The organism is Micromonospora sp. NPDC002717 (assembly GCF_040295705.1).
Classification (GTDB): Bacteria; Actinomycetota; Actinomycetes; order Mycobacteriales; family Micromonosporaceae; genus Micromonospora.
Genome location: NZ_JBEOVW010000043.1, coordinates 1 through 42,894 on the forward strand (window position 1 = coordinate 1; position 42,894 = coordinate 42,894).

Sequence of the window (42,894 nt, forward strand, 5' to 3'; positions counted from 1 at the left end):
GCCAGTCCGGGGTATCAAACAATTTGGCACTGGCTTATCAAGCACCCTGTTGAGTTCTCAAAGAACAACCACACACCGCCCGGAAACCCCACACCGTGGGACCCCCGACCCGGGGCATTTCGTTCACATCCCCGCCGCTCTCGCGCCGGGCACTTTTACTACTTTACCTCACCGTCTCCGCCGTGTCAAACCGTTTGTCCCGGTCTGTCGTGCTTCGTGCGGGTTGGCACCGACGAACGCGCGCAGCGGCGGACCGCCACACCTGATCATCGGATTTCGGCAGACCGGCCGCTCTGCGGTCTCCCGCGAGCTCGCCCGGTTTCCTGCCGGCGTCAAACCTTACCCGGTCGGCTCCGCTCCACCAAATCCGCCTCGCGGCAGATCCGGCGGGCCCCGCCCGGCCCGTGCCGTCCGGGAGCTGACTCCCGACCGACCCGACACCAGTGTGGTCTGGAACTCCAGGTCTTTCGCCCTGTTCGCCCCGTTCCGCGCTGGCAGAGAGAAAGTTACGCGTCTGCGGGTTTGAACGTCAAATCCGGGGGTGGCGTCCCCCGTCACACCATTCCCGCCCGGCTATCCGGCCTGGTCGGCGGCGGTGCGGCATGCTCGACGGCTCCTCCGGGAGGGCGGGCCCCACGCACGGCGCCCCGAGCGCCCCGGATGTTCCGCGGGGTCGGACGGCGATTCCGTCAGCGCGTCGACCGGTCGGTACGCCGTCCGGCCAGCCAGGCGCGGACGCCCAGCACCCCGACGGTGGTGCCGATGGCCAGGGAGGCCGCGATCAACAGGGCGTGGATCCAGAGGAAGCCTGTGGCGGGGAAGTCGCCGACCGTGCCGGTGGACCAGGATCGCGGGTCCTTCCAGATGGCGACCGCGAACCTCGGCCAGATCACCCAGGTCCAGATCCCGACCCCGGTGAGGAAGAGCGCCCAACCGCGCGACAGCACCATGACTGCCGAGTATGTCAGCGCCCAGCGGGCCGGCCGGTGCAGCGGCGGGTCGGCCGAGGCGCAGGTCACGGCCGTCGCGGCGGCCGGGCGGCCGCAGGCGGCAGGCTCCTGGTCGCGTCACGGCCGTCGCGGCGGCCGGGCGGCCGCAGGCGGCAGGCTCCTGGTCGCGTCACGGCCGTCGCGGCGGCCGGGCGGCCGCGGGCGGCAGGCTCCTGGTCGCGAGGCTCCTGGCGCCCGCGGCCCAGGGCCGTACCGGTCACCTGCCGCCGAGTTGCCGGAAGGTGATCGAGTGGCGGAGGGCCGGCACCGGCGGGATGCTGTGTTGCCAGCTCGCCCGCGCCGCGCCGGCGAGCACGTACGCCGACCGGGGCGCCAACTCCACCTCGTACACCCTGCGGTCGTCGCCGGTGCCCCGCTGGAAGCGCAACAGACAGGCGGCGCCCAGCGAGAGCCCGACCACGGTCGGTCCGAAAGCGGGGGCGTCGCGGTGCCAGCCGATGACCGAGCCCGGCGGATACCGGGTGACCAGGGCCTGCGCGAGCGAGGTCGCCGGGACGCCGGCGAGTGCGGCGCACCGCTCCCGGACCCCGTGCAACTCCACCGGCAACGCCTCGGCCTCTGTGAGCTGGAACGAGCCGTAGTCGTAGTCGAAGCCGAAGTGGCGGACGGTCCGCCGGGCGATCTGCCCGTGCATGCGGATCTCCCGGAAGTCGAACGCGGCGAGCGCGGTGAGCAGTGACCGCTCCTCGTCGGGGTCGACCAGGTCCGGCTGGTACGTCAGACCCGCCGGTCGCTCGTGGACGCCACGCATCCGTCCCATCAGCCCGACGGTAACGGCAGGGCGAGGCCGGCGCGGGCGCATCCGACGCACCGTTCCACCATTTTCACGATTGCGGGGCCGGGCACCGGACGGGTGGTCGCGGAAACGGGAGGCCCACCTCGGGCCGGGGGCCTCCCAACTCCGTCAGAAGCAGGTGCCGATTCCGCCGACCGCGGGGTTCGCCCGGTCGTGGTAGTGGATCGTGCCGGTCGGATCGGCCGTGAAGCCGCCCCAGATGATGCAGCCACCCTTGACGTACGCCCTGGTCGGGCCGGCCGCCCACAGCCTGTTGCCGTCGTCGACCTGGGTGGGGAGGTACTGCGCGGCGAGGTAGACCTGGGTACGGGTCAGCGAGCCGGCGTACGCGGACTTGACGGTGACCGTGCAGCCGTACCCGACGACGGGGTTGTACATCAGGTAGACGGTGCCGAGCCGCACGCCGGTCTGCGCGTGCTGGATCGGATCCTGGTCCTGGACGGTGTAGCCGAGCCCGCAGAGCGCCTGCGGTGTCACCGGGTTGACGACGGCGGCCTGTGCGGTGGCGCCGGCCCCGGCGACGAGCCCGACCGCGACGGCGAGCACGAGCCCGATCCGACGAATGGTGCGGTACATCTGCGTCCCCCTCTTCTCCCTGCGACGGATGCGGGACCAGAATGGTCGGCCGGCGGTCACGGTACGAATGTGTCGGGTGAACACTCCGCATTGCGTCCGGATGTGCGGTTGCCCAGTTCCGACCGACGCCACCTGGGGAGATGCGCCGCCATTCATCGATGCTCGACGACTATGACGTATTTCGCACGAGACATTTCTGTGAACCGAAAATTGCCGAGTTGTTTCCCGGTCGCGCGGGTTGGGCACTGATTCCCGGAAAGCGAAACGACCGTCATCGGAGGTGGCCCGTGCAGCCGTCGACGTTCAACCCCTGGGCCTGGCGCGACCCGGCCGCCCTCGCCGGCGGGTACGCCGGGGCGAGCCCCGGCACCGCGCCGCCGGGCGGGCCGGAGGGCGCCGGCGACGGACCCGACGCCCCGGGCCCCGGCACTCCGGTCGACCTGGTCGGCTACCGGGTGGAGGCCACCGACGGGCGGATCGGCTCGGTCGACGCGGCCAGCGACGACACCGACGCCCGCTGGCTGGTGGTGGACACCGGGCCGTGGATCTTCGGCCGCAAGGTGCTGCTGCCGGTCGGCACGGTGACGCGGGTCGACCACCTGGACCGCACCGTGCACGTGGACCGCACCCGGGAGCAGGTCAAGGAGTCCCCGGCCTTCGACCCGGACGCCTACGGGGAAACCGACTACCGGGACCGGGTCGGCGACTACTACCGGGAGACCTACCGGCAGCGCTGACCCGGGGCGCGCGTCACGCAACGGGCACACCGGTTACGGTGGGAGACATGGTCCGGCCGATCAGCTACGCGCCGGGGGTCGTCGACCCGGTCGACGGCCTCCCGCTCGGCGTCGTGACCACCTTCCCCACCAGCTCCGGCGACGGCCGCGAGCAGATGATCGACCTCCTTCGTGCCGGCGGACTGCGGTTCCGCGACGGCGGGCGATGGCGGTCGGCTCACTGAGCCGACCCCGACCGATCCCGGGACCCTCCCGGTCGGCGCGCGACCGCGCGCACCTCGTCCGTCACGCACGAAAGGCGTACCACCGTGTCTGTTCCACGAATGCTCACCGGGGACCGCCCCACCGGGCGGCTGCACCTCGGCCACTACGTCGGCAGCATCGCCAACCGGGTGCGGCTGCACCAGCGCTACGAGAGCTTCTTCATCATCGCCGACCTGCACATGCTCACCACGCGCAACACCCGCGAGGACATCGAGCGGGTCGCGGTGAACGCCCGGGAGATGGTCACCGACGTGCTGGCCGCCGGCGTCGACCCGGCGCGGGCGACCTTCTACCTCCAGTCGGCCATCCCCGAGGTCGGCGACCTGAACACCCTCTTCCAGAACCTGGTCACGGTGCCCCGGCTGGAGCGGGTGCCGTCGCTGAAGGACATGGCCCGCGACTCCGGCAAGGAGGAGATGCCGTACGGCCTGCTCGGCTACCCGGTCCTCCAGGCCGCCGACATCCTCTGCGTCAAGGGGCAGGTCGTCCCGGTGGGCAAGGACAACGCGGCGCACGTCGAGGTGACGCGGGAGATCGCCCGGCGCTTCAACCACCTCTACGGAGAGGTGTTCCCCGTGCCGGAGATGATCGCGTCCGAGACGCCGACCCTGGTCGGCACGGACGGCCGGGCGAAGATGAGCAAGAGCCTGGGCAACGCCATCTCGCTCTCCGACGACGCGGCGACCGTCCGCCGCACGGTGATGGGCATGTACACCGACCCGAACCGGGTCCGCGCCGACGTGCCGGGCACCGTCGAGGGGAACCCGGTCTTCGCGTACCACGACATCTTCAACCCCGACCGTGGGCAGGTCGACGACCTCAAGGAGCGGTACCGGGCCGGGCGGGTCGGCGACGTGGAGGTCAAGGAGAAGCTCGCCGTCGCGCTCAACCGGTTCCTAGACCCGATCCGCGAGCGCCGGGCGCGGTTCGAGGCCGACCCCGGGCTGGTCGACGAGCTGATCGTCGAGGGCACCGAACGGACCCGGCGCGAGGTGCGGCAGACGGTCGTCGAGGCCCGCCGGGCGATGGGACTGACGAGCGCGTACACCCAGGTGCGGCGGCGGGCCGAGCGGCGCCGCAAGGCCGCGACCACGCCGGCCTGAGCGGTCGTACGCACACCGCCCGGCCCGGAACCGGGAGCACCCTGGTTCCGGGCCGGCGGCCCGCGCCCGATCCGCGTGCATGGCCGGCCCCATCGACCGCCGGCCGGTCGCCTGGGTGTCGGAGCGGGCGTTGCGGGAGGCGGACCGGGCGGTCGAGGCGCAGGCTTCGCCGGAGTGGGAGCCGCTGCACCGGGCCGACTGAGCCGCCCGCCCGGCGGCCCGAGGATCAGCCGTTCGGCGGCACGTCCGCGAGCTGCCCGGCCGGTAGGCTGCGCGCATCTGTGCGCAGCCCCACCCAGGAGGAACTTCTTTGGGCCGCAGTCTTCCGGCAGGCGCCCTGGCGACCATCCTCGCCCTCGGCCTGCTGACCGCGCCGGCCACGCCGGCCGCCGCCGACCCCGGCACCGCTCCCCGCGAGATCGCCGTCATCCCGCCCGCGGAAGCCACGGTGCCCGCCTACGAGGCCGTCTTCTTCGCCGGCCGCACCGGCTTCCTGCACCGGCACAACAACTCCCTCGACTACCTCTGGACGCGCTACGACACGGGCGCGACGGTCGTGGTCGAGGACCTGGCCGGCGTACAGCCGTCGGCGCTCAAGCCGGCCGGCGGCGACAGCGTCTTCACCACCGCCCAGGTGCCCGCCCGGCCCGCCCCGGGCAAGGTCAGCGTGCTCGACCTCGCCGACCGGAGTTGGCAGCAGTGGGAGATCCCCACCGACCACGTCCTCTGGGGCGTCTACGGGCGGCGGATGCTGCTGCGCAAGCCGCCGCAGACCGGTGTGGAGCTGGAGCTGCGCACCCCCGCCGCCGACGGCACCTGGACGACGACGCCGGTGACCGGCATCCCGGCAGACGCCAAGCCCAGCGGGCTGCCGCCGGCCGGGGACGAGACCTCGGTGGTGGTCGGCTACCTGGCCGACGGCGGGCAGCGGATGGGGCTGCTCGACCTCGCCACCGCGACCGTGAAGCGGATCCCCAACGGCGTCCCCTCGACTTTCTGGCGCCTCTCGGGCGACACCGTGGGCTGGATGTCGAGCGGCGGCCAGTACCACCTCTACTCCCGCAGCGGCCTGACCAGCGGCACCGACACCTCGGCCCGGCTGGTGACCGTCCCGCAGGACAGCCTCCTCCGGACGGTCGTCGTGGACGGCGGGCTGGTGATCAGCCGGAGCCAGGCCAACGACACCGGCGAGTACTTCCCGGCGATCTACGTGCCGGTGCAGACCACCGCGCCCCGGCCCACGCTGCTGCCGAAGATCTCCTGGGATCTCCGGGCGCTCGTCCAGGGGCCGGACGGGACGGCCCTGGTGGTCGGCGGCTCCGGCCCGAAGGACTGGGCGGTACACCGGATCACGGGGCGGCCCGGTGAGACGCCGAGTCTCACGCCAGTGCTTCCCGTGCGCGACCTGATGGCGAACGCCGGGATCAGCTACCGGCAGGGCCTGCTGCGGCACGTGCACTCCGAGGTGGCGCCGAACACAGGTGCGGCCCGATACGTCGCCTCCAACCACCCGGTCTTCCCCGACCCCCGGTACACGTCCGGGGAGCGGGTCGTGCTCCGTTCGACCCCGGTGCCGTGCGCGACGGACGTGGCGTGCGTGCGCCTGGTCGACGGAACCAACGCCGGCGCCGCGTACCTGGTCTCGTCGGACACGACGGACACCGCCCTCACGCTGGACCGGGCCACGGGTGGCTACGACCAGACGCCGCTGCCCACCAGCAAGGGGCGGCTCCTCGACGTCTCCGGCACGCACCTCCTCGTGAGCGATGGCGCGTCGGACAACCAGTACGTCGTCAGCACGACCTCGGACCACGTGGTCAAGACCATGCCGAAGACCGGGGCCGCCCTGTGGTTCGGCACGCTGTGGAGCGCGACGACCACCGCCGGCCAACTCATGGCGATCGACCTGTCGACCGGGAAGGCCACGCGTACGATCTCGACCGGCACGGCGTGCGTCCCGACCGAGGTGCAGACCAGCGCCCGCTGGCTCTACTGGGCGTGCGGCGCCACCGGCCCCGCGGGTGTCCGCGACCTGCAGAGCAACACGCAGCTCACGGTGCCGGCCGGGCCGGCCCTGCTCGGGGACGGCTTCCTCGTCCGGCACGAGACCGGCGCGCTGCGGATGACCGCTTTCCACGACGGCGCCCTGCACACCCCGGTGACGCTCGCCGAGCTGCCCGCCGGCACCCCCGCCGACAGTCGCGGCGTCAGCTGGGCGGTCGACCGGCACGGCTCCGGCGTCGCGTACGTCGACGCCGACCGGGCGGTGCACGTGCTCGACACCGGAGTGCCGGGCACCGCGCCCCAGTTCGGCAGCCTGATCGCGGACGACTCCGTGTACCCGCGCCACGGCGGCCTTCCCTGGCAGGCGGACGTTCGGCCCAGCCGTCCGCTCTGGAGCTGGGAGCTCACGATCACCCGGAAGTGGACGGGCGAGCTGGTCCACCGCGCTGGCGGCGGCAAGGCACGGACGGCCCTCTACCTGCGGTGGGACGGCAGTTTGCCGTCGGGGGAGGCGGCCCTCAACGGCGCCTATACCTGGACGTTGAAGGGCACGCCCACCGAATCCGCCGCGCCGGTCACGGTGGGCTCCGGCGAGCTGGTCGTCCAGTGCGGCACCTTCCCCTTCCGCGGCTATTCCTGTGCTGGCGGGCCGGGCCTGCTCGGCGTGAAGTCCACGGGCGACGGCCACTGGTACGGAACGCGGCCCACGTCCCCGCGCGGCCAGCTCTACAGCAACGGGTACACCGAGAACTGGTGCCTCAGCTGCTCGGGCGCCGAGCGGACCTCGGCCCTGGTGCCGTTCGGCGACTACAACGGCGACGCGTATCCCGACCTGCTCGTGCGCGACGGCAACGGGTACATGAAGGCGCACCTGGGCACCGGCCACCTGGGCTTCGGCGGCGCGAACACGGTCAGCCTGGGTGGCGGCTGGATGATGTACCGGTCGATCCTGGCGCCGGGGGACGTCAACAGCGACGGCCACCACGACATCCTCGGCATCGACTCCGACGGCAAGTTGTGGCTCTACACCACCACCGGCCGCGGCGGCATCAACCCCCGCGTCCAGGTCGGCTCCGGCTGGGGCATGTACCCGCGCGTGATCGGCGCCGGCGACCTCAACGGCGACGGCCACGGCGACCTGCTCGGCATCGACGCCAACGGCGTGATGTACCACTACCTCAGCAACGGCAACAAGGGCTGGAGCGCGCGCGTCAAGGTCTACGCCGGCTGGAACATCTACAACAGCGTCGTGGCCATCGGCGACCTGGACGAGGACGGCCGCAACGACCTTGTCGCCCGCGACGCGGGCGGCCTCCTCTGGCGCTACTCCGGGCTCGGCAACGGCTCCTTCGCCGCCCGGATCCAGGCCGGCAGCGGCTGGAACATGTTCAAGATCATTATCTGAGCGTGCCCCACCACGGACCGCCCCCGGACGCCCACGGCGACCGGGGGCGGTCCCGTCTCCGGGCGGAACCAGGTGCAACCCACCGGTCCGCTCGCGCGTGTGCCTGTGACGGCTGACGCCAGCCGCAGCCACGGGGATGAGAGGCGACGTGATGCCATGCCGGTCAAGCCGATGGTCGTGACGCCGGACGACGCCCGTGCCACCGACTTCGACGAGTTCTACCGGGCCAGGTTCCAGTCGCTCACCCTCCAGCTGTACGCGTACGCCGGGGACCTCGCCGAGGCGCAGGATCTCGTGCAGGAAGCCTTCTGCCGGGCGTACGTCCGCTGGCAGAAGATCCGGGACTACGACGACCCGGCCCAGTGGGTGCGGCAGGTGGCGTGGAACCTGGCCACGAGCCGCTTCCGGCGCCGCCGGACGGCGGCCAACTTCCTCCGCCGGCAGCGCCTGACGGTCGTCGACGGCCCCGACCCCAACCGGGTCGCCCTGGTCAGGGCCCTCTCCACGCTGCCGCCCAAGCACCGCCGAGCCGTCGTGCTGCATCACATGGCCCAGCTCTCCGTCGCCGAGATCGCGGCCCAGGAGGGCGTCGCCGAGGGAACCGTCAAGTCCTGGCTGAGCCGCGGGCGTGCGGCGCTGGCCAGCCAACTCAGAGGAGACGCGTCATGAGCGAGCACGACGACGTCCAGTTGATCGACGATGCCTTCGAGCAACTGACCGCCGACCTCGGACCCACCGTCCGTCCCCCCGGCGGCGTACGCGACATGGTCGCCCGGCGGCGCAGGACGCGGGTCACCACGGCGACCGTCGCCGCCGGTCTGGTGGCCGTGCTGCCGGTGGCGGCGTTCATGGGCACAGGCCGTGGCCAACCCGGCCCGGACCCGGCCACGGTCGGGGCCAGCACCGACACCACCGGCATGCCGAGCATGAGCGCGAGCGCCACGCCGTCACCGAGCGCGTCGCCGTCGAAGACGCTCCCGGCACGCGGCGGCGGCCCCGTCACGCTGGCGGAGCTGACCGCCGCGCCCGTCGCCGTACCCGGCTGGCCCTGGACCGGTCCGTCCGGCGCGACCTGCGCCGACGGCCTCGTCCGGCTGGCGTCGTCGGCGAAGGTCAGCGGCGCCAGGGTGGGCGTCGTGGAACTGCGCCAGGCCGACCTCGACGGGGACGCCGAGCTGGAGACCGCCGCGCTGCTGCGGTGCGGGCACGGCGCGGAGCAGGTGGTGGCGTTCGACCGGGACGCCGCCGGCCGCGTCGCCACCCTCGGCCAGGTCGTCGCCACCACCGCCGAGATGCCGGCCATCGTCGACATCGGTCCCCGCCCGCGCGGCGGCCTCACGGCCACCGTCGCCGACTCCCGCGCCGCCGTCGACCAGCAGCGCCAGGAGCGGCAGTACGCCTGGAACGGCGACGGTTACGGGCAGGTGGGCGGGGACACCAGCTTTCCGGTGAGGCAGCGCCCCGTCGACCTGGGCCTGACCGTGGCCACACCCGTCGCCGGGGCCGTCTCCGGGCCGTGCGAGGGAGCGACGCGCCACGTCTCCGTGACGTTCACCGTCACGAACCACAGCAGGCAGGTCTCCGACCGGTTCCACCTGGAGTGGCGGGGCGGCGCATTCCTGCCGAACGGCTCGTACGACGGCCCCTACTGGCTCGACACCCCCGGCCATCCCGCGCAGGACGGCGGGCACCGGGGACTCAGGCCGGGCGAGAGCGTCGACCTGACCTTCGAGTTCGAGATCGACGCCTGCGTTACCGACTGGGGTTTCACCACGGACATCCGCAGCGACCGGCCGGATCCCGACATGGGCAACAACCACGTGCTGTGGTGGCTCCGGACCGGGTGACCGGTCTGGTGGCGACGGACGGTTGTCGCTATTTTGCAGCTTCGAGCATCCTTACTGCCTTCGATCGGGGAAATCGACGCCGTGTCGCACATCGAGAAGATCACCGGGGAGCTTCGTGCGTTGACGGCCGGCGTCGACAGGGCCCAGGGGCTGGCGGCCGCCGCCGACAACCAGGCCCAGGAGGTGGCCCTGCGAGCCGCCGGCGCCGGCTTCGCCGCCGTGGCGGCGGGCCTGGCCCGCGTGCGGGATGCCATCGCGGGAATCCGGGGTGGTCTGGGCGGCCTCGCCACCACGCTCGGCGAGGCCTCGAAGGCGACCGCGGCCGTCCCGCAGGAGGCCACCCCGGACGAGACGACCGCCGGGCTGACCCCCGTGGGCACCGCGATCGACGGCATGCGCGGCGCGGCCGCCGCCACCATCGCCCAGGTCGGCGAGGCGCAACGACTCGTCACCACCGTCCTGCAGGGCGGGCAACCGGGGCCGCTGGTGCAGGCGCTGGAGAACGTCAAGCAGGTGCTGGTGCTGACGGTGCAGCGCACTGGCAGCGCCCGGCAGTCCGTCGACACGGCGATCGCCGAGGCACGGCAGTTGGGGTCGTCGGGAAACTGACCGGGGCCGGCGGCGCCACGCCGACCGGCCCCACCCCCGCGGATCACGCCTCCACCGTCCCCGCCGCAGGCGGCGGCACCCCGAGCCTCGTGCCGTGGACCAGGCAACCCACCGGGGTTCCCGGCGGCGCACCGACCGGACCACGCACCCGCATCCCGCCCAAGGAGAGGCCAAGCGAGCGACGATCGCTGGAACTGGAGAACGACTGTGCCGACACCCTCGCCGACAGGGGCTACCGGGTCCACCAGAACCCGACGAAGCAGGAAATCGCGGCAGCTCGGTTGCGCAGTGGTGACGTCGGCGACCCGCGGAGATCGCCGGATTACCTGATCGAGGGTAACGTCTTCGATTGCTACTCTCCCTCTCCCACCGCTTCGGCCCGAGCCGTCTGGAGCGCAGTCAAGAGGAAGGTCGACGACGCGCAGACCCAACGCGTGACGATGAACCTCCGAGACTGGCGCGGCGACCACACAGCCCTACAGAAGCAGTTCCACGACTGGCCGGTACCGGGTCTGGAGGAACTGGTGGCGGTCACCCGAAGCGGCACTATCGTCCAAATCCTGAGGCGGACCTGAGGAAGGCCGAACACATGTCCATCAGCTACCGGCTGACGCTCGCCGGCGACATCCCGTTGGAGCAGATAGCCCGGATGGCCGCCCCGGGTGCGACCGAGACACCGACGCCCGCGGGCAACCGCCTGCTGAGCGCCGACCTCAGTGACGAATGCGGTTTCGTCGTCAGCATCACGTCCGGCACCCACGGCTACTACGAGGCCGAGGATGACGGCGGCCTGTGGGTGTGGGAGCCCGAGACCTATGTCGACGTCGGATTCCACATGCGCAAGGACGCCCTGACGGAGAAGGGCCGGCCCCACATGCTGCGGACCGTGGGCCGGATCCTGGCCGACCGGTCCGAGGACGCGGCGTTGGTCCTCAACGACAACTGGTTGATGCTGACCCGCGTCGACGGCACGATTCGCCGGCACAACGAGGCCGACTGGTACGACGAGGCGTACGACAGCTTCCTGCCGCGCTGACCCGGTCGCCGCGACCGGCGCTGCGCCGCGGCCGGGGCGGGCGTCGGCGTCCTACCATCCGATCGTGGCGAACTTCGATACCTCGGCAGCGGTCGAGATGGTGTGGCAGCGGCAGGCCGCCTGGTCACGGGCGGCCGTCGAGGCCAAGCGGATGATCACCCGGGCGCGCCTGGCCGTCGCCGCGCTCACCGTCGGCGCGGCCGTGTGCGGCACCCTCGCCAACCAGCTCGGGCAGACCCACCGCGGCGCCGGCCGGGCGCTCGCGATCGTCGCGGCGGCGGCGCTGCTCCTGGTGCCGGTCGCGGCCCGGTGGGCCGGCCGCGACGCGGTGCACGCGTGGGCCCGGCTCCGCTCGGTCTCGGAGGCGTTGAAGGCGGACGTTCACCGCTACCTCGCCGGGGTCGTCCCGTTCGGCGGTGCCGACCGGGATGCCGTCCTCCTCGGCCGACTCGACGCGCTCATGGACGACGCGGGCGATCTGGTGGGCCGCACCCTGGACGCGCCGCCGGCGGGCCGGCCGCTGCCTGCGGTCTCGGACGTGGCCACGTACCTGACGGAACGGCTGCGGCGGCAGGTCGACGACTACTACCTGCCGGGGGCCCGCCGGACGGCCCGCGCGGCGCGCCGGATCCGGTACGCCACCACCGCCCTCACGGTCGCCGCCGCCCTGATGTCCGCGACGGTGGGGGTGCTCGGTGACAACCTCGGGCTCACCGCCTGGATCGGCGTCGCGGCGGCCGTCACCACGGCGCTGGTCGGCTACGGGTCGGCCCAGCAGTACGAGCACCACCAGATCGAGTACGCCCGGACCGCCGACCAGTTGACGCGGCTGCGGGTGGCCCGCGAGGCCGGGCGGGGCTGGACCGACGACGACGCGTTCGTCGCGGAGACGGAACGGATCATCTCGCTGTCCAACGAGGGGTGGATGGCGAAGACGATCGAGCAAGATGGCGCTGCGCAGCAGTGACATCACGCGCTGTGCCATATAGCATCGTCGATAGTGTCGTTGACCGTCGCGGTGGACGGCGTCCGTCCACTCCCGACCCAAATGGGGGAACCGACGTGGATCGCACCGTACGCCAGCCCGATCCGACCCCGCCGCCACTGGACGACCTCCGGCGCACCCCGCTCGGCCGGATCTCCCTCGACCGGGCCCGGTCCGTCGCCCGCGTGACCACCCGCAGGGAGGACCGTCCGGCCCGTGTCGATGTCGCGGCCTTCATCTCTGCGATCTGACCCGGCCGGGGCGGGCGGCGAGCCGACGGGGCGCGTCGCCCCGCTGACGCAGTACGTGCTCAAGCTGGTCAGCCGCTGCGACCTCGCCTGCGACCACTGCTACGTCTACGAGCACCCGGACCAGTCGTGGCGACGCCAGCCGCGGATGATGGCGCCCGAGACGGTGGAGGCCGTCGCGGGGCGGATCGCGGAGCACGCCGCGGCGCACCGGCTCGACGGGGTCCGGGTGGTCCTGCACGGCGGCGAGCCGCTGCTCGCCGGCGCCGCCCGACTCGACGCCACCGCTGCCGCCCTGCGCCGCGCCGTCGACCCGGTGGCGCGGCTCGACCTGCGCATGCAGTCCAACGGCGTGCTGCTCACCCCGGCGATCTGCGACGTGCTGGTCGCCCACGACATCAAGGTCGGGATATCGCTCGACGGGGACCGGGCCGCCAACGACCGGCACCGCCGGCACGCCAACGGGGCGAGCAGCCACCGCCAGGTGCTGCGGGCCCTGGCGCTGTTGCGCAGTCCCGCCTACCGGTCCGCCTACGCGGGCATCCTCTGCACCGTCGACGTGGCCAACGACCCCATCCGGGTGTACGAGGCGCTGCTGGCCGAGGAGCCGCCACACGTCGACTTCCTGCTGCCGCACGCCAACTGGGACAACCCGCCCGCCCGCCCCGACGGCCGCGCCACGCCGTACGCCGACTGGCTGCTGGCCGTGCACCGGCGCTGGCTGGCCGACGGGCGCCCGGTGCCGATCCGCCTGCTGGAGTCCCTGATCTCCACCGCGTCCGGGCACGGCAGCCGCAGCGAGGCGGTCGGGCTCGGCCCGGCCGACCTGGTCGTCGTCGAGACCGACGGCACCTTCGAGCAGGTCGACTCGCTCAAGTCGGCCTTCGAGGGCGCAGCGGCCACCGGCCTGGACGTGTTCCGGCACCGGGTGGACGACGCCGCGGCCCACCCCGGGATCGCCGTCCGGCAGACGGGTCTGGCGGGGCTCTGCGCGACGTGCCAAGCGTGTCCGGTGGTGCGGCACTGCGGCGGCGGTCTCTACGCCCACCGGTACCGGGCGGGCAACGGCTTCGACAACCCGTCCGTCTACTGCCCGGACCTGCTGAAACTCGTCCGCGTGGTGACGGCGGCCCCGGCCGTCGACGAGCCGGCCCGCCCGGCCGACTCGCTCAGCCCGGACGTGCTCGACGACCTCGGCGCCGGGCCGGGGACGGCGGGCTCGGCGGAGCAGCTCGCCGCGATCCACCTGGCGCTGGTGCGCGCCCTGCTGGTCGCCCTCAGCGACCGGGTCGATTCCGACCCGGTCGCCGCGGAGGGATGGCGGCTGCTGGTCGACCTCGACGACCGGCGCCCGGAGGCGGTCCGCGCCGTGCTGACCCACCCGTTCGTGCGGCGCTGGGCCCGGCGGTGCCGGGACGGGGCGGCCGACCTGTCGTACCTGGCCTGCGTGGCGGCCGCCGCCGCGGTGCACGCCCGGGTCCGGGCCGACCTGCCCGTGCCGGTGCGCGACGGGCTGGTCGGCCTGCCGACGCTCGGCGCGATCGCCGGGCGCGCCGAGCGGGGCGTCGTCCGGCTCGCCACCGACGAGGGTGACGTCCGGGTCGGTGGCCGGCGGGTCATCCCCGACGCCGGCCGGGACGGCGGCCCGGCGCGGGACGGCGGCCCGGCGCGGGCAGACGACCCGGCGCGGGCGGACGGCCCTGACGGTTGGCTGCCGGTGCGTGCCGTCGACGTCGACGGGCACCGGCTGCTGCTGGAGGACACGGACCCGCACCGGGACTGCTACGACGTCCCGGTGGAGCCCCGGCTGACCGACGCCGCCGCCCTGGGGTGGACGCGGCAGTTGGCGCGGGCGGTCCGGCGGATCGACGTCGAGGCGCCCGACTACGCGGCCGGGCTCCGCACCCTGCTGCGGGCCGTCGTGCCGCTGCGCACGGACGGCACCGGCCGGTTCCGCAGCGCCGCCGCCGGCGCGGCCTTCGGCGCGGTGGCCGTCACCGCCGTACCCGACGACGCCACCCTCGCCGTGCTGCTGGTGCACGAGGTGCAGCACCTGAAGCTCAGCGCGGTGCTGGACGTCTGCGACCTGTTCGACCGCGACGACACCCGGACGCTGACCGTGCCGTGGCGCGACGATCCCCGGCCGGTCGAGGGCGCGCTGCACGGCGTCTACGCCCACCTGGCGGTGGCCGACGTGTGGCGGCGGCGGCCCGGACCGGTCGCGGAGGGGCACTTTCGCCGCTACCGTGCCTGGACCGACGGGGCGATCGACGCCCTGCTCGACCTCGGCGTCCTGACGGCCCCCGGCGACCGGTTCGTCCGACGGATGCGCGCGACGGTGGACGGGTGGCCGTGACGGGCGGCGCACTGCCGAGCGTGCGCCGGGCCGACCCCGCGCCGGGCCGGCACCCCGCCTTCGGGCGCGGGGCGCTGGCCGGGGGCCTGCGCGAGCTGGGATTGCCGCCGGGCGCCACCGTGCTGGTGCACTGCGCCCTGTCCCGGGTCGGGCCGGTCGCGGGCGGCCCCGCGGCCCTGCTGGGTGCCCTGCGGGACGTGCTGGGGGAGCGGGGCACGGTGGTCGTACCGGCCCAGACGGCCGGCAACTCCGTCACGTCGCGGGCGTTCCGGGCGGCGACCGCCGGTCTGACCGGCGCCGAGGTGGCGGCGGTGGAGGCGGCGATCGCGCCGTTCGACCCGAACCACAGCCCGTCGGAGGGGATGGGGATCTTCGCCGAGCACGTACGCCGGCAGCCGGGCGCGTTGCGCAGCCGGCACCCGCAGACGTCCTTCGCCGCCCTCGGCCCCGGGGCGGCCCGGCTGACCGCCGTCCACGACCTCGCCTGTCACCTCGGCGAACGCTCGCCCCTCGGCGCGCTCTACGCCGCCGACGCCGTCGTGCTGCTGCTCGGCGTCGACTGGTCCGCGTGCACCGCGTTCCACCTGGCCGAGTACCGGCTGCGCCGGCCGCCCGCCGAGCGGGCGTACCGGTGCTACGTGCGCGGCCCCGACGGGCGGCGGATCCGACGGGACTTCCACGCCCCGGACCTCGACGACGCCGACTTCCCGCTGATCGGCCGGGCGCTGACCGACGCCGGAGGGGTGCGGCCCGGTCGGGTCGGGGGCGCCGAGTGCCGGCTGGTGGGCCTCCGGGCGGCGGTCGACTTCGCCCGGGGGTGGATGGATGAACACCGGGGGTGACGGGCCGGGCAGCCGAGAGTTGGCGGCTGTCGATACTGTGGGCAGCCGGGACTCGCTGCGCCGGTCGGGAGCGGTAGGTGACAGAGGAAACGTACTGGGAGGACGAGAGCGCCCCCGTGTTCTTCCTCAGCTACGCCCGCACCAAGAACCGGGTGGCGGCGCCGCCGCGCGACACCAACCAGAAGGTCTTCCAGCTCTTCGTCGACCTCTCCGACCACGTCGTGGAGCTGCTCGGCCTCGGCCCCGGCCGGACGGCGGGCTTCATGGACCGGATGCTCGACGGCGGGCAGGTGTGGACGGAGGATCTCGCCTTCGCCGCCGGCCACTGCCAGGTCTTCATCCCGTTGGTCTCGCCGCAGTACCTGAACAGCGCCTGGTGCGCGCGGGAGTGGGACGCCTTCACCCGGCGGCGGATGCTGACCCGCCCGGGCGCCGATCCGTCCGCGGGGGAGACGCCGGTGATCCCGGTCAACTGGTCGGTGGTGGACCGGCGACGCCTGCCGGAGGTCGTGTCGCGGCGGCAGATGTTCACCCCCACCCGGCTACCCTCGGACATCGCCCCGCAGTACCACGACGAGGGCATCTACGGCCTGTTGAGCCTCGGCAAGAACGGCAAGGACGCCTACGACGCGGTGGTCTGGCGGCTGGCACAGCGGATCGCGCGGGCGTACCAGACGCACTGGGTGCGGGCGCAGGTCCCGGACGACGTGCGGCAGTTGCGCGACACGTTCGAGGAGGTCGGGCATGACGTGGTCTGACCTCCCGCAGCCCCGAGCCGTCGCCCGCCGGGAGACCTACTTCTTCCTCAGCTACGCCCACTCGGTGCCGCTGTCGGCCGCGCCCCGGCCGGACACCGACTACTGGGTCGGCCGGTTCTTCCAGGACCTGGCCGCGGCCGTCCGGCGCGGCGCCACGAGGACCGGTGACCTCGACGCCGGTTTCTTCGACGGTCTGGTCAGCCCCGGGGCGGATCTGCGGCAGACGCTCACCGAGGCGCTCAGCCTCACCCACGTCTTCGTTCCCCTGCACTCGCCCAACTACTTCCGCAACGCCTGGGCACTCGGCGAGCGCGAGTCGTTCCGCAGCCGACTCACCCGGCTCGGCCCGGCACGTGCCGACCGGCACCTCCTGCCGGTGCTGTGGCTCCCGCTGCCGTCCTGGGGCGACCGACCGGAGACCACGCAGGCCCTCGACCTGGTCGCCGACACCGACGACCGCGCCGACTACGCCGAGAACGGCCTGCGCGCGCTCTGCAAGCTCAGCGCCTACCGGCGGCCGTACGAGCGGGTCCTCACCGCGCTGGCGGAGCGAATCGTCACGGTGGCGGAGACCCAGCCGCTGCCGCGCTCCCGGGCGGCGACGCTGGCCAGCCACCCGGTCACCGACAGCGGCGGCGCGGCGCTGGTGGTCACCACCCTCACCGACCACGCCCGGTGGCGGCCCTACGCGGGGCAGCACGAGCTGGGGGTGGCCGACTACGTGGCCGCGACCGCCGAGCGGCTCGGCCTGCCCACCCGGGTCGTCGACCTGGCACAGGCCCGGGCCCTGGCTCCGGGGAGCCCCACCGTCGTGCTGGTGGACGCCGCCACCGGCGCCGCCGCGGCCCGGTCGGCGCTGGCGGGCCTGCCCCGGTGGGTGGTCCCGCTGGTGATCGCCGCCGAGCACGAGCGTGGCGAGCCGGGCCCGGAGTCGATCGCCGGTACGTTGCAGGACGCCGGTTTCCCCCGGGTGCTGCCGGCGCGCGCGATCGACGAGTTCGAGCGCTGCGCGCCGCTGCTGGTGACCGAGGCCCGCAAGCAGTTCCTCCGGCACGGCCCGGTCGACCCGCCGGACGGCCCGGCCACCCCTAAGCCGAGCCTGCGGCCGGTACGGCCGACCGGGGCACCGCCAGGAAGCAGCCCGACGCCGCCGGTGCGGCCGTTCGACGTCACGCGAGGGAAGGACGAACGATGACGCCATCGCGCGAAGGCCAGGTCGTCACCTTCTACTCGTACAAGGGCGGCACGGGCCGCACCATGGCACTGGCCAACACCGCGTGGATCCTCGCCGCGAACGGCCAGCGGGTGCTCGTCGCCGACTGGGACCTGGAGTCCCCCGGCCTGCACCGGTTCTACGCCCCGTTCCTCGACCCGGAACAGGTCGCCACCACCGGCGGCGTGATGGACCTGATCCTCGACTACGAGTGGGAGAACGCCCGACGGCGCAAGGAGGACGGCGCCGGGAGCACCCGCCCCGGCGACTGGCACCGCGAGTACGCCCGGGTCCACCGGTACGCGTTCTCGGTGGGGTGGGAGTTCCCCGGCGGCGGCAGCCTCGACCTGCTCCTGGCCGGCCGGCACAACCCCGACTACGCCACCAGCGTGACCGGCCTGAACTGGGACAACTTCTACAACCGGCTGGGCGGCGCGCAGTTCTTCGACGCGCTGCGCGAGGACATGAAGCGGCACTACGACTACGCGCTCATCGACAGCCGCACCGGCATCAGCGACGTCGCCGAGATCTGCACGATCCACCTGCCGGACGTCCTCGTCGACTGCTTCACCCTCAGCGACCAGGGCATCGACGGCGCCGCGGCGGTGGCCGCCCGGGTCCGCGACTACGAGGGGCGGCGGGCGCGGCGGGTGCTGCCCGTGCCGATGCGGGTCGACGACGGGGAGAAGGGCAAGCGGGACGCCGGCCGGGCGCTGGCCATGCAGCGGTTCGCCGGCCTGCCCGGTGGCATGACGGACACCGAGCGGCAGCACTACTGGCTCACCGTCGAGGTGCCCTACCGGGCGTACTACGCGTACGAGGAGACGCTGGCGACCTTCGGCGACGAGCCGGGGGGCCGCACCACCCTGCTGAGCGCGTACGAGACGCTGACCAGCCACATCACGAACGGCAGGATCACCGGCCTGCCCCGGATGGACGACCAGTTGCGCCGCCAGACGGTGCAGCGCTTCGAGCGCAAGCCGGCAGTCGTCGACGAGCTGGTCGTGCTGCGGCACGTGCCGGAGGACCACGTCTGGGCGGAGTGGGCGCAGTCGGTGTTGAACTCGGCGGACCTGCGGGTGGTGGCCGCCCCGCTCGACGACCCGACGCCGGTGCCGTCGGGCACGGCGTTCCGCGAGCTCCGCCTGGTCTCCCGGTCCTACCAGTCGGCCCGACGCGCCCTCGGCGGGCCCGAGAGCGACCGCGGCGCGCCGGCCTGGCTGGCCGTGTACGTCGACGACACCCCGCCCGTCCCGGACGTGCCGATCGGCAGTTGGACGGCCGTGCACGACCTCACGGCCGAGGAGGCCGCCGCGCACCTGCTGAAGCTGGTCGGGCGGACGGTGGGCGCGGCCGGCCTGCGCCCCGCCCGCTTCCCCGGGGTGCGCGCCGCGGTGTTCAACGCGCCGGCCCGCAACGCCCGCTTCACCGGGCGCGAGGAGCTGCTGCGCCGGCTCCGGGAGGAGCTGAAGGCGGCCGGCGGCGGCGGTACCCCGGTCGCGCTGCGGGGCGGCCCGGGCCTCGGCAAGACGCAGCTCGCCATCGAGTACGCCCACCGGTTCCGGGGCGCGTACGACATCATCTGGTGGGTCGCCGCCGACCCGCCGCAGTTCGTCGACGTGCGCATGGTGGAGCTGAGCGAGGAACTGGGCCTGCCGACCCAGACGACGATGCCGGAGACCAACCGCGCCCTGCGGCAGCGGCTGAGCCAGACCGAGCGCCGCGCGGACGGCACCGCGCCGCCGCACTGGCTGCTGATCTTCGACAACGCCGACCAGTACGAGCACGTCCGGCCGTACCTCCCGCAGGGCAACGGCCACGTGCTGGTCACCACCCGCAACCCTGACTGGGGCGACCTGGCGCGGGCGGTGGACGTGGACGCGTTCGAGCGGGCGGAGAGCGTGGCGCACCTGCGCGCCCGGCTGGGCGAGCACCTGATGAGCGTCGCCGAGGCCGAGCAGGTCGCCGACGCGGTGGAGAACGTGCCGATCTTCGTCGCCACGGTCGGGGCGTGGCTGGCCGACACCCGGACGCCGGTCGACGAGTACCTGGCCGGGCTCCGCCGCACCGGCCTGGAGACCGAGGTCTGGGACCTTCCGCTGCAACGGCTGATGGAAGGCTCGCCGGGGGCGTACCGTCTCCTGCAGCTCGCGTCGGTGCTCGCCCCCGAGATCTCCCTCGACCTGCTCTACGGCGACCAGGTCGCCCGGGTCATCGCACCCCACGACCCGGTGGTGGCCGCCCGGGTCGCCGACCGGGTGTCCGAACGCGACATCGCGGCGGCACTGGTGCAGCGGATGAACAAGCTCGCGCTGATCAAGCTCGACCCGCACGCGCACCGGGTGCAGGTGCACCGGCTGTTGCAGGCCGCGCTGCGCGCCCGGATGTCCGACGACGAGCTGGTCGCGGCCAAGCACGAGGTGCACCAGATCCTCGCCGGCTCCCGCCCGCCGGGCGAGGTGGAGGACCCGGCGAACCAGCAGCGGTTCCGCATCCTCTGGCCCCACCTCGACGGCTCCGACGCCATCTCCTGCGAGGACGACGACGTCCGGCAGCTCGTCATCGACCGGGTCCGCTACATCTACGTCAACGGCGGCTACGAGCAGGGCGAGCGGTACGCGCGGGAGACCGACGCCGTCTGGTCGGCGCTGCTGGCGGAGCTGCCGCCGGACGGGCCGGAGCACCGTAAGCTGCGCGTCCAACTGCTGCACCTGCGGTTCAACCTGGCCAACCTGCTGCGCCGGCTCGGGCGCTTCGAGGAGGCCCACGGGCTGGACGAGGACACCCTGCGCCAGCAGGAGGAGCTGATCGGCGACAGCCACCCGTACACGCTGATGACCGCGGGTGGCTTCGGCGCCGACCTGCGTACGTTGGGCCGCTACCAGGAGGCCCTGGAGCGTGACCTGCGGACGTACGCCGCGTCGGTCGAGGTCTTCGGCGAGGACCACCGGCGGACCCTGACCGCGGCGAACAACCTGGCCGCCTCCTACCGGCTGATGGGCATGTTCGACCGGGCCCTCGACGGTGACCAGGCCACCAACCGCCGGCTGCGGGTCGTCCTCGGTCCGGAGCACCCGAACACCCTGGCGTCGGCCAACAACCTCGCCCGCGACCTGCGGGAGACCGGCGACTACGAGGGTTCCGTGGCGCTGCTGCGCGAGGTGGTGACCGGCTATCGGAACCTCTTCGGCGACCACTCCCGGGACGTGCTCACCGCCCAGGCCAACCTGGCCGTGTCGCTGCGCAGCACCGGGGAGATCGACGAGGCGTCCCACCTGCTCGACGATACCTACCAGCGGCTGCTGGCCACCCTCGGGCCGGCCAGCCCGGACACCCTGTTCAGCTGGCTCAGCCGGACGGCGAACCTGATGCTGCAGGGCCACAGCGCCCAGGCGCTGGCGGAGCTGGGCGAGGTGGAGCAGATGTTCGTCCGGGTGTTCGGGCCCGAGCACCCGTACTCCCTGGTCTGCCGGGTCAACCTGGGCGTGGCTCTGTGGGACGCCGGCGACACGGGCGCCAGCCGGTCGCTCACGGATGCGGCGGCGGCGGCGCTGCTCGCCACGCTCGGCGACCGGCACCCGTTCACCATGGCCGCGTCCAACAACGTGGCAGTCTTCACCATCCTCGCCGGCGACCCGGAGGAGGGGCGCGAGCGGCTGCGGGCCGTGGTCGAGCGGCTGGCCGAGGTGCTCGGGTCCGAGCATCCCGACACGCTGCGCAGCCGGGGCAACCTGGAGACCGCCAACCAGGCGGCCTCCGGCGGGCGGGTGAGCATCGGCCGGATGCGGATCGCCGACCGGCTCGCCAACCGGATCGGGCAGCACCACCCCAGCGTCGTGCTGCTGCGGGACGGACGGTACGTGCGCCGGGTCCTCGACCCGCACCCCTACTGACCGGGCCGTGCCCCGATCAGCAGGTCGCCGCTCAGCGCCGCGGCGGGGTCGGTGAGCCAGCGCAGGATGCGCGGCAGTTCCTCGACCGCGTCGAAGTGCGCCGCGCCGGGCCGGATCTCCATCTCGGCGCCGGGTATCTGCGCGGCCAGCCAGCGGCCGTGGCTGACCGGGGCGAAGTTGTCGTCGGCGCCGTGCCACAGCCGGACGGGCGTCACGGTGGTGTCGATCGCCTTGAGGTCGAACGCCCAGTTGCGGCGGAACGCCAGCACGTCGTCGATCCACCCGTACGGGCCCGCGCGGAGGGCCTCCTCGTAGGTGTCCGTGATCAACCGGCGCAGCGCGGGGTCGTTGACCGCCCGACGGTCCGCCGCGCTCATCTCCGTCCGCAGATCCGCCAGCAGGAGCCGGGGATCGGCGGCGGCCCGCTCAGCGCGCTGGCGGATCTCCTCCACCACGGCGGCGGTGTCGGGGGTGCCCACCCCGAACCCTCGGACGTTGCCGGTGTTCATGCCCCCGACCCAGTCCAACTCCATCGCGTTCCACGGGGCGAGGCTGACCAGCACCGCCACCCGGGCCACCCGGCCGCGCAGCTCGGCGTCCGCCGCGCAGGCGAGGGCGTGCGGGCCACCCCCGGAACGGCCGACCACGGCGAACTGCTCCACGCCGAGGTGGTCGGCGATCGCCTCGACGTCGCGGGCGGCATCGGCGACGTCCCGGCCCTCGCGCCGGTCGGAGTCGCCGTAGCCGGGGCGGTCGTAGGCGATCAGCCGGACGCCCATGCGGTAGAGCACGATGCTGCGGGGCTTCGGGCCACGGCGGCTGCCGGGTGTGCCGTGGAGCAGGAAGACGGGGAATCCGTCGGGCGCGCCGGTCACCTCGTACGCCACGCGTCTGCTGTCCTCGCGTGTGGCGAAGTCGGCCCCTGGCTCGCCGTCTCGGGTCACACCATCCTGCCCTTCGGTGCCGCAACCAGCCAATACTCGCAACCCGGCATCGAGTGAAGGCGATGTCTGGCGGCCCCACTCAGCAAATGAGCCTAATGGTCGGCCCGGTCGCGCCGCTATGGCGAGGTTCAACAACCGGCCGGATCTGTCGGAAACGACACCTACCGGCCCACCTCGGCTGGAACTTCCGGCTGGCCGTCGGCCGAGGCGCGGCGGCGTGGGCTCACCCCTGCGAGGGCAGGACGGCGGACGGGCGCCAGCCGGCCCGGTGCAGCGCCACGCACAGACCGCGCAGCGAGGCGGCCGTCGGGTCCGGGTCGAAGCCGCACCCCCAGACCGCCCGACCGTCCACCCGGCACCGCACGTACGCCAGCGTGCCGGGCTCCTCGTCGAGGGTGAACGCCTGCTCGACGTGGTCGAGGACGACCGGTGCGGGGCCGGACTGGGCGAGGGCCCGCGCGATGCTCGGCAGCAACCCGTGGCCGGCGTCGCCGCCGACGACGAGCGGCCCGCCGCACACGGCGAGTTCCACCTTGACCGCGCCCGGCCCCGGCGCGCCCGCCGACACCTCGCACGACACGAGTTGCACGTCGAGGGCGGCCGGCAGGAACTCGGTGCGGAAGACCGTCCAGAGTTCCTCCGCGGACACCTCTCTGCCCTCGTCGTCGGACACCGCCTGGCTCAGCCCCGACACCTCGATCTGGAGGCTGCGCGGCAGGGTCAGCCCGTGGCAGGACCGCAGCAGGTATTCCACGCCGCCCTTGCCGGACTGGCTGTTCAACCTGATGATCGCCTCGTACGAGCGCCCGATGTCCTTGGGGTCGATGGGCAGGTACGGCACGTCCCACCGGTGTTGCGACAGCGCCACGCCCCGGTCCGCCGCGTCCTCGGACAACGCCCGCAGGCCCTTGCTGATGGCGTCCTGGTGCGACCCGGAGAACGAGGTGTGGACGAGGTCGCCGGCGTACGGGTAGCGCTCCGGCACCCGCATCCCCGTGCACTGCTCGACCTCGTGCCGGACGGCGTCGATGTCGGACAGGTCGATCTGCGGGTCGACGCCCTGGCTCATCAGGTTGAGGGCCAGCACGACCAGGCAGACGTTGCCGGTGCGCTCGCCGTTGCCGAACAGGCAGCCCTCGATCCGCTGGCCGCCGGCCAGCAGGCCCAGCTCGGCCGCGGCGACCCCGGTCCCGCGGTCGTTGTGCGGGTGCAGCGACAGGCAGACGTGCTCCCGCCGGGGCAGGTTGCGGCTCATCCACTCCACCTGGTCGGCGAAGACGTGCGGCCCCGCGCACTCGACGGTCGCCGGCAGGTTGATGATGATCTCCCGGTCGTGCGCCGGGTCCCAGACCTCCGTGACCCGCGCGCAGACGTCGAGCGCGAAGTCCAGCTCGGTCTGCGAGAAGGACTCGGGAGAATACTCGAACCCGATCCGGCCGGGGTGCGCGTCGGCGAGTTCCCGGCACAGGCGTGCGTGGTCGACCGCCAGGCGCAGCACGCCCCCGCGGTCCGCCCGGAAGACGACCCGACGCTGCGTCGGCGACGTCGAGTTGTACAGGTGCACGATGGCCTGCGGCGCGCCGGCGAGCGCGTCGAACGTACGCCGGATCAGCTCCTCGCGCGCCGGCACGATCGCCTGGATGAGGACGTCGTCCGGGATCTCGCCGTTCTCGATGATCCGGCGGGTGAACTCGAACTCGGTCCGGCTGGCGGCCGGGAACCCGATCTCGATCTCCTTGTAGCCCATGGCGACGAGGAGCCGGAACAGCCGGGTCTTGCGGTCGACGTCCATCGGGTGCGGCAGCGCCTGGTTGCCGTCCCGCAGGTCGGTCGACAACCAGCGCGGCGCCGTGGTGATCCGCTTCGCCGGCCAGGACCGGTCGGCCAGATCCACGGCGGGCACGGGCGCGTACCGCCGGTACGGCAGCCGGCTCGCCCGCTGCCTCACCTGTCCTACCGGAAAAGTCGCCTTTGCCATGGAACCTCCCCCGTCCTAGCGAAAAGGTCTTCGGATCAGCGAAAAGGGGTCAGTCGAAGATCGGCCCCTGGGTGCGGGAGCGCTTCAGCTCGGAGAAGCCGGGCGTACCGGCGATCAGGACCAGCCCGTCCCAGAGGCGGCCGGCGGCCTCGCCGCGCGGGGCGGGCGACACCACCGGGCCGAAGAACGCGACGCGCCCGTCCGGCCCGTCCACCTCGACGACCGGGGTCCCCGCGTCGGGCCCCACCCGGCTCACCGCCTCCTCGTGCGACTGGCGGATCCGCCCGTCGAACTCGGTGCTCTCCATCGCCGCCGCCAGCGCGGGGTCGAGGCCGGCGGCCCGCAGCGCGTCGCCCACCGTCTCCGGCAGCACGTCCAGGCGATGACGCAGGCCCCGGTCGTGGAACCGCACGCCCAGCGCCGCGTACAGCAGCGGCACGGCCTCGCCGTCGTAGCGCTGCTCGGCGGCGGCCAGCACCCGGAGCGGCTTGATCATCTCCCGCACCGTGTCCCGCTGCTCCGGCGTCAGGTCCTGGTTCTCGTAGAGGATCGCCTGGCTCATCAGGTCCCAGCACGGCTCGATCCCGCGGACCTGCTGCACCTGCACCAGCCACTGCGACGAGATCCACGCCCAGGGGCAGAGCGGGTCGAACCAGAAGCCCACCTTCATGCCGATCCTCCTCCTGAGGTCCCACGGATCGTGCGCAGCGCGCCGGGCAGGCAGGCGAGGACGCCGACGAGGATCGCCGCCACCGGCAGCACCATCCCCAGCCGCAGCGCCTCCGCGTACCGGTCCACCGGCGCGGCGCCGTCCGCCCACGCCGACAACCGCTGCGCCAGCAGCAGGCCCACCAGCGTGACCGCCGCGACCGGCCCGAGCTGGCGGACGGTGTTCAGCAGGCCCGACGCGGCGCCGGCCAGGGCTGGCTGCACCTCGCGCATCGCCACCGCGGCCATCGGCGCGATCAGCAGCCCGTTGCCCAGCCCGATCACCACCATCGGGCCGAGGAAGGTCAGCCAGGCCGCGTCGAGCCGCATCACCGCGGCGGCCCAGCCCATGCCGGCGACGGTGAACAGCAGGCCGCCGAGCAGGACCACCCGGCCGTCGAGCCGGTCGGTGATCTTCCCGGCGAACGGCGCGAGCAGGGTGGAGATCAGCGCCGGGGGCGCCAGCGCCAGGCCCGCGGCCAGGGCGGAAAAGCCCAGTACCGACTGGAAGAACAGGGTCATCAGCAGCATGAAGCCGATGATCCCGAAGGAGACCGCCGCGGCCACGACGACCATCGTGGAGTACGAGCGGATGCCGAGGAGCACGAACGGCACCAGGGGTTCCCGGTCCTGCCGACCGCGCTCGTGCCAGACGAACGCCAGTCCGAGGGCGACCGCCGCCGCGATCATGACCAGCGTCCACGGCGCCCAGTCGAACCGTTCCCCCTCCATGAGCGGGAAGGCCAGGCAGAACAGGGCGGCGGAGGCCAGCACGATGCCGCCGATGTCGAGCCGGTGCCGGCGGTCGAAGCGCAGGTCCGGCACGGCGACGAGGGCCAGGACCACCGCCGCGACACCGATCGGCACGTTGACCAGGAAGATCCACCGCCAGTCGAGGGTGGTGACCAGCAGGCCGCCGACGGACGGGCCCGCGACGGCCGCCACGCCGCCGACCGCACCCCAGATGCCCATGGCCAGGCCCCGCCGGGTGGGCGGGAACAGGCTCACGATCATGGCCATCGTCTGCGGCAGCAGAAGCGCCGCGCCGAGGCCCTGCACGGCCCGGGCCGCGATCAGCTGGCCCGGGCTCTGGGCCAGCCCGCAGAGCAGGCTGAACACCGTGAAGACGGCGATGCCCACGACGAACAGCCGGCGCGGACCGAAGAGGTCACCGAGCCGGCCGGCGGTGATCAGCAGTACGGCCACCACCAGCACGTACGCGTTGACCGACCACAGCACCGTCGGCAGCGAGGCGCCGAAGTCCGCGCGGATGTCGGGGATGGCGATGTTGACGATGGACACGTCGAGCATCGTCAGGAAGAACCCGAGGGCCAGCACCACGAGACTGACCCACGGATTCTCCCGCCATCCCCCACGGGCGGCGGCCTCCTGCTGCAGGGCTTCGGACGTCACTCACTGCCTCCAGATTGCGGGCGGCACCTTGTTGGTGCGCTCGACGCGACTCACCTTGTCGACCCGGCGGGCGGTGATCGCCCCCGGAACCTGCCGGTGCACCGCCGCCAGGTGGTAGAACTGGGCGGTCAGGTGAGCCAGTACGTCCTCGGCGTCGGCGCCCCCGGAATACTCCAGCGTCAGCGCGGTGGCGGCCCTCGGCGACTCGGTGTCGCGGGTCAGGACGAGCTGGGCCTCCTCCACGCCGGGCAGGGTGCGCGCGGACGACACCACCTCACCGACGCTGAACAGGGCACTGCGCAGGCTCACCGCGTCGTCCGCCCGCCCCAGGACCCGCAGGCCGTCGGGACGACCGCACCGGCACTCGGCGGACGCCAGCCGGTCACCGAGACGGTAACGCACCGCCGGCATCGTCCAGCCCGTGCCACGCCGGGTCAGCAGCGCGCCCTCCTCCTCCAGCTCGAGCATCTGGTCGGGCATGACGTGCAGGGTCTGCAGGTCGCACGCGGGGGTGTTGGTGGCGATGATGTACGTCTCCACCGAGCCGTAGTTGGCCCAGTACTCCGCCTCCGGGAACGCCTTCTGGACGACCCGGTGCTTGGCGTCGGTCCACGGCTCGGCCAGCCAGATGATGGTGCGGATCGGCAGCGTCTCGTTCGCCGCGATCACGCCCTCCGCGAAGTCGGCCAGCGCGCTCGGGGTGCCGGTGAGCGCGTCGACGCCGATCTCGCGGAACATCGGGACCCAGTTGCCCACGTCCTCGGGCGCGTAGGCCCCGGACGGCAGCACCGTGCACCGCGACCGCTCGGCGAGGGCGTGGATGTAGTAGTGCGACGCCCACAGCCGGCCCGGGTTGAAGAGGTTGAGCAGCACGTTGTCGGGCCGCAGCGGCCGCCACTCCCGCAGCACCCGTTCCACCGCCTGGTGGTACGGCACGTAGGTGAGCTTCGGCTTGCCGGTGGTGCCGCCGCTGGACATCAGCGCGCTGCCCGTCTCCCGGGCCAGCTCCCGGGTCACCGCCACGATCTCCGCCGGGCCGCTCACCGCCAGGTCGGACAGGGCGGCGGCGTCCGGCGGCACCGGCGCGCCGCCGCGCCCGTCCAGGCCGCGCGCCTGGGCCAGCACGTCCGCCCAGGGCAGGTTCCCGATCGTCGCGGTCATGCCGCGCCTCCCTCGCGGGCGATCCACGCGGCGTGCGCCGCGATGTACGCGCGGAACCGCGACTCGATCACCGGTCGCTGGATCTTGGCGATCTCCTCGGTGGTGGCGTACCCGACCGCGCCGTCCGGTTCCACCTCGGACAGCCAGAACTGGTTGCCGTCCCAGAGGAAGTCGGCCGCGAAGTACGGCATCTGGAGCTTTTCGGCGATGTAGTCGATGGAGCTCTCCAGCTCCTCCGGCAGCGGCGGGTACTCCAGCCGCCCCCCGTTGACCAGGTTCGCGGTCAGCGACTCCCCCTGCGGGATCCGGCGCAGCACGGTGTGCGCCTTGCCGTCGATGACGTACACCCGGAAGTCGTTGACGCCGGTGCCCAGGTAGGGCTGGACGACCACGGCCGTGTCGGCGCCGCCGGCCAGGCCGATCAGCCCGCGCAGCTCGTGCTCGTTGTTGGCGAGGCAGACGCCCTGGCCCATGCCCCAGTACGCGGGCTTGACCAGCATGGGGAAGTCGAGCTTCTCCAGCACCGGCTCGTAGTGCCGGCTGATCGAGTCGCGGCCGGTGCCGATGCGCACGGTGGGCACCCGCGGGACGGGGCAGTCCCGCAGGTACAGCATCGTGGCCATCTTGTCCGTCGTGATGTACGACATGCGCGGATGGATGGGCAGGTAGAAGCCCGCCTGCTCGACGATCGAGTACGCGAACAGCTGGTTGCAGACCTCCTGCACCTGGTGCGGCAGCGACCACAGCGAGGTGACCAGGATGGTGTCCTCCGGGGTGATCCGCTCGCCGTCGAGGAACACCCGGGGCTCGTCGCCGACGGCCTCGACCGCCAGCGCCTCCGCCTTGTGCAGGGACATGGCGAGGCCGCAGTCCTTGGCGATCTCCGTGTAGGTCGTCCAGATGGCGGCTGCCTCCGCCGCCCGCTGGCGTACCGTGCCGCGGTCGGGGTAGATCCAGCAGAGCCGGCGGGCCAGCTGGGTGGGGGCGGGCGTCATGATTGCTTCTCCTCACTGGTCAGGAAACCGCGGACAGCGGCGGCGAACGCCTCGGGCTCCTCGAGGAAACACAGGTGACCGGAGTGGTCGAGGAACTCCACGCGGGCGTCCGGCATGGCCTTGGCCAGCCAGTTGCCGACCTCCGGCGGGTAGACCGCGCTGCGGCGGCCGTGGACGAGCAGGGTGGGCAGCCGCAGGCCGGTCACCCGCTCCCGCCAGTCCTGCGTGAGCACGTCGGACAGCAGGCCGGCGACGGCGTCGGCGTCGGCGCCACGGGCCTGCCGGACGAGGTCCGCGACGAGCGCCGGGGCCGGGGCGGGACCGTCGACGGCGAAGGAACCGCGGACCAGGTTCTCGGCGAACGCACCGCAGTCGCCGCGCACGTCGCCGAGCAGCGACGTGGCCCCGGCCCGGTCGAGGGAGCCGAACGCCGCGTACGGCCAGCCGTCGTCGGCGAGCAGCCACGGCGTCTGCTCCACGCTGATCAACCGGCGGACCCGCCGGGTGCCGAACGTCTCCAGGTAGGTCCAGGCGACGGTCGCGCCCAGTGACCAGCCCAGCAGCGTCACGTCGTCGGAGCCGAGGCCCTCGACGACCTCGTGCAGCGCGGCGGCGCAGTCGGACAGGGTGGGCGGCTGCGCCGGGGCGGGCGCGTCGCCGTGCCCCGGCAGGTCGACGGTCACCACCCGGTGGTCGCGGCCGAGGTCCGCCACGGTGGTGTCGAAGAAGTGTCGGCTGGCGGCGAGGCCCGGGACGAGGACGAGAGTCGGCCCGGCGCCGTGGATCTCGGCGCGCATCACCGGCTCACCAGCTCGAACTGGCGGCGCAGGGCAGGCTTGTCGATCTTGCCCACCGGCGTGTGCGGGATCTCGTCCACGAGGCGCACCGTCGCCGCCAGCCGGTGCCCGGCCAGGACGGCGGTGACCTGCCGGACCGCATCCTCGGCAGCGACGCCGGGGCCCGGGCGGACCGCGACGAGCACCCGGTCGGTCAGCTCACCCGGATCGAGCGGCAGGCTCACCACCTGCGTGCCGGGACTGGCCGCGCGGCACTCGGCGTCCAGCACGGGAGCCAGCACCGGTCCGTCCGGCGTGGACAGCACCTCCGAGACCCGGCCGATGATCCGGAACGCGCCGTCGCCGACCTCCTGCGCCACGTCGCCCGTCCAGAACTCCCCGTCCCGGAACGTGCGCGCGTTCGCCGCGTCGGCGAAGAGGTAGCCCTCGCTGGTGCAGTCGGAGCGCAGCACCAGCTCGCCGATGCCCGTGTGCTCGTCCACCAGCGGCGCGAGCCGGGCGCCGACGCCGCGTACGGGCGGCATTGCCCCGCTCGTCTGCAACTCGTCGGCCATGTTGCCCAGCGCGAGGCCGAACTCGGTCGAACCGTAGATCTGCCGGATGTGGACGCCCAGCGTGTCCGCGGCGGCGCGCACCACGTCCGGGCTGAGGTAGGCGCCGCCGCAGAGCGGGCGACGCAACCTCGACAGGTCCACCTGTGCGTCGGCGCCGGCCCGCACGAGCATCTCGTAGTGCGCGGGCAGCGCGCTCATCACCGTCGCCCGCTCCCGCTGCAACCGGTCGAGGTACGCCTGCGGCGAGTCGTCCGGGTCGGCCAGCACCAGCCGGGCGCCGCTGAGCAGGGCGGCGAAGACGTGCAGGTCGGTGGCGTGCGCGACGTCCAACGGGTGCCGGCAGTAGAAGACGTCGTCGGCCACGATGCCGGTGTCGGCGAGCCAGCGCCGGCGCTCGGCGACGAACTTGTCCTGCCGCCACACCATCATCTTCGGGAAGCCGGTGGAGCCGGAGGTCCACAGCTGGCGGAACAGGCCGGCGTGCGGCTCGTCGGGCGCCGGCGGCGCGTCGGTGTCGAGGTCGTCCAGCGACACGACCGGCACCGTCCCCGGGGCGACGTGGTGCTCCCGCCCGGCGACCAGGAGCACCGGCCGCGCCTGCCCGACGGCCCGTTCCGTGTCGGCGGCGGTGAAGTTGCGCATCAGCGGCACGTACCGGGCGCCGACCCGGGCGACGGCCATGATCAGCGCGACGTAGCGGACGCTGTTGGGCAGGGCGAAGGCGACCGTGTCGCCGGCCCGGACCCCCCTGGCGTACAGCCCGGCGGCGAGCCGCTCGCCGAGCGCGACCAGCTCCCGGTAGCGGATCTGGCTGCCGTCGACGTCGACGACGGCCACATGGTCCGGGCGGCGCGCCGCGACGTCGGCCACCGCCTGGCAGAGCACCGCGGTCATGCCGCCACCCACGCCGCGTAGGTGCCGAAGCGCCAGTCCTTGGCCAGGCAGTCGACCTGCCCGAATCCGGCCTTGCGCAGCCACTCCAGCTGGTCCTCCAGCGTGGCGCAGATGTCGAGCTTCATCCGGTCGCGGCCCGCGGCCCACTCGTCGGGCGGGCACTCCGCGCGCTGCACGTGCGCCTCGTGCTGCAAGTCGTACATCGCCTCGACCTGCGGGTTCGGACCGGCCAGCTGCTCGACGTTGACGAACACGCCCTGCGGGGTGAGCACCTCGCGGATGCGCTGGAAGAGGTCCTGCTTGTCCTCGTGGGTGAGGTGATGGATCGCCAGGCCGGAGACGACCGCGTCGAAGGGGCCGGCCGGCAGCGGGTCCTTCATGTCGCACACCAGCACCGTGACGCGGGGGTTGCCGGCGAACCGCTCCCGCGCCTTGGCGAGCATCGCGTCCGAGTGGTCGACCAGGGTCAGCTCGGCCTGCGGGAGCTGCTCCAGGACGGCGCCGCCGAGCAGTCCGGTGCCGGCGCCGAGGTCGAGGACGCGGGCCGTCTCCGGGACGGTCTCGACGACCGCGTGCACCGCGCTGGCGTAGATGAGGTCGAAGGAGGGGATGAGCTTGCGCCGCATCACGTCGAACGTGCCGGAGTTCCAGATCTCGGGTTTGCTGTCGGTCCTGGTCATCGCGTGGTCCCTTCGCTTCGTGAGCTGAACAGTTGGTCAAGGTCGGCCAGGTGGTGTCCGGCCGCCCTGCGTCCGGGTGCCGCGCCTGCCTCGTCGGTGTTCCGGTGAGGCACGCCGCCGGGCTGTCGTCGGAGGGCCGTGACGGGCCGGGTCAGCACCAGAGCTTTCCGCGCAGGTAGTACGGCTCGGCGTCAGGTTCGTCGGGCAGCGGCTCCTCCGCCGCGGCGATGTGCGCCGCGACGAGGGCGGCGACCTCGGCGACCCGACCGGGGCGCATGACCGAGTAGTGGGTCCCGTCGACCAGGTGCGGGTCGGCGGCGCCCGGCAGGATCTCGTCGAGCGGCACCAGGCCGGGGAAGGCGTCGCGCCGGGTCTCCCGCGCCCGCAGCAGCAGGAGCCGCTCGTGCGGCGCGCCCGGCCGGTGTCCCTCCAGGATCTCGGAGTTGCGGCGGTAGACGCCGAACAGCCGCCCCAGGTCGTCGGCGTCGAGCGGCGCGGCGAGCAGACCCGCCCGGACCAGCGCGTCCTGCAGGGCGCACAGGGCCGCCGGCAGCTCGCCGGCGGGCACCTCCGCGGGCAGGTGGCCGCTGATGTCCTCGCCCTGCGCCAGGTCGGTGAAGAAGCCGGCGAGCCGCTGTCGGAGGCTCACGGCCGCGGCCTCCGGCCGGCCCGTGAACGAGTCGATCGCGGTGACCGAGCGGACCCGCCGCCCCTGCTCCGCCACCAGCCCGGCGACGCGCGCCGACACGGTGCCGCCCATCGACCAGCCGACGAGGTGCACGTTCGCGCCCTCCGGCAGCACGTCGCAGAGGGCGTCGCCGTACCGGCCGGCCAGCTCCGTCATGTCGGCCGGCGGCTCCTCGCCGGGTTGCAGGCCGGCCGCCCGCAGCCCGTACACGGTGGCCCCGGCCGTGATCGCGTGCCGGTCGAGCGCCTCGACCAGCGGCTCGTAGCAGAGCACGTCGCCGCCCACCGGGTGGACCAGCACCAGGGTGCGGGCGTGATCGCCGTCCTTGATGCGCACCAGCGGCGTACCGCCGTGCGGGTGCTGCTCGGCCCGCAGCAGGCCCGCCTGGTCGGCGACGGTGCGGCTGCGCATCAGCGACGCCAGGGGCAGAGTCCGGCCGAAGCTCGCCCTGATCCGGTGGAACAACCGGACCGCGAGCAGGGAATTGCCGCCGAGGGCGAAGAAGTCGTCCGTGACCCCGCGTACGTCCGGGCCGAGCAGTTCCTGCCACAGGCTGAGCAGCCGGGCCTCGTCCGCCGTGCGCGGCGCGACGACCGCCTGGTCCGTTCCGCGTACGACGGGACCGGCGGCCAGCCGCGCGACCAGTGCCTTGCGGTCGACCTTGCCGTTCGCCGTCAGCGGCACCGTGTCGACCACGGTGACGACGGCGGGCACCATGTACGACGGCAGCTCGGCGGCGAGGTGCGACCGCAGCGCGGCCGGGTCCGGAGCGGCGCAACCCGGTGCCGGGATGACGAACGCCGCCAGGTACGACTCGCCCCGCCCGGCGGCCACCACCGCGACCGCCTTGCGCACGTCGGGATGGTCGGACAGCCGGATCTCGATCTCGCCGAGCTCGATGCGGTGCCCGCCCACCTTCACCTGGTCGTCCTGGCGGCCCAGAAACTCCAGGATGCCGCCGGGCCAGTACCGCGCCCGGTCCCCGGTGCGGTACCGCCGCTCGCCGGTCACCGGGTCGGCGGAGAAGGAGGCCCGGGTCAGGTCGGGCGCGTTCCGGTAGCCGTCGGCCACCCCGACCCCGCCGATGTAGAGGTCGCCGGGCACCCACGCCGGCGCGTCGGCGAGCTGCCGGTCCAGCACGTGCATGGTCTGGTTGGCCAGCGGATGGCCGTACGGGACGCTCGACCAGCCCGCCGTCAGGTCCTCCGTCCAGAAGTAGTTGGACCAGATGGACGCCTCGGTCGCCCCGCCGGCGGCCATGACCCGCGCCGTGGGGCACGCCTCAGCGATCCGGTCGAGCAGCGGCAGCGGCACCCAGTCGCCGCTGAGCATGACGAGCCGCAGCGCGCGCAGCATCTCCGGCGCCCGGCCGGCCAGGTATTCCAGCGTGACGGAGAACAGGGCGGGCACCGAGTTCCAGAGCGTGATGCCGTGCTGTCGGCACAGCTCCCCCCACTGCTCCGGGTCGGGCACGTCGCTGTGGGCGGGCACGACCACCGTGCCACCGGCGCCCAGGACGGCGAAGATGTCGAAGACCGACAGGTCGAACGCGAGCGAGGACACCGCGAGCACCCGGTCGGCCGACGTCAGGGCCAGCCGTCGCGTCAGGTCCCGCAGGGTGTTGGTCGCCGCCCCGTGGGAGATCACCACGCCCTTCGGGGCGCCGGTGGAGCCGGAGGTGTAGATGACGTAGGCGGTGCGCCGCAGGTCGCCGCCCAGGCCGTCGGGGGCGGTGCCGCCGGGGCCGGTGCCGCCGTCCGTCGGCACCGCGACGACGGGCAGGTCGGGCAGCCCGTCGAGCGGCGCGGCGTCGACGGCGACGACCGCGGTCGCGCCGCTCTGCCGCAGCACCTCGCCGACCCGCGCCTCCGGCCAGGTCGGACCGACCGGCAGGTACGCGCCGCCCGCCCGCAGGACGCCGAGCACGGCGACCGGCTGCTGCCACGACTTGGGCACCCGCACGGCGACCAGGTCGGTGCGCCCCGGATCCGCGCCCACACCCGCGTCCCGCAGCCGGACCGCCAGCGCCGCCGACAGGCGGTCGAGCTCGCCGTAGGTCAGGCTCCGCTCGGCGTCGACGACCGCGACGGCGTCCGGCCGGCAGCGCATCTGGTCGACGGCCGCCTCGTGCAGCTCGCCCGCCAGGCCGGGCGCCTCGGTGCGGTTCGCCCGCCGGCGGTCGGCGAGCTGCCGGTCGGGCAGTGGCTGCGGGCCCGCCACGGTCCACGCGTCGGCGTTCGCGGCGAGCTGCCGCAACCGGTGCCGGTGGTATTCGGCGAGGTCGTCGACGAGGCCCGGCGGGTACGACGACCGGTCGTGGTCGAAGTTGCACACCAGCGCGCCGTCGAACTCGAAGACCTGGTGGTCGAGGAGTACCTCGGGGGTGGCGATGGCGCTGTGCGCCAGCGTGGCGGCCGGCAACGCGAGCCGGAAGCCGTCGGAGATGCCGGGCACCAGGTCGAGGCCGCTGCTGAACACCACCGGCACCGGGTTGCCGACGCTGCCGTCGCGCCGGTTGAGCTCCCGGCCGACCGCGACCCCGGAGAACTCGCCCGCGTCGAGGTCGTCGTACAACTGCTTCTGCAGCGCCTGGCACCGCTCGACGAAGGAGCCGGGCATGTCGTCGTACGTCACCAGCAGCGTGCTGGCGGCGTTGCCCCACATCCGTTCCCGGCCCGGCGCGCCGGTCACCCGGTCCGAGGACAGCACCGACACCGTGCCGGACTGACCACCGGACCAGCGCAGCAGACACTCGACGTAGAGGGCGAAGAGCGCCAGGCCGGCCGACACCCCCTGCTCGGCGGCGTGGTGTCGGAACCGCTTCCAGTCGTCCACGTCTAGCTGGTGTGCCACGCGGTGCAGCGGCACGTCCCGGTCGGGCTCGGCGGCCTGCGTGTCCAGGGCACGCGGCAGATCGGGGGCGGGCGGCAGGCTGTCCAGGCGGGACCGCCAGTACCGCTCGGCCGTCCGGCGGGCCGGCAGCGACCTGCGGCGTTCCTGCTCGACGAGGTAATCCGCGAAACTCTCCGCCTCCGGCGCAGGCCGATGGGAGGGATCGACGTAACAACGGGCCAACTCGGCGAAGAACAACTGGATCGTGGCTCCGTCGAACACCGTCAGTCGTAGCGCGACCTGCAGATTGGTCCCGCCGTCGGGCAGTCGGACGAATCGGAAAAGGAAGGGTCGACCGGCGCCGTGCGGCGGTATGTCCGACACAATTTCGCGGCGCAGTTGCTCCAGTTTTCCGGGCACTTCGTCGATGCGGCAGGCCGACAGATCGCGCACGTCCACGAGCAATTCCGGCCGGTCGTCGGCTATTGGGGCGAAATGCTGCGTGGCCTCCGGCATCACGCGCGTACGGAGCACGGGACGCACCTGCCGCAGCCGGCCGAGAGCATCGGCGAAACGCTCCGGGTCGGGCGGCGTGGCGGCGGGGAACGCGTACTCCTGGATGTAGAGAGCCGGCGATGCATGGCCCGCGACCCCCTGCTCACCGATGAGATACGCCTGCTGGAGGTCGGTGAGCGGCAGGTGGGTCGGGCCGCCGGCGAGCGCGCCGTCCGGGGCGGACCCGCCCGTGGACGCGTCCTCGCCGAGCAGCGCGACGAGTTCGGCGATGCACGCCTTGATTACCGCTCTTGATTGTTCATCGAGCGATGGTGGATTTGACTGCCCGTTCCGAATACTTGACAAAAAAGCCGCTTCCCCCCGTGGGAACACAGGCATTCGGCAATCCCCCCAATGATTTCCGTCCGACACCATGCCGGACAACAGCTCATCAGAAACCGGATTTGCGATTCCCGACTGTAGTTGACCAAGTCGACCCGAACACTCAGGATGATCAGTGATCTGGATCACAGCACTATTTTCGGCGTTCACCGAGCGTCAGGACGGGCGCGATTGATACGCAAATTCGCAGGCCGGCACCGGATCCTCGGGTAATCGCTGCGTCACTGACGCCTGACGATGGCGTGGGAATGTCACCTACCCGGCAGCGGCGCTGGCGGGTAGGGGTGGCGAAGGAATCCCGTGTAGCGCATAATGCGCGACCGAACCGCCACGGCAGCCCGACGAGTGCCGACAGGGGGAGATGGAAGGTCGTTGAGCAGGCAGGCGAGCTGGGCGTGTCGCCGCTCCGGAAGGACGAAAGCCCTCAGCTACGCCGGTGCGCGACGGCGGCTGTCGAAGGGGCCTGGATGTCCCGACGCCCGAAAGTGTCGGTGTCCGACACTACGGTGCCCCGATGACCAACGTATCCGTCGCGCCCGTGGCCCGCATCCGCCCTCCGGAGGACGGAGGCGAACGCGAGATCCTGTCCGGCCTGCTTGACTTCCTGCGTGCCTCGGTCGTGAACAAGGTCGCCGGGCTCACCGACGAGCAGGCGTCCGGTCGGCCGGTGCTCGCGTCCGGGCTCACCCCCGCCGGGCTGGTCAAGCACCTGACCGGGGTGGAACGGTACTGGTTCAGCATCGACTTCGCCGGTCACGAGTTGCCCCCGCCGTGGACCGACGACGAGCCCGGTGCGTTCGCTCTCGCCCCCGAGGACTCGCTGGCTGAGATCGTCGAGGCGTACCGGGCCGAGTGCGCGCGGTCCTCCGCAGTCGTAGCGGGCGCGGCCCTCGACGACCGCGCCCGGGCCACCGACGTTTCCTTCACGCTACGGTACGCGCTCGCGCACATGATCCAGGAGACCGCGCGTCACTGCGGCCACCTGGACCTGCTGCGCGAAAGCATCGACGGGCAGGCCGGCGAGTAGTCAGACCTCCGGCTGGCTTGGTACGCCAGCCACGCCATCCCCGCTTGCCGGTCACCTCGGTCCGATTGGATCCGTGTTCACGCAACAGGTCGGTGCCCGCCGCCCGGGCAGCCCGGCCGTGGGCACCCCTGCGGACGATTGGCGCCCCGTCAGCGGTCGGCCCAACCCTGCCGGACCCGACGGTGCCGCCGCCACACGTACAGCACCACGCCGGCGGCGATCACGGCCAGCAGGGCCCACTCGCCGATCCCCAGCTCACGCTCCAGGCGATGGTAGGAGGCCGCGCCCAGGTAGCCGAGCAGCGCCACGGTCGTCGCCCACACCAGCCCGCCGGCCAGGTTCGCCCGCAGGAACGGCGGCCACGGCATCCCGCCGGCGCCGGCGACCATCGGCACCACGGCCCGCAGGACCGCCACCCAGCGGCCCACCACCACCGCCCACGCACCGCGCCGGGCGATCAGGCGGCGGGCACGCCGGACGTCGGCGCGCCCGCGCGCCGACCCGGAGGCTCGGGCAAGCATCCCCGGGCCGTACCGTCGGCCCAGCGCGTAGCCGACCTGGTCACCCAGGCACGCCCCAACCGTCCCGGCGACGACCACCGCCCACAGCGGCAGCTCACCGGCGTGCGCCACGAGCCCCCCGACCAGGATCGCCGTCTCGCCCGGTACCACCAGCCCGAGCAGGGTCGAGGACTCCAGGGCGGGCAACACGAACACCAGTGCCAGGACGAGGACCGGCGGTAACCCGGTAAGCACCGCCACCACCCGGTCCACTCCCTGATTGTCGCCCACACCGGCTTGATTTGCGGCCAAGAAACCCTCCGGCGCCGCCGGGCGGTCGGGCCGGCATCCGTCTCCAAAGCGGTCGCGTTCCTCGAAAGCCAGGGCCTCGTCCGCCGGGAACGCGACGAACGCCGCCGCGCGCGCTACCTCGTCGACGACGACGTCTGGTACCAGTCGATGATCCCCGCCGCCCGAGCCAACGCCCAGCTCGCCCAGACCGCCCGGCAGGGCGTCAGCATTCTCGGCCCCGGCACCCCGGCCGCCGTCCGCCTGGAGAACATCGCCCGCTTCGTCGACTTCGTCGGCGAGAGCATCAGCCGCGCCGCAGAGCAGGCCCGCGAGATCCTCTACACGAAACCCGAAACGGCCTCGGGCGGCACGGCCACGCCACGTCCAGACCACGGATAGACAGCCGCTCGACGGCGACGGCCATTCGTGCCTGCGCCGGATCCGTCAACCCGAGCCGCCCCCATCGCACGCACGCGGCCGAGACCACCTGCTTCCGGCTCGCCTCGACCCGCCAGCTCTTCAAGCGCCCGGAACCCGAAGGCGGCGGCCCGGGAAGCGCTGTGGACACCTTGCGTGGACACCCTGTCCACGCGCGTCTAGGCTTGCGGCGTGTCCCTACTCACCGTCCTTCTCACCGTCCCTGTGATCGCCCTGCTGACCCAGCCGCTCTGGGCGCCCTCCTGGGGCGCGGGCATCCTCGGGGAAGTCGCGGCGTTCGGCGTTCCGGGCGGGATCGCGGCGACCGCTGTGTTCTTCGGCCTTGTCGGCCTCTACTGCCGGCACCTGCAGCGGCTCCAAGAGTGCGTCGCTCCCGAAGCTCGTCTGCGGTCCCCACGGTCCGTCTGGTTGATGTTCGCCATCCCGTTCAACTTCGTCGAGGACTTCTTCATCATCGCCGACCTCGGCGGCAGCCTCCGCCGCGACAGCCGCGTACCGGATTCCGTCATCCGCGCATGGACGGTTGCCGGCGGAACGTGGTGCCTCTTCCAGATCGCCTCGCTCCTTCCCGGAACGGTCGGCGTGGTGTCGGGCGTGCTCGCACTCGCCGTCTGGGCCTGGCACTGGAGCCACACCGCTCTCATCGGGCGCCGGTTGACCGCCGCCGTCACCGCCTAGGAAGGCCCACCCGTGCCCCTTCCCCGCTTCCACAGGCTGCCCCTCGACGAGCAGGCGCGCATCCTCGCCGTCGCCACCCGACACCTCTCGATTCGCGGCCTCGCGGGCGTGTCGGTCAATGAGATCGCCGACGAAGCCGGCCTGTCCCGCTCCGCGATATACAACTACTTCGACGGCAAGACCGACCTCATCGACGCTGTTCGCGCCGCCGCCATCAGGAAGGTCGCTGCGGCGCTCGGCAACTGGACCACGCAGCCCGATCCCACGGCGTTCTGGGCCGAGTTCCGGGCAGGCGCGGAGCAACTTTCCGCACTCCTCGCCGAGGCTCCAGAGCTCCGCCAGGCCCTCGCCACCGTCACCGGCGGCGGGCTTGACGAATGGGTGAACGCCTTCTTCGAGAACGCGGTCGCGCTCGGGCTCGTGTCCCCGCAGCATCGCCGCCTCACCCGTGTAGCCACCGGCGCGATCCTCGCAGCGGCGGACGCCGCTGAGCTCGCTGAGCCGGGCAGCATATCGACGGCGGACGTGGAGGCGGTGCTGCGAGCAGTCTGGCGCGGGTGACGACGATCCGACGGACGGGCGGCGTACGTCTTGATCGACGGAGCACGACAGCAGGGCACACGTCGCTACAGAAATGCGCTGAGCAGCGGATGGCGACGCGTGGTCGCCACGAGCGCTGACCCGGCCTGTCCTAATGCGGTCATGGCCACAGCCGGACAGCTCATCAGACCTGGCGTCGCCCGACGTACTTATTAGCCTGGCGTCGCCGGGCTGTTCCCGGCGATGCCGTATCTCTCAATGGATCGATAATCATCTTGAAGAACACAAGGAATGGGCTGATCGCCGGGGCGGGTGCATTGCTGCTCCTGCTCTGCTGCGGCTTTGGCGTTTTCGGTTACCGGGTCATGTTCAAGGACGACGCCGAGGATGTGGCGGAGAAGTACCTCACCGCCATCCAGGACAGAAAGGTCGATGACCTGCGGGCGGTGATCTGCGCCAGCGAGCAGAAGAGAATCGATGACGATAACGCGTGGGATGACGACGAAGGCCTGCTGGACTGGGAGATCACATCCAGCAGGGAGCGCGAGAACTCGGCGACCGTGACCGCGGAGTTCACCGGAACCGACGACGGCGAGGTCAGGACCGGCAACATCACCATGACCCTCCTCAAAGAGGACGGCGACTGGAAGGTCTGCGACGTCGACGAGACGCGGGACTGAGTTGGTAGGGCGCGGCCGCGACATGCGGTCGCTCCTTCCCGAGGTCAAAGCTGCGTCCGCGTCCTCGCCCGCCCAGGGCCGGAGAATGGCGTCGCTGAACTACTCGACCTGATCCCCGACCTCGACCGGGCCATCGAGGTCGCGCTCGCCGACGCGCCGTTCGAGCTGACCGCCGGCAGCCAGGAACAGGTACGCCGCAGGCCGAGCCCTGGCCGCCGAGACGCCCCGGCGTGACTCTCCTGCCGGGTCTCACCTGGCACGAGGTCCCGGCCTGGCTCGCCGGCGCAAACGCCGTGATCGTGCCCTCGCACGCCGACACGGTCCGCCTCGTCACACTGGAAGCCACGGCCGCAGGTACCCCACTTGTGGTCCTCAGGTCGTACGCCAGCGCCTGGCTTCAATTGGGTATTGGGGCGCGCCACTTCGCCGCGCTCCTTTGAGTGGCAATAGGAACTGATTCAGCGATACGCACACGCGTGGTCGTGGCGCTATGTGTTTCTGTTGCCGTAGCTGCCGCCGGCAGCATTCAGACCACGAAGAAGTGCACCGGCCTGGGCGTGACCTCAGGGGCGGGGCAGGTACACCCGCCAGTTGGCGACGGTGACCACGTCGAACGCGCCTGGTTCGGGACCGAGCCGCTGGTCGAGCCGGGCGGCCAACGGCGAGCCGACCGGCGCGACCCAGGCTGCGTCGGGTTCGGCCGCCACCGTCCGGCGGTATGCGGGCAACCGGTCGAAGCCGGGGCGCAACTCGTCGTCGACCACCGCGCAGACCACGTTCTCACCGGTGGCATAGGTAAGCCGGTTGCAGGTCCAGTAGCCACCACGCACGTGCCGTACGCCCAGCTCGACGAGGGCGTCGACGAGCGCGCGATGCCGCTCGGCCTCGGCGTGGGTGGCCGGCACGGTACGGATCGCCTCGACGGTCGCCACCGCGGCCGTGCCGAGGATGGCCGCCAGTACGGCAGGCGCCACCACGCGGAGGACCCCGGAGCGTCGACGGGCCGCACGCCACAGCGGCCAGAGCAGAGCGGGGGCCGCGACCGCCAGGCAGGAGAGGTAGCGGGAGCTCTCCACAGGGGTCCGCCCGGCCGCGCTGCTCACCACGTACGCCGCGAGCACCGCTGCGGCCCCGGCCAGCAGCGCCAGCCGCACCGCCGCCGACACCCGCTGGTCGTCTCCCACTGCGGCCCCGCCGGGGCGTGGACCGTCACCGTTCCTCGCGACTGGCAGGGCTTCGAAATCTGCTGTCGACCCCCGCGCTGCGCGGAGGATGCGCCAAGCGGACAGAATGGCGAGGAGCAGCAGGACCGGGAACGCGAGCGCCCACCAGAGCTGCCAGGTGGCGCAGTGGCTCGGCGAGCAGAAGCCCATCCCGAGCGGCGGCCCGAGCACCAGGCCGCCGTAGAGCCGCTCGCCCCAGCTTGCCGTCGCCTCCCCGCCGCTGGCGGTCAGGACCGCGGCGAGCGGGTTGCGGCCGTGCCGGAGGCTGTCCACCAGCATCGGCGCCGCGCCCAGCAGCAGCGCGCCCGCCACGACCAGCCCCGCCCGACCGGCCAGTTCCCGCCGGCGCCACACCACCAGCACCGTGCCGGTCCCGAGGATGTACGGCAGCAGCAGCGGGTCGACCCAGAGCATCAGCCCGGACACCAGCGCCCAGGCCGCCCAGCGGGGCAGCCGCCGACCCGCTCCGTTGGCGCACAGTGCGACGGTGAGCAGGGCGAGCGCCACCCCGGCCGGGTTCATCTCGGGGTAGCCGCCCCCAGCGATGAGCTGGTTCTTGACCACCCGGTCGGAGCCGAGCGCGAGGAAGCCGATGACCAGCAGGGCGAACCAGGGGTCGCCGCCGAGCCGACGGGTGAGCCGCCAGGACAGGGCGAGGAACAACGCGTACAGCGCGAGGGTGGGCAGCCGCAGCGCAAGCACCGACGGCCCGGTGAGCGCGACCAGCGGCGCGGCCAGGTACGCCTCGAGCGTGCCCATGTAGGCCTGCCCGTAGAACCAGATCGGGAATTCCTCCCCGCGGGCGATATGCAGGGCGGCCAGCCCCATGGTCGCCTCGTCGCTGTTGGTGGGCGGGGCGTCGGCGAGCAGCAGCGCCAGCCGGTACCCGACCCCGGCCAGCCCGACGAGCAGGGCGAGCAGCACCGGCAGCCGGGGACGCCAGGGCGCACGTGGCCGGGCGCGGTCGCGCGGTTCCTGGCGTGCCGTGGCGGTCATGCCTGCGATCATGGCATCCGGGCGGCTGGCGGCCGGTAGCCCGGCCTCAGCCAGCGACGGGTGCTGGTGCCGAAAACCTCGTCCGTCCGGCTCATGGCAGTCTTGATCACTGAGATGAGAGCGCGGATCATTCCGGATCAGAAGTCATTTCCTATTTCATGATCCACGACGCGGCCGACCCCTCCCGAAGGGGCCAAGGTTAGGCTAAAGGACGTCTCGTAACTCGGCGGTCGGTCCATGGTGGATCATGTCGGGGTGCAGGTGATCTCGGCGACCCGTCAGGAGTGGATCTTTCCGT

General features: G+C 72.8%; 37 protein-coding genes and 1 pseudogene. 23 read left to right on the forward strand and 15 right to left on the reverse strand.

The genetic code is table 11. The features are described from left to right. Positions 1 to 689: 689 nt before the first annotated feature. The 3 genes from ABT006_RS32570 to ABT006_RS32580 all read right to left on the reverse strand — a co-directional run bounded on the left by ABT006_RS32570 (position 690) and on the right by ABT006_RS32580 (position 2,382). Entirely contained in the window at positions 690 to 950 is a 261-nt protein-coding gene (locus ABT006_RS32570; RefSeq protein WP_350712318.1) for an SCO4848 family membrane protein, read from the reverse strand. Between the two features lie 256 nt (positions 951 to 1,206). Next, positions 1,207 to 1,770, reverse strand: coding sequence for an alpha-ketoglutarate-dependent dioxygenase AlkB (locus ABT006_RS32575; RefSeq protein WP_350712319.1), 564 nt, complete (start codon positions 1,768 to 1,770; stop codon positions 1,207 to 1,209). Between the two features lie 144 nt (positions 1,771 to 1,914). Further along, positions 1,915 to 2,382 (reverse strand): hypothetical protein, encoded by a 468-nt coding sequence (locus tag ABT006_RS32580; RefSeq protein ID WP_350712320.1) that lies wholly within the window; start codon positions 2,380 to 2,382, stop codon positions 1,915 to 1,917. A 287-nt stretch (positions 2,383 to 2,669) separates the two neighbouring features. Between ABT006_RS32580 and ABT006_RS32585 the strand changes: the two genes are divergently transcribed. From ABT006_RS32585 to fxsT, 17 genes are all read left to right on the forward strand, one after another. Beyond that, entirely contained in the window at positions 2,670 to 3,119 is a 450-nt protein-coding gene (locus ABT006_RS32585) for a PRC-barrel domain-containing protein (RefSeq protein ID WP_350712321.1), read from the forward strand. Positions 3,120 to 3,166: 47 nt separating this feature from the next. Further along, positions 3,167 to 3,343, forward strand: coding sequence for a hypothetical protein (locus ABT006_RS32590; RefSeq protein ID WP_350712322.1), 177 nt, complete (start codon positions 3,167 to 3,169; stop codon positions 3,341 to 3,343). Between the two features lie 84 nt (positions 3,344 to 3,427). Continuing rightward, entirely contained in the window at positions 3,428 to 4,486 is a 1,059-nt protein-coding gene (gene trpS, locus ABT006_RS32595) for a tryptophan--tRNA ligase (protein ID WP_350712323.1), read from the forward strand. A gap of 79 nt (positions 4,487 to 4,565) precedes the next feature. Next, a complete protein-coding gene (locus tag ABT006_RS32600; RefSeq protein WP_350712324.1) occupies positions 4,566 to 4,688 on the forward strand; it encodes a hypothetical protein in 123 nt (40 codons plus the stop codon). 108 nt (positions 4,689 to 4,796) lie between these two features. Further along, positions 4,797 to 7,895, forward strand: a complete 3,099-nt coding sequence (locus ABT006_RS32605) for an FG-GAP repeat domain-containing protein (RefSeq protein WP_350712325.1) — start codon at positions 4,797 to 4,799, stop codon at positions 7,893 to 7,895. A 156-nt stretch (positions 7,896 to 8,051) separates the two neighbouring features. Beyond that, the gene (locus ABT006_RS32610; RefSeq protein WP_350712326.1) at positions 8,052 to 8,564 is read left to right on the forward strand and encodes a SigE family RNA polymerase sigma factor; all 513 of its coding nucleotides are present in this window, start codon (positions 8,052 to 8,054) and stop codon (positions 8,562 to 8,564) included. Further along, complete coding sequence (locus ABT006_RS32615) at positions 8,561 to 9,742, forward strand: hypothetical protein (protein ID WP_350712327.1); 1,182 nt, start codon at positions 8,561 to 8,563, stop codon at positions 9,740 to 9,742. Before ABT006_RS32610 ends, ABT006_RS32615 begins: the two co-directional genes overlap by 4 nt. 81 nt (positions 9,743 to 9,823) lie before the next feature. Then, entirely contained in the window at positions 9,824 to 10,351 is a 528-nt protein-coding gene (locus ABT006_RS32620; protein ID WP_350712328.1) for a DUF6244 family protein, read from the forward strand. 152 nt (positions 10,352 to 10,503) lie between these two features. After that, the gene (locus tag ABT006_RS32625; RefSeq protein ID WP_350712352.1) at positions 10,504 to 10,926 is read left to right on the forward strand and encodes a CdiA C-terminal domain-containing protein; all 423 of its coding nucleotides are present in this window, start codon (positions 10,504 to 10,506) and stop codon (positions 10,924 to 10,926) included. A 14-nt stretch (positions 10,927 to 10,940) separates the two neighbouring features. Beyond that, complete coding sequence (locus tag ABT006_RS32630) at positions 10,941 to 11,387, forward strand: SitI3 family protein (RefSeq protein ID WP_350712329.1); 447 nt, start codon at positions 10,941 to 10,943, stop codon at positions 11,385 to 11,387. Between the two features lie 64 nt (positions 11,388 to 11,451). Beyond that, positions 11,452 to 12,354 carry a DUF4231 domain-containing protein gene (locus ABT006_RS32635; protein ID WP_350712330.1) on the forward strand — a complete coding sequence of 301 codons (903 nt, stop codon included), beginning with the start codon at positions 11,452 to 11,454 and terminating at the stop codon, positions 12,352 to 12,354. A 95-nt stretch (positions 12,355 to 12,449) separates the two neighbouring features. Continuing rightward, positions 12,450 to 12,623, forward strand: coding sequence for a hypothetical protein (locus tag ABT006_RS32640; protein ID WP_350712331.1), 174 nt, complete (start codon positions 12,450 to 12,452; stop codon positions 12,621 to 12,623). Beyond that, complete coding sequence (locus ABT006_RS32645) at positions 12,595 to 14,976, forward strand: FxsB family cyclophane-forming radical SAM/SPASM peptide maturase (RefSeq protein ID WP_350712353.1); 2,382 nt, start codon at positions 12,595 to 12,597, stop codon at positions 14,974 to 14,976. Before ABT006_RS32640 ends, ABT006_RS32645 begins: the two co-directional genes overlap by 29 nt. A 20-nt stretch (positions 14,977 to 14,996) precedes the next feature. Further along, a complete protein-coding gene (locus ABT006_RS32650) occupies positions 14,997 to 15,818 on the forward strand; it encodes an AAC(3) family N-acetyltransferase (protein WP_502891047.1) in 822 nt (273 codons plus the stop codon). A 77-nt stretch (positions 15,819 to 15,895) separates the two neighbouring features. Continuing rightward, positions 15,896 to 16,576 carry a TIR-like protein FxsC gene (locus ABT006_RS32655; protein ID WP_350712332.1) on the forward strand — a complete coding sequence of 227 codons (681 nt, stop codon included), beginning with the start codon at positions 15,896 to 15,898 and terminating at the stop codon, positions 16,574 to 16,576. Further along, positions 16,563 to 17,771, forward strand: coding sequence for a TIR-like protein FxsC (locus ABT006_RS32660; protein WP_350712333.1), 1,209 nt, complete (start codon positions 16,563 to 16,565; stop codon positions 17,769 to 17,771). Before ABT006_RS32655 ends, ABT006_RS32660 begins: the two co-directional genes overlap by 14 nt. Further along, the gene (gene fxsT / locus ABT006_RS32665; RefSeq protein ID WP_350712334.1) at positions 17,768 to 21,682 is read left to right on the forward strand and encodes an FxSxx-COOH system tetratricopeptide repeat protein; all 3,915 of its coding nucleotides are present in this window, start codon (positions 17,768 to 17,770) and stop codon (positions 21,680 to 21,682) included. The genes ABT006_RS32660 and fxsT overlap by 4 nt, the downstream gene beginning before the upstream one ends. Here the strand turns inward: fxsT and ABT006_RS32670 are convergent. The 10 genes from ABT006_RS32670 to ABT006_RS32715 all read right to left on the reverse strand — a co-directional run bounded on the left by ABT006_RS32670 (position 21,676) and on the right by ABT006_RS32715 (position 36,187). Beyond that, positions 21,676 to 22,626, reverse strand: coding sequence for an alpha/beta fold hydrolase (locus ABT006_RS32670; RefSeq protein WP_350712335.1), 951 nt, complete (start codon positions 22,624 to 22,626; stop codon positions 21,676 to 21,678). The two genes, fxsT and ABT006_RS32670, sit on opposite strands and share 7 nt — an antisense overlap. A 223-nt stretch (positions 22,627 to 22,849) precedes the next feature. Then, the gene (locus ABT006_RS32675) at positions 22,850 to 24,604 is read right to left on the reverse strand and encodes a 2-isopropylmalate synthase (RefSeq protein WP_350712336.1); all 1,755 of its coding nucleotides are present in this window, start codon (positions 24,602 to 24,604) and stop codon (positions 22,850 to 22,852) included. A gap of 49 nt (positions 24,605 to 24,653) precedes the next feature. After that, on the reverse strand, positions 24,654 to 25,274 hold the full coding sequence (locus tag ABT006_RS32680; protein WP_350712337.1) for a mycothiol-dependent nitroreductase Rv2466c family protein: 621 nt from the start codon (positions 25,272 to 25,274) through the stop codon (positions 24,654 to 24,656). After that, the gene (locus tag ABT006_RS32685; protein WP_350712338.1) at positions 25,271 to 26,725 is read right to left on the reverse strand and encodes an MFS transporter; all 1,455 of its coding nucleotides are present in this window, start codon (positions 26,723 to 26,725) and stop codon (positions 25,271 to 25,273) included. Before ABT006_RS32685 ends, ABT006_RS32680 begins: the two co-directional genes overlap by 4 nt. After that, a complete protein-coding gene (locus tag ABT006_RS32690) occupies positions 26,726 to 27,886 on the reverse strand; it encodes an AMP-binding protein (RefSeq protein WP_350712339.1) in 1,161 nt (386 codons plus the stop codon). Then, on the reverse strand, positions 27,883 to 28,881 hold the full coding sequence (locus ABT006_RS32695) for an ATP-grasp domain-containing protein (protein ID WP_350712340.1): 999 nt from the start codon (positions 28,879 to 28,881) through the stop codon (positions 27,883 to 27,885). Before ABT006_RS32695 ends, ABT006_RS32690 begins: the two co-directional genes overlap by 4 nt. Then, the gene (locus tag ABT006_RS32700) at positions 28,878 to 29,678 is read right to left on the reverse strand and encodes an alpha/beta fold hydrolase (protein ID WP_350712341.1); all 801 of its coding nucleotides are present in this window, start codon (positions 29,676 to 29,678) and stop codon (positions 28,878 to 28,880) included. The genes ABT006_RS32695 and ABT006_RS32700 overlap by 4 nt, the downstream gene beginning before the upstream one ends. Next, positions 29,678 to 31,126, reverse strand: a complete 1,449-nt coding sequence (locus ABT006_RS32705; protein ID WP_350712342.1) for a class I adenylate-forming enzyme family protein — start codon at positions 31,124 to 31,126, stop codon at positions 29,678 to 29,680. Before ABT006_RS32705 ends, ABT006_RS32700 begins: the two co-directional genes overlap by 1 nt. Then, complete coding sequence (locus tag ABT006_RS32710; RefSeq protein ID WP_350712343.1) at positions 31,123 to 31,806, reverse strand: class I SAM-dependent methyltransferase; 684 nt, start codon at positions 31,804 to 31,806, stop codon at positions 31,123 to 31,125. Before ABT006_RS32710 ends, ABT006_RS32705 begins: the two co-directional genes overlap by 4 nt. Before the next feature lie 151 nt (positions 31,807 to 31,957). Next, on the reverse strand, positions 31,958 to 36,187 hold the full coding sequence (locus ABT006_RS32715) for a non-ribosomal peptide synthetase (protein WP_350712344.1): 4,230 nt from the start codon (positions 36,185 to 36,187) through the stop codon (positions 31,958 to 31,960). 550 nt (positions 36,188 to 36,737) lie between these two features. On the opposite strand from ABT006_RS32715, the gene ABT006_RS32720 reads away from it, so the two are divergent. Next, the gene (locus ABT006_RS32720; RefSeq protein ID WP_350712345.1) at positions 36,738 to 37,250 is read left to right on the forward strand and encodes a DinB family protein; all 513 of its coding nucleotides are present in this window, start codon (positions 36,738 to 36,740) and stop codon (positions 37,248 to 37,250) included. 149 nt (positions 37,251 to 37,399) lie between these two features. Here the strand turns inward: ABT006_RS32720 and ABT006_RS32725 are convergent, their stop codons facing one another. Beyond that, complete coding sequence (locus tag ABT006_RS32725) at positions 37,400 to 38,023, reverse strand: DedA family protein (protein ID WP_350712346.1); 624 nt, start codon at positions 38,021 to 38,023, stop codon at positions 37,400 to 37,402. A 54-nt stretch (positions 38,024 to 38,077) separates the two neighbouring features. Between ABT006_RS32725 and ABT006_RS32730 the strand changes: the two are divergent. From ABT006_RS32730 to ABT006_RS32750, 5 genes and pseudogenes are all read left to right on the forward strand, one after another. Beyond that, positions 38,078 to 38,440, forward strand: a pseudogene (locus tag ABT006_RS32730) (MarR family transcriptional regulator); the annotation flags it as partial. Positions 38,441 to 38,683: 243 nt separating this feature from the next. Continuing rightward, a complete protein-coding gene (locus tag ABT006_RS32735) occupies positions 38,684 to 39,157 on the forward strand; it encodes a hypothetical protein (protein WP_350712347.1) in 474 nt (157 codons plus the stop codon). 12 nt (positions 39,158 to 39,169) lie between these two features. Further along, positions 39,170 to 39,718: a TetR/AcrR family transcriptional regulator gene (locus ABT006_RS32740; protein WP_350712348.1), complete on the forward strand. Its 549-nt coding sequence runs from the start codon at positions 39,170 to 39,172 to the stop codon at positions 39,716 to 39,718. Between the two features lie 254 nt (positions 39,719 to 39,972). Further along, complete coding sequence (locus tag ABT006_RS32745; RefSeq protein ID WP_466025431.1) at positions 39,973 to 40,377, forward strand: Rv0361 family membrane protein; 405 nt, start codon at positions 39,973 to 39,975, stop codon at positions 40,375 to 40,377. 230 nt (positions 40,378 to 40,607) lie between these two features. Beyond that, positions 40,608 to 40,817, forward strand: coding sequence for a glycosyltransferase (locus ABT006_RS32750; RefSeq protein ID WP_350712350.1), 210 nt, complete (start codon positions 40,608 to 40,610; stop codon positions 40,815 to 40,817). A 123-nt stretch (positions 40,818 to 40,940) separates the two neighbouring features. Here ABT006_RS32750 and ABT006_RS32755 read toward each other — a convergent pair whose 3' ends face one another. Continuing rightward, positions 40,941 to 42,596 carry a glycosyltransferase family protein gene (locus ABT006_RS32755; RefSeq protein ID WP_350712351.1) on the reverse strand — a complete coding sequence of 552 codons (1,656 nt, stop codon included), beginning with the start codon at positions 42,594 to 42,596 and terminating at the stop codon, positions 40,941 to 40,943. Between the last annotated feature and the right edge of the window lie 298 nt (positions 42,597 to 42,894).

Excerpts from the sequence above, each read along its gene's own strand:
- ABT006_RS32570 (WP_350712318.1), bottom strand. The coding sequence starts at position 950 with ATGGTGCTGTCGCGCGGTTGGGCGCTCTTCCTCACCGGGGTCGGGATC.
- ABT006_RS32575 (WP_350712319.1), bottom strand. The coding sequence starts at position 1,770 with ATGGGACGGATGCGTGGCGTCCACGAGCGACCGGCGGGTCTGACGTAC.
- ABT006_RS32580 (WP_350712320.1), bottom strand. The coding sequence starts at position 2,382 with ATGTACCGCACCATTCGTCGGATCGGGCTCGTGCTCGCCGTCGCGGTC.
- ABT006_RS32590 (WP_350712322.1), top strand. The coding sequence starts at position 3,167 with ATGGTCCGGCCGATCAGCTACGCGCCGGGGGTCGTCGACCCGGTCGAC.
- ABT006_RS32600 (WP_350712324.1), top strand. The coding sequence starts at position 4,566 with ATGGCCGGCCCCATCGACCGCCGGCCGGTCGCCTGGGTGTCGGAGCGG.
- ABT006_RS32610 (WP_350712326.1), top strand. The coding sequence starts at position 8,052 with ATGCCGGTCAAGCCGATGGTCGTGACGCCGGACGACGCCCGTGCCACC.
- ABT006_RS32615 (WP_350712327.1), top strand. The coding sequence starts at position 8,561 with ATGAGCGAGCACGACGACGTCCAGTTGATCGACGATGCCTTCGAGCAA.
- ABT006_RS32630 (WP_350712329.1), top strand. The coding sequence starts at position 10,941 with ATGTCCATCAGCTACCGGCTGACGCTCGCCGGCGACATCCCGTTGGAG.
- ABT006_RS32645 (WP_350712353.1), top strand. The coding sequence starts at position 12,595 with ATGTCGCGGCCTTCATCTCTGCGATCTGACCCGGCCGGGGCGGGCGGC.
- ABT006_RS32660 (WP_350712333.1), top strand. The coding sequence starts at position 16,563 with ATGACGTGGTCTGACCTCCCGCAGCCCCGAGCCGTCGCCCGCCGGGAG.
- fxsT (WP_350712334.1), top strand. The coding sequence starts at position 17,768 with ATGACGCCATCGCGCGAAGGCCAGGTCGTCACCTTCTACTCGTACAAG.
- ABT006_RS32675 (WP_350712336.1), bottom strand. The coding sequence starts at position 24,604 with ATGGCAAAGGCGACTTTTCCGGTAGGACAGGTGAGGCAGCGGGCGAGC.
- ABT006_RS32680 (WP_350712337.1), bottom strand. The coding sequence starts at position 25,274 with ATGAAGGTGGGCTTCTGGTTCGACCCGCTCTGCCCCTGGGCGTGGATC.
- ABT006_RS32690 (WP_350712339.1), bottom strand. The coding sequence starts at position 27,886 with ATGACCGCGACGATCGGGAACCTGCCCTGGGCGGACGTGCTGGCCCAG.
- ABT006_RS32695 (WP_350712340.1), bottom strand. The coding sequence starts at position 28,881 with ATGACGCCCGCCCCCACCCAGCTGGCCCGCCGGCTCTGCTGGATCTAC.
- ABT006_RS32700 (WP_350712341.1), bottom strand. The coding sequence starts at position 29,678 with ATGCGCGCCGAGATCCACGGCGCCGGGCCGACTCTCGTCCTCGTCCCG.
- ABT006_RS32705 (WP_350712342.1), bottom strand. The coding sequence starts at position 31,126 with ATGACCGCGGTGCTCTGCCAGGCGGTGGCCGACGTCGCGGCGCGCCGC.
- ABT006_RS32710 (WP_350712343.1), bottom strand. The coding sequence starts at position 31,806 with ATGACCAGGACCGACAGCAAACCCGAGATCTGGAACTCCGGCACGTTC.
- ABT006_RS32720 (WP_350712345.1), top strand. The coding sequence starts at position 36,738 with ATGACCAACGTATCCGTCGCGCCCGTGGCCCGCATCCGCCCTCCGGAG.
- ABT006_RS32755 (WP_350712351.1), bottom strand. The coding sequence starts at position 42,596 with ATGACCGCCACGGCACGCCAGGAACCGCGCGACCGCGCCCGGCCACGT.